The 57,671-nt window shown below is 60.5% G+C and carries 54 protein-coding genes and 1 pseudogene (2 of these 55 running past the window's edge); 49 read left to right on the top strand and 6 right to left on the bottom strand.

Annotation, left to right across the window (positions count from 1 at the left end; translation table 11 throughout):
• The 8 genes from DW870_RS00945 to rpsJ form a co-directional block, all read left to right on the top strand.
• Positions 1-51: the 3' end of a DNA-directed RNA polymerase subunit beta gene (locus DW870_RS00945; RefSeq protein WP_233547370.1), read on the top strand. The gene continues 3,378 nt to the left of window position 1, outside the view; the window shows 51 of its 3,429 coding nt (coding positions 3,379-3,429); its start codon lies beyond the left edge, outside the window; its stop codon occupies positions 49-51.
• 6 nt (positions 52-57) lie between these two features.
• Positions 58-4,533 (top strand): DNA-directed RNA polymerase subunit beta', encoded by a 4,476-nt coding sequence (locus tag DW870_RS00940; RefSeq protein ID WP_199573565.1) that lies wholly within the window; start codon positions 58-60, stop codon positions 4,531-4,533.
• Between the two features lie 309 nt (positions 4,534-4,842).
• Complete coding sequence (locus DW870_RS00935; RefSeq protein WP_117734324.1) at positions 4,843-5,361, top strand: RNA polymerase sigma factor; 519 nt, start codon at positions 4,843-4,845, stop codon at positions 5,359-5,361.
• Entirely contained in the window at positions 5,312-6,388 is a 1,077-nt protein-coding gene (locus tag DW870_RS00930; protein ID WP_117876618.1) for a DUF4179 domain-containing protein, read from the top strand. Before DW870_RS00935 ends, DW870_RS00930 begins: the two co-directional genes overlap by 50 nt.
• A gap of 451 nt (positions 6,389-6,839) precedes the next feature.
• Entirely contained in the window at positions 6,840-7,217 is a 378-nt protein-coding gene (gene rpsL, locus DW870_RS00925) for a 30S ribosomal protein S12 (RefSeq protein WP_006235012.1), read from the top strand.
• Positions 7,218-7,290: 73 nt separating this feature from the next.
• The gene (gene rpsG, locus DW870_RS00920) at positions 7,291-7,764 is read left to right on the top strand and encodes a 30S ribosomal protein S7 (protein ID WP_006235013.1); all 474 of its coding nucleotides are present in this window, start codon (positions 7,291-7,293) and stop codon (positions 7,762-7,764) included.
• Positions 7,765-7,783: 19 nt separating this feature from the next.
• The gene (gene fusA / locus DW870_RS00915) at positions 7,784-9,883 is read left to right on the top strand and encodes an elongation factor G (protein WP_022094183.1); all 2,100 of its coding nucleotides are present in this window, start codon (positions 7,784-7,786) and stop codon (positions 9,881-9,883) included.
• Between the two features lie 60 nt (positions 9,884-9,943).
• Positions 9,944-10,252 carry a 30S ribosomal protein S10 gene (gene rpsJ, locus DW870_RS00910; protein ID WP_022094184.1) on the top strand — a complete coding sequence of 103 codons (309 nt, stop codon included), beginning with the start codon at positions 9,944-9,946 and terminating at the stop codon, positions 10,250-10,252.
• A gap of 115 nt (positions 10,253-10,367) precedes the next feature.
• Here the strand turns inward: rpsJ and DW870_RS00905 are convergent, their stop codons facing one another.
• On the bottom strand, positions 10,368-11,144 hold the full coding sequence (locus tag DW870_RS00905; protein ID WP_158565175.1) for a biotin--[acetyl-CoA-carboxylase] ligase: 777 nt from the start codon (positions 11,142-11,144) through the stop codon (positions 10,368-10,370).
• A gap of 176 nt (positions 11,145-11,320) precedes the next feature.
• On the opposite strand from DW870_RS00905, the gene DW870_RS00900 reads away from it, so the two are divergent.
• The 27 genes and pseudogenes from DW870_RS00900 (at position 11,321) to DW870_RS00770 (ending at position 32,232) form a co-directional block, all read left to right on the top strand.
• The gene (locus tag DW870_RS00900) at positions 11,321-12,280 is read left to right on the top strand and encodes a 3-oxoacyl-ACP synthase III family protein (RefSeq protein ID WP_117876614.1); all 960 of its coding nucleotides are present in this window, start codon (positions 11,321-11,323) and stop codon (positions 12,278-12,280) included.
• Between the two features lie 52 nt (positions 12,281-12,332).
• Entirely contained in the window at positions 12,333-12,569 is a 237-nt protein-coding gene (locus tag DW870_RS00895) for an acyl carrier protein (protein WP_117797419.1), read from the top strand.
• Positions 12,570-12,571: 2 nt separating this feature from the next.
• Positions 12,572-13,516, top strand: a complete 945-nt coding sequence (gene fabK, locus DW870_RS00890) for an enoyl-[acyl-carrier-protein] reductase FabK (protein WP_117797420.1) — start codon at positions 12,572-12,574, stop codon at positions 13,514-13,516.
• Entirely contained in the window at positions 13,504-14,430 is a 927-nt protein-coding gene (locus DW870_RS00885) for an ACP S-malonyltransferase (protein ID WP_117876612.1), read from the top strand. Before fabK ends, DW870_RS00885 begins: the two co-directional genes overlap by 13 nt.
• A 30-nt stretch (positions 14,431-14,460) precedes the next feature.
• Positions 14,461-15,234 carry a 3-oxoacyl-[acyl-carrier-protein] reductase gene (gene fabG / locus DW870_RS00880; protein WP_117769359.1) on the top strand — a complete coding sequence of 258 codons (774 nt, stop codon included), beginning with the start codon at positions 14,461-14,463 and terminating at the stop codon, positions 15,232-15,234.
• Positions 15,235-15,273: 39 nt separating this feature from the next.
• Positions 15,274-16,521 (top strand): beta-ketoacyl-ACP synthase II, encoded by a 1,248-nt coding sequence (gene fabF / locus DW870_RS00875; protein WP_117769361.1) that lies wholly within the window; start codon positions 15,274-15,276, stop codon positions 16,519-16,521.
• Between the two features lie 3 nt (positions 16,522-16,524).
• A complete protein-coding gene (gene accB / locus DW870_RS00870) occupies positions 16,525-17,001 on the top strand; it encodes an acetyl-CoA carboxylase biotin carboxyl carrier protein (RefSeq protein WP_117769363.1) in 477 nt (158 codons plus the stop codon).
• Positions 17,002-17,010: 9 nt separating this feature from the next.
• Positions 17,011-17,433, top strand: a complete 423-nt coding sequence (gene fabZ / locus DW870_RS00865; protein WP_117769365.1) for a 3-hydroxyacyl-ACP dehydratase FabZ — start codon at positions 17,011-17,013, stop codon at positions 17,431-17,433.
• Between the two features lie 10 nt (positions 17,434-17,443).
• Positions 17,444-18,787, top strand: a complete 1,344-nt coding sequence (locus DW870_RS00860) for an acetyl/propionyl/methylcrotonyl-CoA carboxylase subunit alpha (protein ID WP_117769367.1) — start codon at positions 17,444-17,446, stop codon at positions 18,785-18,787.
• Entirely contained in the window at positions 18,780-20,498 is a 1,719-nt protein-coding gene (gene accD / locus DW870_RS00855) for an acetyl-CoA carboxylase, carboxyltransferase subunit beta (protein ID WP_233506174.1), read from the top strand. The genes DW870_RS00860 and accD overlap by 8 nt, the downstream gene beginning before the upstream one ends.
• A gap of 40 nt (positions 20,499-20,538) precedes the next feature.
• Positions 20,539-21,753, top strand: coding sequence for a PTS transporter subunit EIIC (locus DW870_RS00850; protein ID WP_117876610.1), 1,215 nt, complete (start codon positions 20,539-20,541; stop codon positions 21,751-21,753).
• A gap of 150 nt (positions 21,754-21,903) precedes the next feature.
• Complete coding sequence (locus tag DW870_RS00845) at positions 21,904-23,058, top strand: cation diffusion facilitator family transporter (RefSeq protein ID WP_117848305.1); 1,155 nt, start codon at positions 21,904-21,906, stop codon at positions 23,056-23,058.
• A 39-nt stretch (positions 23,059-23,097) separates the two neighbouring features.
• Complete coding sequence (locus DW870_RS00840; protein WP_117848306.1) at positions 23,098-23,724, top strand: histidine phosphatase family protein; 627 nt, start codon at positions 23,098-23,100, stop codon at positions 23,722-23,724.
• 459 nt (positions 23,725-24,183) lie between these two features.
• Positions 24,184-24,804, top strand: coding sequence for a 50S ribosomal protein L3 (gene rplC / locus DW870_RS00835; RefSeq protein ID WP_035137484.1), 621 nt, complete (start codon positions 24,184-24,186; stop codon positions 24,802-24,804).
• Between the two features lie 46 nt (positions 24,805-24,850).
• A complete protein-coding gene (gene rplD / locus DW870_RS00830; protein WP_006235032.1) occupies positions 24,851-25,477 on the top strand; it encodes a 50S ribosomal protein L4 in 627 nt (208 codons plus the stop codon).
• Positions 25,478-25,765 carry a 50S ribosomal protein L23 gene (gene rplW / locus DW870_RS00825; RefSeq protein WP_006235033.1) on the top strand — a complete coding sequence of 96 codons (288 nt, stop codon included), beginning with the start codon at positions 25,478-25,480 and terminating at the stop codon, positions 25,763-25,765.
• Between the two features lie 179 nt (positions 25,766-25,944).
• A complete protein-coding gene (gene rplB / locus DW870_RS00820; protein WP_055250219.1) occupies positions 25,945-26,775 on the top strand; it encodes a 50S ribosomal protein L2 in 831 nt (276 codons plus the stop codon).
• Positions 26,776-26,807: 32 nt separating this feature from the next.
• The gene (gene rpsS, locus DW870_RS00815; protein ID WP_006235035.1) at positions 26,808-27,068 is read left to right on the top strand and encodes a 30S ribosomal protein S19; all 261 of its coding nucleotides are present in this window, start codon (positions 26,808-26,810) and stop codon (positions 27,066-27,068) included.
• A gap of 14 nt (positions 27,069-27,082) precedes the next feature.
• Positions 27,083-27,454 carry a 50S ribosomal protein L22 gene (gene rplV / locus DW870_RS00810; protein WP_006235036.1) on the top strand — a complete coding sequence of 124 codons (372 nt, stop codon included), beginning with the start codon at positions 27,083-27,085 and terminating at the stop codon, positions 27,452-27,454.
• Between the two features lie 6 nt (positions 27,455-27,460).
• Positions 27,461-28,171 (top strand): 30S ribosomal protein S3, encoded by a 711-nt coding sequence (rpsC, locus tag DW870_RS00805; protein ID WP_006235037.1) that lies wholly within the window; start codon positions 27,461-27,463, stop codon positions 28,169-28,171.
• Positions 28,171-28,566 (top strand): annotated as a pseudogene (gene rplP / locus DW870_RS00800) (50S ribosomal protein L16); the annotation flags it as partial. The gene rpsC and the pseudogene rplP, both read left to right, overlap by 1 nt.
• 107 nt (positions 28,567-28,673) lie before the next feature.
• Positions 28,674-28,889: a 50S ribosomal protein L29 gene (gene rpmC / locus DW870_RS00795; RefSeq protein ID WP_006235039.1), complete on the top strand. Its 216-nt coding sequence runs from the start codon at positions 28,674-28,676 to the stop codon at positions 28,887-28,889.
• A 16-nt stretch (positions 28,890-28,905) separates the two neighbouring features.
• Positions 28,906-29,166, top strand: a complete 261-nt coding sequence (rpsQ, locus tag DW870_RS00790) for a 30S ribosomal protein S17 (protein WP_006235040.1) — start codon at positions 28,906-28,908, stop codon at positions 29,164-29,166.
• Positions 29,167-29,284: 118 nt separating this feature from the next.
• On the top strand, positions 29,285-29,653 hold the full coding sequence (gene rplN / locus DW870_RS00785) for a 50S ribosomal protein L14 (RefSeq protein ID WP_006235041.1): 369 nt from the start codon (positions 29,285-29,287) through the stop codon (positions 29,651-29,653).
• A 13-nt stretch (positions 29,654-29,666) separates the two neighbouring features.
• Positions 29,667-29,972 (top strand): 50S ribosomal protein L24, encoded by a 306-nt coding sequence (gene rplX / locus DW870_RS00780; RefSeq protein WP_006235043.1) that lies wholly within the window; start codon positions 29,667-29,669, stop codon positions 29,970-29,972.
• A 430-nt stretch (positions 29,973-30,402) separates the two neighbouring features.
• Entirely contained in the window at positions 30,403-31,482 is a 1,080-nt protein-coding gene (locus DW870_RS00775) for a Gfo/Idh/MocA family protein (protein WP_117769377.1), read from the top strand.
• A gap of 3 nt (positions 31,483-31,485) precedes the next feature.
• The gene (locus DW870_RS00770) at positions 31,486-32,232 is read left to right on the top strand and encodes a DeoR/GlpR family DNA-binding transcription regulator (protein ID WP_117769379.1); all 747 of its coding nucleotides are present in this window, start codon (positions 31,486-31,488) and stop codon (positions 32,230-32,232) included.
• A 59-nt stretch (positions 32,233-32,291) separates the two neighbouring features.
• Here DW870_RS00770 and DW870_RS00765 read toward each other — a convergent pair whose 3' ends face one another.
• Together DW870_RS00765 and DW870_RS00760 are read right to left on the bottom strand one after the other, a co-directional pair.
• Positions 32,292-32,951 carry an RluA family pseudouridine synthase gene (locus DW870_RS00765; protein ID WP_233504573.1) on the bottom strand — a complete coding sequence of 220 codons (660 nt, stop codon included), beginning with the start codon at positions 32,949-32,951 and terminating at the stop codon, positions 32,292-32,294.
• Positions 32,952-32,966: 15 nt separating this feature from the next.
• Positions 32,967-35,462, bottom strand: a complete 2,496-nt coding sequence (locus tag DW870_RS00760; RefSeq protein WP_117848308.1) for a U32 family peptidase — start codon at positions 35,460-35,462, stop codon at positions 32,967-32,969.
• Between the two features lie 300 nt (positions 35,463-35,762).
• On the opposite strand from DW870_RS00760, the gene DW870_RS00755 reads away from it, so the two are divergent.
• A complete protein-coding gene (locus DW870_RS00755) occupies positions 35,763-36,140 on the top strand; it encodes a Rid family detoxifying hydrolase (RefSeq protein ID WP_117769383.1) in 378 nt (125 codons plus the stop codon).
• Positions 36,141-36,252: 112 nt separating this feature from the next.
• On the opposite strand, the gene DW870_RS00750 is transcribed toward DW870_RS00755, so the two are convergent.
• Complete coding sequence (locus DW870_RS00750) at positions 36,253-36,909, bottom strand: transcriptional regulator (protein ID WP_233506175.1); 657 nt, start codon at positions 36,907-36,909, stop codon at positions 36,253-36,255.
• Between the two features lie 352 nt (positions 36,910-37,261).
• Between DW870_RS00750 and DW870_RS00745 the strand changes: the two genes are divergently transcribed.
• The 5 genes from DW870_RS00745 to xdh all read left to right on the top strand — a co-directional run bounded on the left by DW870_RS00745 (position 37,262) and on the right by xdh (position 46,636).
• The gene (locus tag DW870_RS00745; protein ID WP_035137475.1) at positions 37,262-38,656 is read left to right on the top strand and encodes a uracil-xanthine permease family protein; all 1,395 of its coding nucleotides are present in this window, start codon (positions 37,262-37,264) and stop codon (positions 38,654-38,656) included.
• A 195-nt stretch (positions 38,657-38,851) separates the two neighbouring features.
• Entirely contained in the window at positions 38,852-40,207 is a 1,356-nt protein-coding gene (gene ssnA, locus DW870_RS00740; protein ID WP_117769385.1) for a putative aminohydrolase SsnA, read from the top strand.
• A gap of 148 nt (positions 40,208-40,355) precedes the next feature.
• Positions 40,356-43,355, top strand: a complete 3,000-nt coding sequence (gene ygfK / locus DW870_RS00735; RefSeq protein ID WP_117769386.1) for a putative selenate reductase subunit YgfK — start codon at positions 40,356-40,358, stop codon at positions 43,353-43,355.
• 11 nt (positions 43,356-43,366) lie between these two features.
• Positions 43,367-43,846 (top strand): 4Fe-4S binding protein, encoded by a 480-nt coding sequence (locus tag DW870_RS00730; RefSeq protein ID WP_117769388.1) that lies wholly within the window; start codon positions 43,367-43,369, stop codon positions 43,844-43,846.
• Positions 43,847-43,858: 12 nt separating this feature from the next.
• Entirely contained in the window at positions 43,859-46,636 is a 2,778-nt protein-coding gene (gene xdh / locus DW870_RS00725; RefSeq protein WP_117769390.1) for a selenium-dependent xanthine dehydrogenase, read from the top strand.
• 480 nt (positions 46,637-47,116) lie between these two features.
• On the opposite strand, the gene DW870_RS00720 is transcribed toward xdh, so the two are convergent.
• Positions 47,117-48,115 carry a hypothetical protein gene (locus DW870_RS00720; RefSeq protein ID WP_117769392.1) on the bottom strand — a complete coding sequence of 333 codons (999 nt, stop codon included), beginning with the start codon at positions 48,113-48,115 and terminating at the stop codon, positions 47,117-47,119.
• A gap of 714 nt (positions 48,116-48,829) precedes the next feature.
• Here DW870_RS00720 and DW870_RS00715 point away from each other — a divergent pair.
• Complete coding sequence (locus DW870_RS00715; RefSeq protein ID WP_117769394.1) at positions 48,830-50,221, top strand: ATP-binding protein; 1,392 nt, start codon at positions 48,830-48,832, stop codon at positions 50,219-50,221.
• Between the two features lie 487 nt (positions 50,222-50,708).
• On the opposite strand, the gene DW870_RS09530 is transcribed toward DW870_RS00715, so the two are convergent.
• The gene (locus DW870_RS09530; RefSeq protein ID WP_255412934.1) at positions 50,709-50,834 is read right to left on the bottom strand and encodes a hypothetical protein; all 126 of its coding nucleotides are present in this window, start codon (positions 50,832-50,834) and stop codon (positions 50,709-50,711) included.
• 469 nt (positions 50,835-51,303) lie between these two features.
• Here DW870_RS09530 and DW870_RS00710 point away from each other — a divergent pair, with 469 nt between their 5' ends.
• The 7 genes from DW870_RS00710 to DW870_RS00685 form a co-directional block, all read left to right on the top strand.
• Positions 51,304-52,032 (top strand): 3'-5' exonuclease, encoded by a 729-nt coding sequence (locus DW870_RS00710; protein ID WP_117769396.1) that lies wholly within the window; start codon positions 51,304-51,306, stop codon positions 52,030-52,032.
• A 329-nt stretch (positions 52,033-52,361) separates the two neighbouring features.
• Entirely contained in the window at positions 52,362-52,568 is a 207-nt protein-coding gene (locus tag DW870_RS00705) for a hypothetical protein (protein WP_117769397.1), read from the top strand.
• 2 nt (positions 52,569-52,570) lie between these two features.
• Positions 52,571-53,929 carry a class I SAM-dependent DNA methyltransferase gene (locus tag DW870_RS00700; RefSeq protein WP_199573563.1) on the top strand — a complete coding sequence of 453 codons (1,359 nt, stop codon included), beginning with the start codon at positions 52,571-52,573 and terminating at the stop codon, positions 53,927-53,929.
• A 78-nt stretch (positions 53,930-54,007) separates the two neighbouring features.
• Entirely contained in the window at positions 54,008-54,367 is a 360-nt protein-coding gene (locus DW870_RS09350) for a hypothetical protein (RefSeq protein ID WP_199573561.1), read from the top strand.
• Positions 54,368-54,369: 2 nt separating this feature from the next.
• Positions 54,370-55,644, top strand: coding sequence for a restriction endonuclease subunit S (locus tag DW870_RS00695; RefSeq protein ID WP_117848312.1), 1,275 nt, complete (start codon positions 54,370-54,372; stop codon positions 55,642-55,644).
• Positions 55,645-55,647: 3 nt separating this feature from the next.
• Positions 55,648-56,211 carry a hypothetical protein gene (locus DW870_RS00690; protein ID WP_117769403.1) on the top strand — a complete coding sequence of 188 codons (564 nt, stop codon included), beginning with the start codon at positions 55,648-55,650 and terminating at the stop codon, positions 56,209-56,211.
• A 1-nt stretch (position 56,212) separates the two neighbouring features.
• Positions 56,213-57,671, top strand: partial view of a type I restriction endonuclease subunit R gene (locus tag DW870_RS00685; RefSeq protein WP_117769405.1) — the beginning only. The gene runs 1,634 nt beyond the window's last position; the window shows 1,459 of its 3,093 coding nt (coding positions 1-1,459); its start codon is at positions 56,213-56,215; its stop codon lies off the right edge, out of view.

Genomic DNA, 57,671 nt, shown 5'->3' with positions numbered 1-57,671 from the left:
ACCGCCGAGGCACCCGAGGCTGTCGCCGCCACGACCACTGATAAGGAGTAGTTGACTGTGGCAGATTTCGAAGCTACTGATTTTGACTCGGTAAAGATCTCCCTTGCCTCCGCCGACCAGATCCGTTCCTGGTCGCACGGTGAGGTCAAGAAGCCGGAGACCATCAATTACCGTACCCTCAAGCCCGAGAAGGACGGCCTGTTCTGCGAGAAGATCTTCGGTCCCGCCAAGGACTGGGAGTGCTCCTGCGGCAAGTACAAGGGCATCCGCTTTAAGGGCATCGTCTGCGAGCGCTGCGGCGTCGAGGTCACCTCGGCCAAGGTGCGTCGCGACCGCATGGGCCACATCGAGCTCGCCGCTCCCGTGTCCCACATCTGGTATTTCAAGAGCCCCACGAGCTTCCCGATGAGCCGTATGCTCGACATCAAGTCCAAGGACCTCGAGAAGGTTCTGTACTTTGCCAGCTACATCATCACCGAGGTCGACTACGAGGCCCGCGAGGCCGACGCTGACGACCTGCGCGAGGAGCTCGCCGCCGATCTGGAAGAGATCGATGCCGAGTGCGCCCGCCAGATCGAGTCCCTCAAGGAGCAGGGCAACCCCGAGAACTTTGACGAGTTCTCCGACGAGGAGCCGCTGACCCCCGAGGAGATCGCCTCTGGTATCGTCGACATCGAGGAAGAGTGCAAGGACGAGAAGCAGCTCCGCACGGACGCCTTCAACGCCTTCATGAAGCTCACCGAGCGCGACCTCATCTCCGATGAGCCACTGTTCCGCGAGATGACCCGCTACTACTCCATGTACTTTAAGGGTGGCATGGGTGCCGAGGCCGTCCGCGACCTGCTCGCCGCCATCGATCTGCCCTCCGAGGCCGAGAAGCTCAAGGCCATCATCGCCGACGAGGACTCCCAGAAGCAGAAGCGCGAGAAGGCCGTTAAGCGCCTCGAGGTCGTTGACGCCTTCCTGAAGGGCGGCAACAGCCCCGCGAACATGATCCTGGACGTCATCCCGGTCATTCCGCCCGATCTGCGCCCGATGGTCCAGCTCGACGGCGGCCGCTTCGCCGCGTCCGACCTCAACGACCTGTATCGTCGCGTGATCAACCGTAACAACCGACTCAAGCGCCTGCTCGACCTGGACGCCCCTGCGATCATCGTGAACAACGAGAAGCGCATGCTCCAGGAGTCCGTGGACGCCCTGTTCGACAACGGCCGTCGTGGTCGCCCGGTCTCTGGCCGTGGCGGTCGCCCGCTCAAGTCGCTCGCCGAGGCCCTCAAGGGCAAGCAGGGTCGTTTCCGTCAGAACCTGCTGGGCAAGCGTGTCGACTACTCCGGCCGTTCGGTCATCGTTACCGACCCCAAGCTGCTGCTGCACCAGTGCGGTCTGCCTAAGACCATGGCGCTGGAGCTCTTCAAGCCCTTCGTCATGAAGCGCCTGGTCGAGCTTGGCAAGGTCGAGAACATCAAGGGCGCCAAGCGTGCTATCGACCGCGGTGCCACCTTTGTGTGGGATATCCTCGAAGAGGTCATCGACGGCCGCGTCGTGCTGCTCAACCGTGCACCGACCCTGCACCGTCTGTCCATCCAGGCTTTTGAGCCGGTGCTGGTCGAGGGCAAGGCTATCCACCTGCACCCGCTGGTCTGCTCACCCTTCAACGCCGACTTCGACGGCGACCAGATGTCTGTCCACGTGCCGCTGTCCAGCCAGGCCCAGGCCGAGGCTCGCGTGCTCATGCTCTCTGCGAACAACCTGCGCTCGCCGGCATCCGGCAAGCCGGTTAACATCCCCTCGCAGGACATGATCATCGGTGTGTACTACCTCACCCAGGTCCGCGACGGCCTGCCCGGCGAGAACCACGTGTTCGCCAGCTTCGACGACGCGCTGCACGCCTATGACTGCCGCTCCGAGGTCGACATGCAGGCCAAGATCCAGGTCCGCGTGTCCGCCGAGAACGCCAACGTCATCAACGAGGACGGCACCCGTATCTTCCGCGTCAAGAACGGCAAGAACGAGTTCGTCGACTACGACGTCACCGGCAACAAGACCGCGCGTTTTGAGACCTCTATCGGCCGCATCATCTTCAACCGCCAGTGCCTGCCCGAAGACTATGAGTTCATGAACTACAAGATGGTCAAGGGCGACGTGGCCAAGCTGGTTGCCGACTGCTGCGATCGTTACCCCGAGGCCAAGGTCGGCCCGATCCTCGACGCCATCAAGTACTCCGGCTTCCACTACGCTACCCGCGCCGGCCTCACCATCTCGGTGTGGGACGCTCTCATCCCTGCCGAGAAGCAGGAGCTGCTCGACCGCGCCCAGGCCAACGTCGACCAGATCAACGAGTACTTCGAGGAGGGCTTCATCAACGAGACGGAGCGCCACATCGAAGTCGTTAACGAGTGGACCGCTTGTACCGACAAGGTCGCAGCGCTCATGCTCGACTTGTTCGACGAGGAGAACCCGCTCTACATGATGGCCGACTCCGGCGCCCGTGGTTCTAAGACCCAGCTGCGTCAGCTCGGCGGCATGCGTGGCCTGATGGCAGACATGTCCGGCGAGACGATCGACCTTCCCATTAAGGCGAACTTCCGCGAGGGTCTGCTGCCGCTCGAGTACTTCATTTCGACCTACGGCGCCCGTAAGGGCCTGGTCGATACCGCATCCCACACCTCGGACTCTGGTTACCTGACCCGTCGTCTGGTCGACGTGGCCCAGGACGTCATCGTCCGCGAGGAGGACTGCGGTACGCACGAGGGCGTCACCTACAACCTCATCATCCCCGGTACCACCGACCTCAACACCGACCTCGTCGGCCGTTGCTTCATCGAGGACGTCGTGGCTCCCGATGGCACCGTGCTCTTTGAGCAGGACGGCTACATCGAGAAGGTCGCCGACATCCAGAAGATGGTCGATGCCGGCCTTAAGAAGGTCAAGCTTCGAGCACTGCTCACCTGCCGCTCCAAGTACGGCGTGTGCCAGAAGTGCTACGGCTGGGATCTTTCCACCCGTCGTCCGGTCGCCATTGGTACCGCGGTCGGCATTATTGCCGCCCAGTCCATCGGCGAGCCTGGTACGCAGCTTACGATGCGTACCATTCACTCCGGCGGCGTCGCTGGCGTCGACGATATTACGCAGGGTCTGCCTACGGTCAGCCGTATGTTCGATATCGTCGGCAACGTCAACGAGAAGATCCTGGGTCGCGAGGCCGAGCTGGCTCCGTACTCCGGCCACCTCTCGATTAAGCCCGAGAAGTCCGAGTACGTGCTGACGCTCACCGACTCCGAGGATCACACCCGCGTCCTCGACGAGCGTCGCGTCCCCGCTTCGGTGCGCTTCATGCCCGAGATCGAGGACGGCTGCGAGGTTCGCGCCGGCGACCAGATCACCAAGGGCTTCGTCAACTTCCGCAACCTGCGCAAGCTGACCGACATCGAGTCGACGATGCACACCTTCGTCGAGAGCGTCAAGGACGTCTACACCAGCCAGGGCGTCGACCTGAACGACAAGCACATCGAGGTGCTCGCACGTCAGATGCTGCGTCGCGTTCAGATCACCAACCCCGGCGACTCCAAGTACCTGCTTGGTCAGTACGTCGACCGCTACGAGTTCGCCGACGAGGTCGAGCGCGTTGCCCGTCTGGGCGGTCAGGCTCCCGTGGCCGAGCCCGTCATCCTGGGTACGCTCAAGGTCGCGTCCAACATCGACTCCTGGCTGTCGAGCGCTTCGTTCATCCGTACCGCTGGCGTCCTTACCGAGGCTGCCATCGAGGGCAAGGTCGACCACCTGCTCGACCTTAAGTCCAACGTCATCGTCGGTAAGAAGATCCCGGCTGGTACCGGCCTCAAGCCGTACGCCAACGCCAAGCTGACGTATCGCACGGCCGACGGCTACGTGGACATCGACGGCCCGGCTTCGCCCAACGCCAAGTCGCTGCCTGAGTGGGCCCCTGTGGAGCTCAAGGACCTGGACGAGCAGCTCCCGCAGCAGCTCGACTGGGCCGGCTACGACGAGTTCGGTGGTGCTGACGGTTCGTTCACCCGCAACGGCCATACCATCTCCGCCGAGAAGGCTCGCCTGTACCTGTTCGACGACCTGGGCGTGTCGCAGCGTTGGACCAACAAGTTCAGCGAGGTCGGCATCGAGACGGTCGGCGACCTGGTCGGCAAGTCCGAGGAGGATCTGCTGCGCATCGATGGTATCGGTGCCAAGGCGATCGAGGAGCTCCGTGACGGCCTGGAGGCCCACGACCTGCTCTACATCCTCGAGAACAACGACGACGTTGCCGACGAGGAAGACCTCTCGCAGCTGCTGCAGATGGTCTTTAGCCCCGACGGTCCGGACGACATCCTGCTGGGTACCTCTGCTCCGACGCATCACGCCGACGCCGACGAGGAGCTCCTGGGCGCCCCGATCGACGACAAGAAGGCTCCCGCCAACGGCGCGATCAACGAGGACATGGCTTCCCTCGACGAGCTGCTCAACCAGCTCGTGGACACCGACGACGCCGAAGAGGCCAAGGACAACGACGAGGAGTAACTAGTTCCGCCGTTCTAACGAACGGCGGCGACCTCCGTCGCTGCGCGGCCCCCAGAGCTACAATCTGTCATTCAAAGGGCAGGGCATGACCAAAAGGTCAATGCCCTGCCTTTTTCATGCCACCTTGTACGCTCTGGGGGCTGCTCGCTTGCGTATGCTCAACCTGTTGCGTTTCGTTGATCCCTTGCCAAAAGGGACAGGTTTATTTTGGTCGGTTTTTCCTGCTTGAATTTGAAACATTTCGCCCGACAAGAGCGTATCTAAGGTGAGGGCCTCACCAAGAATTATTAACGTCACCGGGAGGTGATTATGGAAGAACAAGCATTTAGACAGGCGGTCGAAGACCACCGGGATGTCGTGTTTCGGATCGCATTGACGTACCTGCGCGATCGCGCCGATGCCGACGATGTTGCCCAAGACGTCTTTCTTAAACTGCTCAAAAGCGATGTGCAATTTGAGAGCTGGGAACATCTTCGTCGATGGCTTATCCGGGTCACGATCAATGAATGCAAATCGCTCTTTCGAAAGCCATGGAGGCGTGTGGAGGATATTGAGAACCTGGCCGAGTCGCTTTCGACAGCGCAGGATGAGACCAAGGCCGTCCTGTCAGATGTCATGCGGCTTCCGGAACGATTCCGTATCCCCATCGTGCTCTATTACTATCTGGGCTTCTCGACTTCAGAGATTGCCGAGTTGCTGCACGTGCCAGCCGCGACCGTTCGAACGCGTTTAGCTCGCGGCAGATCGAAACTCAAGTTCATCCTAGAGGAGGGCGACCGTGAAATCCAACCAAATCAAGCAGGCCTTCGAGTCCGTCCAAGCCGATAGCGATCTTGCTGACCGTGTTCTTTATGCCGCTACTGGTGAGCCGCTTCGCCGAAAGGGTCACGCGAAGCCTCTGTATGTTGCCGTGATCGGATGCCTTGCCGGAGTGCTGGCGACCGGAGGGGTCGCCTACGCCGTCGTCAATTCCAGTTATTTTGCCTCTGCCTGGGGAAACCATGGCAACGGAGAGTCCATTACCTGGACTCAAGGTGGCTCGTCGGGGACTAAATATACCTACACCAGAGAGTTTGGTGATGGTATCGCGCCCCAAAGCTTGGAGGGTTCAGTACAGAAGGTCAATCTGTCCGTCGAGGGCAACGGCTATACACTCGACATTCATGATATGGCTATCGATAAAAACGGTTGCGGTGCCGTAACGTTTACGTTGTCCAATCCAAATGGTGTTAACTACTACAAGCCGGCAGCAGAGACTGGCGAACTTGTTCTCTATGGTGAAGAAGAACAGGGCATCGGCACGCCCAGCATGAACTTCGGCGAGGAATGGGCTGATACACGCTGCACCATTGATAAAGACACATCAAGCGACACGGTCATTAACGGCACGATGTACTTTGCATCTTGGAATCGCGATCGAGATTTACGACATGCGGTCACCTGGAATATCAGTTGGACGGAGGGCAAAGGTGAGGATGCGAAGGTGATCGAGGTATCGACGCCAGAGTTTAACGTCGGAGCGCACGTCGATACAAAAGAACTCCGCTCCGATGACTCGCCTCTCGAGATCAGTCCGTTTTCCATCCAGACGCACATCGATGATCTGGGCTATGAAGCAGTTGATCATAAACTGACCGTCACCTACAAGGATGGGTCAGAGCAGATTATCGAAGATGACGACGCAGGGGCGTACAATTTCTATGTTTCGATGGGACGCAATAGCGGAGAGAACATTTGGGTGCCAACGAAGTTGATTGATGTCGACCAAGTGGTTTCAGTAACGCTCGAAGGCACACGCTGCACTTCAACAGGGGGCGCCGAAACGTCGGAACCCTTTACCATCGTCTATTCGTAAGATTTGGGGCCGCTTTCTACTAGGGGAAGCGGCCTTTTCCCAGATAAAACCTGCCAAAACAAACCTGTCCCTTTTTGGCAGGTAACGTTGCCCCGACGAGCACGTCGGATCCCCGGCCCGGGCGGCACAGGGGTTAAGTTTGTCGCGAGTTCCGCACGAGCCGGAGGCCACTTAATGTGGCCTCCGTGCGAGCCAGGACTGTAGAGCAGCAAACTTAACCCCTGTGCCGCCCGGCCCGGGAATCCGCCCCCGCGCACAGGAGGGGATTCCTTTTGTGTAGGCTTTGCGGAAATGTGCCAATTCTGGGATACGCCCGGCGGCGTGGTCTGTTGACGGCACAGCTAACGCCACGTATCCTATCGAACTGCGTGTTTCGTAGGGGGATGCTGACCCCTCGATTCAAGCCGTTGCACTTTACAGAAAGCTGGAATCATTCGAGAAGGAGTACGCTTTGCCTACTATTAACCAGCTGGTTCGCCAGGGCCGTCGTTCCGTGCCCAAGAAGTCCAAGAACGCTGCTCTGCAGCACAACTCCCAGAAGCGCGGCGTGTGCACCCGCGTCTTCACCACGAGCCCCAAGAAGCCGAACTCGGCTCTTCGTAAGGTTGCCCGTGTTCGCCTCGTCAACGGCATCGAAGTTACTGCTTACATCCCGGGTGAGGGCCACAACCTGCAGGAGCACTCCATCGTGCTCGTCCGCGGCGGTCGTGTCCGTGACCTCCCTGGTGTCCGTTATCACGTCATCCGTGGCGCCTACGACGCTGCTCCGGTCCAGAACCGTATGCAGGCCCGTTCCAAGTACGGTGCTAAGCGCCCCAAGGCTAAATAAGCCAGATAACGTTTTGATACTTTCGCCGTGTGCCGCCTAAGCGCCGCACGGTAGACACTTAAGGAGATTTCACATGCCGCGTCGTGCAGCAGCTAATCGTCGTGAGGTTCAGCCTGACGCCGTTTACAACAACCGCCTGGTGACTCAGCTCATCAACAAGGTCCTTCTTGACGGCAAGAAGGCCACCGCTGAGCGCATCGTTTACACCGCTTTCGAGATCGTTGCCGAGAAGTCTGAGGGTGGCGACGCTCTCGCTACCTTCAAGAAGGCTATGGACAACGTCAAGCCCACGCTCGAGGTTAAGCCCAAGCGTGTCGGTGGCGCTACCTATCAGGTCCCGATGGAGGTCAACTCCCGTCGTTCCACCGCTCTGGGTATCCGCTGGATCGTCAACTTCTCCCGCGCTCGCAAGGAGAAGACCATGGCCGAGCGTCTCGCCAATGAGATCCTCGACGCTTCCAACGGCCTGGGCGCTTCCGTCAAGAAGCGTGAGGACGTCTTCAAGATGGCCGAGGCCAACCGCGCGTTCTCTCACTATCGTTGGTAAGTTAAGGTAAGGAACTAACATGGCTAAGCCTAAGTACAAGCTTTCCGATACCCGTAACATCGGCATCATGGCCCACATCGATGCCGGTAAGACCACCACGACCGAGCGTATTCTTTACTACACCGGTAAGACCCACAAGATCGGTGAGGTCCATGAGGGCGCTGCCACCATGGACTGGATGGTTCAGGAGCAGGAGCGCGGCGTAACCATTACCTCCGCTGCTACCACGTGCTTCTGGAACAAGGACGGTAAGGACTACCGCATCCAGATCATCGACACCCCGGGCCACGTTGACTTCACCGCCGAGGTCGAGCGCTGCCTGCGCGTCCTCGATGGCGCTGTCGCCGTCTTCGACGCCGTTGCCGGCGTTCAGCCCCAGTCTGAGACCGTTTGGCGTCAGGCTTCCACCTTCAACGTCCCCCGCATCGCCTTCATCAACAAGTATGACCGCGTGGGCGCTGACTTCTTCAACGCTATCGAGACCATGAAGGATCGTCTCGACGCTAACGCCGTGGCCGCTCAGGTCCCGATGGGCGCCGAGGACAACTTCTGGGGCGTCATCGACCTGGTCACCATGACTGCATGGGACTTCAAGGCCGACGAGAAGGGTATGACCTACCCCGAGCCGATGGACGAGATCCCGGCTGAGTTTGCCGACATCGCTGCCACCAAGCGCGAGGAGCTCCTTGACGCTGCTGCCAGCTTTGACGACGAGCTCATGGAGAAGATCCTCATGGAGGAGGACTTCACCGTCGAGGAGCTCAAGGCTGCTCTGCGCAAGGGCGTTCTGGCCAACGAGCTCAACCTCGTCTTCGTGGGTTCCGCCTACAAGAACAAGGGCGTTCAGGAGCTGCTCGACGCTGTCGTCGACTACCTGCCCAGCCCGCTCGACGTTGAGGCCGTCACCGGTACCGATCCGGACACCGGCGAGGAGATCCAGCGTCATCCTTCCTTCGACGAGCCCTTCTCCGGCCTGGTCTTCAAGATTATGACCGACCCGTTCGTCGGTAAGCTCACCTATGTCCGCGTTTACTCCGGCCGCGCCGAGTCCGGCTCCTACGTGGTCAACGCTTCCAACGGTCAGCGCGAGCGCCTCGGCCGCATCCTCGAGATGAACGCCGCCGAGCGTATCGACCGTGACGACGCTGCCGCCGGCGACATCGTCGCTTGCGTCGGCTTCAAGAACTCCACCACCGGTGACACCCTGTGCGCCGAGGGCAAGGAGATCGTCCTCGAGAAGATCGAGTTCGCTAAGCCCGTTATCGACGTTGCCATCGAGCCCAAGACCAAGGCCGAGCAGGACAAGATGTCCCTGGCTCTGACCAAGCTCGCCGAGGAGGACCCGACCTTCCAGGTGTCCACCAACCACGAGACCGGCCAGACCATCATCGCCGGCATGGGCGAGCTGCACCTCGAGATCATCGTCGACCGTCTGCTCCGCGAGTTCAAGGTTGACGCTAACGTCGGTAAGCCCCAGGTTGCCTACCGCGAGACCGCTGGTCACGACGTCGAGAAGGCTGAGGGCAAGTTCGTCCGTCAGTCCGGCGGTCGCGGTCAGTACGGCCACGCTGTCATCAAGCTCGAGAAGATGGAGGAGGGCTTCGGCTACGAGTTCGTCAACGCTATCGTCGGCGGCGTCGTGCCCAAGGAGTACATCCCGTCCATCGACAAGGGCATCCAGGAGGCCCTGAACACCGGTGTTATCGCCGGCTTCCCGGTCCTCGACGTTAAGGTCACCCTGTTCGACGGTTCTTACCACGAGGTCGACTCCTCCGAGGCCGCCTTCAAGATCGCCGGCTCCATGGCTATCAAGGACGCCCTCAAGAAGTCCGATCCGCAGCTGCTCGAGCCGATCATGGCTGTCGAGGTCGAGACCCCCGAGCAGTACATGGGCGACGTTATGGGCAACCTCTCCGGTCGCCGCGGCAAGATCGAGGGCATGGAGGATCGCAAGAACAGCAAGCTCATCCGTGCCAAGGTGCCGCTGGGCGAGATGTTCGGTTACGCTACCGACCTTCGCTCCCAGACCCAGGGCCGTGCATCCTACACGATGCAGTTCGACTCTTATGAGCCCGCGCCCAAGTCCATCGTGGACGAGGTCATGAGCAAGAACGCCTAAGTTTGAGCTCCCTGTTACGTAATCCGCGAGAACATCTCTCGCACTCTTTGGAGGTTTAAGTTGGCTACCCAGAAGATCCGCATTCGCCTCAAGGGCTATGATCACGAGGTCGTCGATCAGTCCGCGAAGCTCATCGTCGAGACCGCTCAGAAGACCGGCGCTCGCGTTTCCGGTCCTGTCCCCCTGCCCACCGAGCGCAACCTGTACACGGTTATCCGCTCGCCGCACGTGAACAAGGACTCCCGTGAGCAGTTCGAGATGCGCACCCACAAGCGCCTCATCGACATCCTCGACCCCACCTCGGGCACCGTTGATTCGCTCATGCGTCTCGACCTCCCCGCTGGCGTCGACATCGACATCAAGCTCTAAGCGATATCGCTCATAGCTTAAAGGGCCCCGCTGCCGTTACGGTAGCGGGGCCCTTTTGTTTTGAATGGTGGTTTGGACTGTCGGACAATGCTGACGAGTAGGTGGCTGCGGCGCCCTATTCGCTCACGGGACGCAGCGATGCCTCCTCAAAATGGAAGGATCGCAAGTCGTCTTCCGTTTCGATGCACGCGCGACCAAAGGCATCAACGGTTTTAAAGATGCCGCGTGCCAGCTCGTCTCCAGCGGGTGAGCGGGCGATAACGTGCTTCCCAATCCAATTGAGGTGAGCGATATATTCGTCGTGGACGGGCGCGAGCGGACCGGCGTCTTTTTCCTTGGCGTTGAGGCGCTCTGCCCAGGCATCTACAGCGTCTATAACTGCGTGATAGACCTCATCGAGGAGCATGTCGACGGCAGGAACGTTCTCGTTAAGGTCCGAGAGATCGATTGCCGGCAAGCCGCCATCGGGCACCTCTTGGGGCGCATAGTTCACATTGACGCCAATGCCACATACGGCGAAAGGTTTGCCTTCGTTATCGCGTGCGGCCTCGACCAGAATGCCGCCGAGTTTGCGTTCACGCGCGACCAGGTCGTTGGGCCATTTGAGGCCAATTTCGTTTGCAAGACCCTGTTTTTCGAGCGCCTCGAGCACCGCTAGGCCGCTGACGGCGGCAAGACCAGAGAACTTTGCAGGATTAACGCATGGGCGCAGGACAATCGAAAGCAATAAGTTGCCGACGGTTGAGTCCCACTTGTGCCCGCGCCGGCCACGTCCTGCTGTTTGAGCCCGGGCGGCAAGTCCTGTGCCGTGCGGCGCTCCCTGTTTTCCTGCTTCGAGCAGGTCATCGTTGGTCGATCCGGTTACGTCGACTATCGTTAATTTGGCATCCATTATGGCTGCCACCTCCTTAATGAATAAGTGAATAACGCAATGGTCTCGAGAGATAGACACAATGTGAAGCCTTTGTCGCATTTGGACAATTTAATGTTAACACGTCAACAACGACAAAAATGCGCTATCCTCTCTTGGTCGATGTAAACACGTCAACAACTCAAAGGAGGTTAGTGATGGGTTTCACGATTCTTGGAACAGGCTCGGCGCTTCCTGAGCGCAGTGTTTCCAATGACGAGCTGTCCGAGTTCCTCGATACCTCGGATGAGTGGATTTTTACCCGCACAGGTATCAAGAGCCGCCACGTCTGCACCACCGAGTCACTTGACGACCTTACCGTAGCGGCGAGCGAGTGGGCACTCCGGGTGTCCGGAATCGACGCGAGCCAGCTGGATCTGATCGTCTGCTCGACGACGACAGGTGATCACCTTGTTCCCGCTGAGGCGTGTGCCGTTGCTGAGCGACTAGGCGCGACGTGCCCTGCCTTCGATGTCTCGGCGGCTTGTGCCGGCTTCGTATTTGCGCTCGATGTCGCCGAGGGCTATATCGCCCGCGGTCGCGCCGAGCATGTGCTGGTCATTGCCGCCGAGCAGATGACGCGCGCGCTCGATTGGACCGACCGTGCCACGTGCGTGCTCTTTGGCGATGGCGCGGGTGCTGTGGTCATAGAGGCTGGGGGAGAGAATCCCCTCGCTGTTGAGCTTTCGACCGCACCCGATGTCGAGACGTTGCGCGTTCCCGGTCTGGTCGGTACCTCGCCGTTTAAGGCCTCCGCAGATAGCGAGAGCGTGCTGTCCATGAATGGCCGCCGCGTGTTCAAGTTCGGCGTCAACGCCATCTGCGACATGGTCCATAAGCTTGCGAGCGATGCGGGCATTTCGGTCGAAGATATCGATCATTTTGTATTCCATCAGGCTAACGAACGAATCCTGAGCCAGGCGGTCAAGCGCCTCGGCGTGCCAGACGAGCGCGTGATTCGAACGCTGCGCGAGACCGGCAACATTTCGAGCGCCTGCATTCCCTTTGCGCTTGACCGGCTGGCACGTACCGACGCACTGAATGCGGGCGACACCATCGCCCTCGTTGGATTTGGCGCCGGCCTGGATATAGGTGGCTATCTGCTTCGTTGGAAGTAGTCGCACATAGGAAATAAAAACGCCCCTAGGGCACAAACAAAGGAGAACTACCATGGCAGATCAGAAGACCTTCGAGCGCGTTTGCGACGTTATCCGCGAGACCGCCGGCCTTGACGACGTCGAGATGAAGCCCGAGTCCACGCTCGAGGAGATCGGCCTCGACAGTCTGGGTACCGTCGAGATTCTCGTGGCCGTCGAGGACGAGTTCGATATTCAGCTCGATACCGAGGAGAACCCTAAGACGGTCGGCGAGTTCGTCGATACGGTTGAGGCGGCATTGGAGAAGTAGAGATGCTCAAGACTCCTCTCTGCGAGCTGCTCGGCATCGAAAAGCCCGTGTTCCAGGGCGGCATGGCCTGGATTGCCGATGCCTCGCTGGCATCTGCCGTGTCCGAGGCAGGCGGCTTAGGGATTATCGCGGCCATGAATGCCGACGCAAACTGGTTGCGCGATCAGATTCACGAGCTGCGCACCAAGACGGATAAGCCCTTTGGCGTCAACGTCATGCTCATGAGCCCATTTGCCGACGAGGTCGCGCAGGTCGTGATTGACGAGCGAGTGCCGGTCGTCGTGACGGGCGCCGGCAATCCCGCCAAGTACATGAAGGCGTGGAACGAGGCGGGCATCAAGGTCATCCCGGTCGTTGCCTCGGTGGCGCTGGCGCGCCTCGTGGCGCGTCGTGGAGCCACGGCGGTTGTTGCCGAGGGCACCGAATCGGGCGGCCATATTGGCGAGACCTCGACGATGGCACTGGTGCCGCAGGTCGTCGATGCGGTCGACATTCCCGTCGTGGCCGCCGGCGGTATTGCCGACGGCCGCGGCGTGGCGGCCGCCTTTATGCTGGGTGCCGCCGGCGTGCAGGTGGGTACGCGCTTTCTGGTCGCAGACGAGTGCACCGTATCGGAGCAGTACAAGGAGATGGTCCTGAAGGCCAACGACACCTCGACGCGTGCGACCGGCCGCTCGACGGGACATCCGGTGCGTGCGCTTAAGAGCCCCTTCACCAACGCGTATGCCAAGAGCGAGGCGGCGGGCGCAAGCTCCGAGGAGCTCGGGGCCATGGGCACCGGCGCCCTTCGCAAGGCCGCCATGGACGGCAATTACGAAGAGGGTTCGTTTTTGTGTGGACAGATTGCCGGCATGGTCAACGAGTGCCAGAGCGCACGTGAAATCGTTGACGACTTGGTCGATGGCGCCGAGCGCGTCCTGAAGGGTGCGTCCGCATGGGTAGCGTAGCGTTTCTGTTTGCCGGCCAGGGCGCCCAACACCCTGCGATGGGCGTCGACCTGATCGAGGCATCGCCGGCGGCTGCCGAGGTGTTCGCGATCGCCGACGAGGTGCGTCCGGGAACCAGCGAGCAGTGCCGGAGCGCCTCCAAGGAGGAGCTGTCGCAGACCGAGAACACGCAGCCTTGCGTGTTCGTCCATGACCTGGCAGCGGCTGCCGCACTGCGTGAGCGCGGCGTGGTGCCTGCCGCCTGTGCGGGATTTTCGCTGGGCGAGGTCGCCGCGCTCACCTTTGCGGGGGCGTTCGATACGCGAGCGGGCTTTGAGCTCGTGTGCGAGCGCGCGGCGCTGATGGCCGCGGCTGCCGAGCGTCACCCCGGCGGCATGCGCGCCGTCATCAAACTCGATGCGGCGCAAGTCGAGAACCTGGCTTCGCAGGTCGGCGAGGACTGCTGGCCGGTCAACTACAACAGCCCGCAGCAGACGGTTGTGGCTGGAACGCCCGATGCGTTGCAGACCCTCGACGTCCTGGTAAAAGAGGCTGGCGGCCGCGCTATGAAAGTCGCGGTGTCGGGTGCATTTCATAGCCCCTATATGGTCGAGGCGACTGAGGGGCTGGCGACGTATATCCAAGCCGGCCACGCGCCGTCTCCGCTGCTGATTCCGGTCATGGCAAACATGACGGCGGCGCCCTATCCGGCGGACCCGCGAGCGGCATCGGATGTCTTGGCCAACCAGGTGAGTCATGCCGTTCGCTGGGTCGACACGCTGCATACTCTGCAGGATCAGGGCATCGATACGTTTATTGAGGTTGGCCCTGGCAAAACGCTGTCCGGCCTGGTCAAGCGTACGCTGAGCGACGTTTGCGTGTATTCGTGCGAAACAGCCGAGCAGGTCGCAGCTATTGCCGACGAGCTCGCATAGTCCACAGGGCTGTAACCCGAAAGGAATGACATGGGCAATTTGAACAACGGCACGCTCGAGCGCAACGACTTACGTCGCGTGGCACTGGTCACGGGCGGCTCGCGTGGTATCGGCCGCGCTTGTGCGGTTGGCCTGGCGGAGGACGGCTTTGATATCGCCGTCGTCTATGCCGGTAGCGTCGATGCGGCGCGCGAGACGTGCGAAGCCTGCGAGGCCGCTGGTGCCACAGCTCGCGCGTATCAATGCGATGTGGCCGACCCCGATGCCGTCAATGCGTGCATTGAGGCCGTGCTCAACGACTTTGGTTCGATTTGGGCGCTCGTCAACAACGCCGGTATCACCCGCGATGGCCTGCTCGTGCGCATGGGCGACGATGCCTTCGACCGCGTGCTCGATGTCAATCTCAAGGGCACGTTCAATGCGACGCGCGCGCTCACCAAGACCTTTATGCGCCAGCGCGGCGGCTGCGTCGTCAACATGAGCTCGGTCGTGGGCCTGATTGGCAATGCCGGGCAAGCCAACTACGCTGCCTCCAAGGCGGGCGTGATCGGCCTGACCAAGGCGGTGGCGCGCGAGCTTGCGCCCCGCGGCGTACGAGTGAACGCGGTCGCCCCCGGGTTTGTCGAGACGGATATGACGGCAAAGCTCTCGGAGAAGGTGCGTGCGGCAACCGAGGAGCAGATTCCCCTTAAGCGTATGGCGCAGCCCGAGGAGGTGGCCGGTGTGGTGCGCTTTTTAGTGAGCGATGCGGCTGCTTACATTACGGGCGAAGTCATACGCGTCGACGGCGGAATGGCGATGTAGAAACCAGAGCCACACAACAGCTTGGATGAGGAGACCATGATGGAACAGAGAGTTGCAATCACCGGCATCGGTGCCGTATCGCCGCTCGGCAACACCGCGCTTGCCACCTGGGCGGCCATGTGCGCCGGCACGTGCGGCATCGGTCCGATCACGCACTTTGATACCGATGCATTTGCCGTCAAGGTGGCGGCCGAGGTCAAGGGTTTTGACGGCAATGAGTACTTTGGCAAGCATGACGCCAAGCATCTCGACCCCTGTGTTCAGTTTGCGATGGCGGCGTCGGACGAGGCCATGCACGATGCGGGCTTTGATGTCGAAGGCGCCATCGATCGCGAGCGCTTGGGCGTCTACGTGGGCTCGGGCGTGGGCGGCATGCAGACGCTTGTCGACAACGTCCACACGATTGCCGATCGCGGGCCTCGTCGCGCATCGCCCTACATGATCGCGATGATGATCCCCAACATGGCTTCGGGCAACATCGCGATTCGCCATAAGGCAAAGGGCCCGACCCTGCCCGTGGTGACCGCGTGCGCAACCTCGGCCCATGCGGTGGGTGAGGCGTTCCGCGCCATCAAGCACGGCTATGCCGATGCAATCCTGGCCGGCGGCGCCGAGGCCGCCATTATCCCCGATGCCGTTGCGGGCTTTACGTCCTGCCGCGCATTGACCACCAACCCCGATCCCGCGACGGCTTGTCGCCCGTTCGATGCAGACCGCGACGGCTTTGTGATGGGCGAGGGCGCCTGCGTGCTCGTGCTCGAGGGTATGGAGCACGCACAGGCTCGCGGTGCGCACATTTACGCCGAGGTCGTGGGCTACGGCAACACCGATGACGCCTACCACATCACGAGTCCCGACCCGGACGCGGCAGGTATCGCCCGTGCGATATCGTTGGCGGTGGCCGAGGGCGACGTTAAGCCTTCCGAGGGCCTCTACATCAACGCCCACGGCACCTCGACCAAGCTCAACGATTCGTCCGAGACTGCGGGCATCAAACGAGCGCTCGGCGAGGACGCGGCGCGCGCCGCACATGTCTCGTCGACCAAGTCGATGACCGGCCACATGATCGGTGCCACGGGCGCCATCGAGGTCATGGCCTGTGCCATGGCGCTCGAGCAGGGTGTGGTGCCGCCGACCATTAACTACCACACGCCCGATCCCGCCTGCGATCTTGACTACACGCCCAATCGCGCGGTTCGCGCCGACCTTACCTGGGCGCTTTCGACCAATCTGGGCTTTGGCGGACACAATGCCGCCATCGCGCTGCGTAGATATGCAAGGAGCTAGAGCATGGATTCCAAAAGACTTGCTGAGATAGCTGATGTTATGGAGGACCGCGGCCTCACGCGCGTGCGCGTTGAGGAGCCCGATGGCACCGCGGTCGAACTCGAGCGCGCGAGCGCCGCGCGGCCGGTTGCCGTGCCCATGCCTATGCCGGGTGCCGTGACTGCTCCGGCGGTGGCTCCTGTCGCCATGCCTGCCGCCGCACCGGAGCCCGCCGCGCAGGCGCCTGCCGCCGCACCGGAGCCCAAGGGCACCGAGGTGACCGCTCCCATGGTCGGCGTTTTCTATGCTGCCCCGGCGCCGGGCGACGAGCCGTTTGTGCACGTGGGCTCCAAGGTCAAGGCCGGCGAGACCCTCTGCATCATCGAGGCCATGAAGGTTCTCAACGAGGTGACGGCAGAGGCGGATGGCGAGGTACTCGAGATCTGCGTGGCCGACGGCGACCTCGTGGAGTTTGGCAGCTGCCTCATGAGGATCGGATAGGTGATATCCATGAACAAAGAAGAGCTCAAGAAACTGTTGCCGCATCGCGAGCCGATGCTTTTGCTCGACGAAGCCGAGCTGGTGGGCAACGAGGCCCACGGCAAGATCACGATTACGGGCGACGAGTACTTTTTGCAGGGGCATTTTCCGGGAAACCCGGTCGTCCCCGGCGTGATTCAGTGCGAGATGCTCGCCCAGAACTGCTGCGTGCTGCTGATGGGCGATGAGGAAGCTCGCGGTGCGACACCGTTCTACACGAGTCTGGACAAGGTGCGCTTTAAGCGTCCGGTGCGCCCGGGCGACACGGTAGATCTGGTGTGCTCCATCACGCGTGCGCGCGGGCCGTTCCGCTTTGCGACGGGTACTGCGAGCGTCAACGGTGAGGTTTGCTGTCGCGCCGATATGTCTTTTGCACTCATGCACGAAAGTTAAGGAAGGCTTCATGTTCGACAAAGTGCTCATCGCCAACCGCGGCGAGGTCGCGGTCCGTGTTATCCGCGCGTGCCGCGATATGGGCATCAAGACCGTCGCCGTCTACTCCACGGCCGATGCGGACGCGCTGCACGTGCAGCTTGCCGACGAGGCGTATTGCATCGGCGGCCCGCGTCTTGCCGAGAGCTACCTCAACGACGATGCCGTGCTCACCTGTGCCGTAAAGTCGGGAGCTAAGGCAATTCATCCCGGTTATGGCTTCTTTTCCGAGAAGGCGAGCTTCGTGCGCGACTGCGACAAGTATGGCCTGGCGTTTGTCGGTCCTTCGGCCGAGGTGATCGACAGCATGGGCGACAAGGACGCCGCGCGTCGAACGGCTGCCGCGGCGGACGTGCCCATCGTGCCGGGCTGTGATTTGCTCAAAAGCCCCGAGGAGGCAACGGCCGAGGCCGAGCGCATTGGCTGCCCCGTGCTTATTAAGGCGCGTGCAGGTGGTGGCGGTCGCGGCATTCGCAAGGTCGAGCGCGTGGAAGATGCGGCAAAGGCGTTCATCGAGGCGCGTGCCGAGGGGGAAGCCGTTTTTGGCGACGGCGAGTGCTACATGGAGAAGTTCGTCGCGCCGGCGCACCACGTTGAGGTGCAGATTATGGCCGATAAGCAGGGCCATGTGTTTTCGCTCGGCGAGCGTGAGTGCTCGGTGCAGCGCCGCAACCAAAAGCTAATCGAGGAGAGCCCCGCGCCGTGCCTCGACGGACACGACGACATTCGTGCTCGCATGCACAAGGCAGCGCGTGACCTGGCTCGTGCCGTCGGCTACGAAGGAGCCGGTACCATCGAGTTCCTGTATTCGGACGACGGCAATTTCTACTTTATGGAAATGAACACGCGCTTGCAGGTGGAGCATCCGGTTACGGAGTTTGTGACCGATACCGACTTGGTCAAGTGGCAGCTGCGCGTGGCGGCCGGCCAGCCCCTGCCCTTTGAGCAGGAGGACGTACCGGTCCGCAACCACGCCATGGAGTGCCGCATCAATGCCGAAACGCCGGACTTTCTGCCGTCATGCGGAACGGTCACCGCGTTGCGTGTGCCGGGTGGTCCGCGCGTGCGCTGGGATTCCGCCATGTTTACCGGTGCGAAAGTCCCGCCGTACTACGATTCCATGCTCGGCAAGCTCATCGTGTGTGCGCCCACGCGCGACGGCGCCATTCGCAAGATGCGCTCGGCCCTGGGCGAGCTCGTGATTGAGGGCGTGAGCGAAAACAGCGAGCTTCAGCTCGACGTGCTGGCAAACGATGAGTTCTTGTCGGGCATGTACCACACCGATCTGATGGGGCATCTCTATGCTGATGAATAGAAAAGCGAAGACGGTCAACGTCCTCGAGGGGCCGATGACCGAGTCGTGCGCCGAGTTTCCCGCGCGCCACGTATTTATCAAGTGTCCGGAGTGCCGCCGCGTGATCGATGAGGCACGCCTGCACGACAACCTTGAGGTCTGCCCTCGTTGCGGCAAACACTTTCGCGTGAGCGGTCGCGCGCGCATGCGCATGACGGTCGACGAGGGCACGTTTGAGGAATGGGATGCCAATCTGGCGTCGGAGGATTTCCTCTCGTTTCCCGGCTATGCCGACAAGCTCAAGAGCGTGAGCGAGCGTTCGGGCGAGCGCGATGCCGTTGTGTGCGGCAAGGGTAAAATCTGCGGCTGCGATACCGCGCTCTTCTTTATGGATGCCAACTTTATGATGGGTTCGATGGGCTCCGTGGTGGGCGAGAAGATCTGCCACGCATTTGAGCGTGCGACCGAGCTGGGATTGTCAGTTGTCGGCTTTACCGTTTCGGGCGGCGCGCGCATGCAAGAGGGCGTGACATCGCTTATGCAGATGGCCAAGATTTCTGCGGCGGTTAGGCGCCACAGTGAGGCGGGCGGCCTGTATATCACGGTGCTCACCGATCCCACGACCGGAGGCGTAACCGCGAGTTTTGCCATGGAGGGCGACATTATCCTGGCCGAGCCCGATGCCCTGACGGCGTTTGCCGGTCCACGCGTGATCGAGCAGAACATGCACAAGCGCCTGCCCAAAGGATTCCAGCGCTCCGAGTTTTTGCTGGAGCATGGCTTTTGCGATGCCGTTGTTCCGCGTGGCGAGATTGCGCTCACGGTAGGCGAGCTGCTGGCGCTGCACGAAGGGCACGCACCCGGCCTGGGGGCACCGCATGAAATCGTGCATACGGGTCGCCGCGGCAAAAAGCTGGGACACTTGTTCAAGCGCTCGACGGCACCAAAAACCGCGCTCGAGATTGTCAAGCAGACCCGCTCGGCAGATCGAGCCACGGCGGGGGAGATGATCTCGCTGGGCCTCGACGGATTTGTGGAGTTGCACGGCGACCGTTACTTTGGCGACGACGCCGCTGTGGTGGCTGGCATTGGCTGGAAAGACGGACACCCCGTAACGGTCATCGCCATCGAGCGCGGCACCACGACCAAAGAGCGTATGCGCCGCAACTTTGGCATGGCGCATCCCGAGGGCTATCGCAAAGCGCGTCGCCTTATGCGCCAGGCCGAAAAGTTTGGTCGACCGGTTCTGTGCCTGGTCGATACTTCGGGTGCGTTTTGCGGCATCGGTGCCGAGGAGCGCGGCCAGGGCGAGGCGATTGCCCGGAATCTCATGGAGATGAGCGGCCTTAAGACACCGATTGTCTCGGTGGTGACAGGCGAGGGCGGCTCTGGTGGCGCGCTGGCGCTGTCCGTGGCTGATCGCATTTTTATGCTTTCGAGCTCGGCCTATTCGGTCGTGAGCCCCGAGGCCTGTGCGTCGATCCTGTGGAAGGATACCGAGCGCGCGAATGAGGCCGCCGAGGCGCTTAAGCTCACGGCCCCCGATCTGTTGGCGCTCGGCATCATCGACGGCATTGTTGACGATAGGGGCCTGTCGCATGAGGAAATCGCCCGTGCCGTCATGTCCTCGGCATTTGATGCCTTCGATACGCTTGGACGGCTCGACGACGCGACCCTCACAAACCTCCGCTACGAAAAGTACCGCGCAATCGGTCAGTACCGCACGATGTGACAAAGGGACAGCCCACATGTCACATTGGGAAAGGCGCTCCATGTCACAAGTTTCTAACACCTCGTTTACAACGACGGTTTCATCAAACGCCATGGCCGTGGTGGACTATCTGTCTAAAAGCATGATGTCGGCGTTGCCATTCATTGTCTGCGCGGCGTTGTTCCGCACCGTCGCCGTCATTATGGGCGAGGGCATGCTGGGCCTGTGGTCTGCCGATTCCGAAATCTATCGCCTGTTCTACAGTTGGCTCTATAACGCCGGCTACTACTTTTTGCCCATTTATCTCGGTTGGGCGGCCGCCCGCCAGCTCGGTTGCTCGGAGCAGCTGGGCATGATGCTGGGCGGCGTATTGATTGCGCCCGATCTGCTTAAGCTCGTCGATGCCGCATCGACGACGGGGGCATCGATGACTTCCGTGTATGGTCTGCTTCCCGCGCCGGTCAACGATTACACGACGACTGTTATTCCGGTTCTCATCTCGGTGCCCGTGCTATGGCGAGTGGAGTGTTTCTTTCGGCGCGTTATCCCTAAGGCCGTGGCGTTTTCGTTCGTTCCGTTTGCAACCATGCTCGTCATGGTTCCGGTTTCGCTGTGTATCACGGCGCCGGCGGGCAGCTATCTGGGCATGCTGTTGGGGCAGCTTATGTTTATGCTTGGCAATTCCGGTGGTATCGTGTCGCTGCTCACGCTCATGGGGCTTGCCGCGGGCTGGGAGTTCCTTAAGATCGTGGGTGTCAGTAACGTTGTCCTATCGCTTGCGTACGCGCAGTTTATGAGTGTGGGAACGGATTCGTGCATTCTCATTGCCGCGACAATGGCGACGTTCGCTGTTTGGGGCATGCCCTTTGGCGCGTCGCTCCGCGTTGCGGGTAAGGATGAGAAGGCGCTCATGCTGGGCTATTCAATCTCAGGCGTGCTTGGCGGCGTAAGCGAGCCGGCGCTGTACGGTTGCGGCTTTAAATATGGAAGGTGCCTGACGTGCATGGCCATTGGCGGCGCCTTAGGAGGCCTTGTTGCGGCCGTGGGCCACGTTACGGCCTATACCATCGGCATGACGAATGTTCTTATGGTCATTGGCTTTGCCACGGGCGGCATTTCGAACCTGCTGTGGTGCTGCGTTGCCGGCGGCACGGCATTTGCGGTGTCTGCGGCGCTGAGCTACTGCTTTGGCGTGGTGCCGGCGAAGGGGCGGGCGACGGGGGATGGAGCCGGTTCGCCCGAAACAGTGGCAAGCGCTGCTGAAGCAAGCGCATAAACCTGTGCAACAAAAGGACGATTCCTTTGTCATGTTCCAAGGCCGCGGCTCGTGTGGGTTGCGGCCTTTTTGTATCTGGGGGACAAAGTGGCTACACTACAATCCGTTTGAGCAATAGATATATAGGTAGTACCGTGGGGGCGGATGTAGATGGTCGAGTGGATTGTTCGTCGTGCGCAGGGCGACCGTGCGCGCGTGGGCACGTTGACGGGCGTGGTGTGTATTCTCGCCAATGTGGCACTATGCGCTGCGAAGGGCGCAATTGGCGTGCTGTCGGGATCGGTTTCGATCGTGGCGGATGCCATGAATAACCTGTCCGATGCCAGCTCGAATATCGTGAGCGTGCTGGGCTTTAAGCTGGCGAGCAAGCCGGCCGACCCCGAGCATCCTTACGGACATGGCCGCTACGAGTATCTCTCGGGTCTGGTCGTGGCGGCGCTCGTGCTGCTGATCGGCCTTGAGCTTATCAAGTCCTCGTTTGAGCGCATCATCCACCCCGAGCCTGTCGAGTTCTCGCTTGCCCTGGTGGTAGTCCTGGCACTTTCGATGGTTGTTAAGCTGTGGATGGCGGCCCTCAACCAAAAGCTCGGTGACCGCATTGAGTCCGAGACGCTACATGCGACCGCTCAGGATTCCAAGAACGATGTCCTTGCCACAGGCGCCGTGTTAGTGTGCGCGATTGTTTCCCAGGTGACGCACATCAATCTTGACGCATGGGTCGGCCTTGCCGTTGGCGCCTATATTGGCTGGAGCGGCTTTGAGCTTATCCAAGATACGGTGAGCCCGCTTTTGGGTCAGGCACCCGATCCCAAGTTGGTCAAGCACATCCGAGACAAGATCATGAGCTACCCCGGTGTTTTGGGCGTTCATGACCTAATGGTTCACGATTACGGTCCGGGCAGGAAGTTTGCAAGCGCGCACGCCGAGATGGCGGCCGAGGCCAGCCCGCTGGAAAGCCACGACACGCTCGATAACATCGAGCAGTCGTTTAGGAACGAGGACGGCATGATCGTCACGCTCCATTACGATCCCATCGTGACCGACGATCCAAAGGTGGCGAGCATGCGCCTGCGTATCAACGCAATGGCTCAGGAGATCGATAGCCGCCTTTCGATTCACGACCTTCGTTGCGTGCCGGGTCCCACGCACACCAACGTGATCTTTGACTGCGTGCGTCCCTCGGATCTGCAGATGAGTGCCGAAGACGTAAAGCACGCGCTGGCACAACGAGTCGAATCGGAATATCCCAAGTCGATTGCCAAGATTACGATCGACGAAGACTACGTAGGGCATACCCACGAGTAGGGCTGTGCCGGCAAGGTAACTGAAGCAGAAGGGGAGAGCATGAAGCGTCTCTATCTACTCCGTCACGGCCAGACGGAATTCAACGTCAAAAAGCTGGTCCAGGGCCGCTGCGATTCACCGCTCACCAATTTGGGCCGTCAGCAGGCACGGGCGGCAGCCGCATGGCTCAAGGCCCACGGCGTCGTCCCCGACAAAGTGGTCTCATCACCCTTAGGCCGAGCCATGGACACGGCAAGTCTCGTCGCACGCGAACTTCTCGGCCCGGACGCCGCTGTCGAGCCCTGCGAAGGCATCATCGAGCGCTGCTACGGCACCTTCGAAGAAGGCCCCCACGACGCGCTACCCACCGACGTTTGGGATCCGGGCGAGGATCTGGTCCCCTTCGGAGGAGAGGGAAGCAAAGCGTTACAAGAACGCATGGTAGCCACCCTCACCAATATCATGGGCTCCGAGGGCATCGAAACCCTCTTAGCAGTAAGCCACGGCAGCGCCAGCCGCCAATTCATCAAGGCCGCAGCCCCAGAGGGCTTCGAGCTCCCAGCAAAACTTCCCAACTGCGCCATCATGATCTTCGATTTCGATGAGGCAAAGCCACAAGCAGAGGGCGAGCCAATGCAATGCAAGTTCACCCTTCAGCAAATAGTGGACCCCAAACAAAGTCATTAGCCTGAACGAGCAAGGTTTAGCAGACATCAACGTGGCGTTCCCGGTGTGCGGCGGAGGGGGCGGGCCTGAGGCATATTAAGGTTGTCGCGAGTTCCGCACGAACAGGAGAGCACTTAATGTGCTCTCCGTCGTGAGCAGGACTGTAGAGCAGCAACCTTAATATGCCTCAGGCCCGCCCCCTCCGCCGCACACCGGGAACGTGCCACGCACTTTACCTGCGTAAACAATGTGAGTGAAATATGAATCTCGATGGATACGCCCGCAGCCGTGTATACTAAACAGCTGTGTGAAACCAGGGGAGTATTCTGGCTGGACAAAATGCCTGCTTAATAGGGTTGTCAGGTAGTCCGGACATAATACAAGGTTGGGGAGCACGTCGTGTAAGTAGTGGTCCTCTAGGGGCGTACGCTCGGTGGTGTACGCATTGTCCCAAGACCACGCGAGAGTTGGGATCATATCTTGATCAGCATGATTCTCGGCCGCAAGATTGGCATGACCCAGGTTTGGGACGAGGACGACAACGTCGTTCCCGTCACGGTCATCCAGGCTGGCCCCTGCGCTGTCTCGCAGGTTAAAACTCAGGCAACCGACGGCTATGACGCCGTCCAGATCGGTTTCGGCGACATCAAGGCCAAGAACGTGAACAAGCCCATGGCTGGTCACTTCGCTAAGGCTGGCGTCGAGCCTGTCCGTTTCCTTCGTGAGGTCCGCGTCGAGAACGGCGAGGAGCACAAGGTCGGCGAGGTCGTCACCGTCGCTGATTTCGCTGATGTCGAGAAGGTCGACGTCATCGGTACCTCCAAGGGTAAGGGCTTCCAGGGTCGCATCAAGCGCTGGGGTCAGCGCCGCGGTCCTATGACGCATGGTTCTCACTTCCAGCGTCACCCCGGTTCTATCGGTCAGTGCGCCTATCCTGCGCGCGTCCTCAAGGGCGTCAAGATGGCCGGTCACATGGGTAACGAGCGCGTTACCGTTAAGAACCTTTCCGTTGTCCGCATCGATGCCGAGCAGAACCTCATCTTGGTCAAGGGCGCTGTCCCGGGTGCCAAGAATGGTCTCGTCGCCATCCGTATGGCCTAAGGGCCCAGCCCATTTAGCCCAGCGTCATACCAAGGAGAACACTTAAATGGCAAAGTTTGAAGTAAAGAACAGCGAGGGCAAGAAGGTCGCCGAGGCCGAGCTCGCCGCTGAGGTGTACGGCATCGAGCCGAACATCCACGTTATGCACCACATCGTCAAGTGCCAGATGGCCTCTTGGCGTCAGGGCACCCAGTCCGCTAAGGGCCGCTCTGAGGTTTCCGGTGGCGGCAAGAAGCCTTGGCGTCAGAAGGGCACCGGCCGTGCCCGCCAGGGTTCCATCCGTGCTGCCCAGTGGCGTCACGGTGGCGTTGTCTTCGCCCCCAAGCCCCGTTCCTACGCTAAGCGTATGAACAACAAGGAGGTCAAGCTGGCTATGCGCTCCGCGCTGTCCGCCAAGCTGGCCGATGGCGAGCTCGTGCTCGTCGACGACTACGGCTTCGAGAAGCCTTCCACCAAGGCTGCCGTAGCCATGCTCAAGGCTCTCGGCCTTGAGGGCAAGCGTCTGACCATCATCGTTCGCGATGAGGACGTCAACGCCTACCTGTCGTTCCGCAACATTCCCAAGACGTTCATCATCACTGCCGACGAGGCCAACACCTACGATCTCGTCAACAACAACGCTGTGCTGATGCCCGCCGACATCGCCGCTCACTTCGGGGAGGTGCTTGCATAAATGACCGCCCACGAGATCATCATCCGTCCGATCGTGTCCGAGCGTTCCTTCTCCGGCATGGAGCAGAACAAGTACACGTTCGAGGTCGCCAAGGATGCTAACAAGTATCAGATCAAGGACGCTGTCGAGGAGATCTTCGGCGTCAAGGTCGTTCGCGTGAACACCCTGACGGTCAAGCCCAAGACCAAGCGCGTGCGCTATGTCGCCGGCAAGACCCGTTCTTGGAAGAAGGCCATCGTCACGCTGGCCGAGGGCGACACCATCGAGGTCTTTGGCAACCAGGCCTAAGACTCGCTGCTGTTGAGTGAGCTCATGCCTCCCAAATAGGGGAGGCGAGAGCTCAAGGTTTTGGGCGTATAAAATGGACACGCCCGGAGCCGTGTATACGTCCGGTGTCATCGCACCCGAGGCAGAACCTCGAATCCCTGTCTGCGATGGCTAACGGATTCCTATTGAAAGGGATTGTAATGGCTGTAAAGCACCTTAAGCCGACCTCCGCTGGTAGGCGTTGGCAGACGATCTCCGACTTCTCCGAAATCACCTGCACCAAGCCCGAGAAGTCTCTTCTCGAGCCCCTGCCCAAGAAGGCCGGTCGTAACAACAACGGCCGCATCACCACCCGCCACCAGGGCGGCGGCGTGAAGCGTCGTTACCGCGTGATCGACTTCAAGCGCAACAAGGACGGCGTGCCCGCCAAGGTTGCCACGATCGAGTACGATCCGAACCGTTCCGCTCGCATCGCTCTGCTGCACTACGCTGACGGTGAGAAGCGCTACATCCTGGCCCCCAAGGGCCTCGAGGTCGGTCAGACCATCATGTCCGGTTCTGACGCCGACATCAAGCCGGGCAACGCTCTGCCCCTCGCCGACATCCCCGTCGGTACGCTCATCCACGCCGTCGAGTTCCAGCCGGGCAAGGGCGCCGCTATCGCCCGTTCCGCCGGTAACTCCTGCCAGCTGATGGGTAAGGAGGGCAAGTACGCTATCGTCCGTATGCCTTCCTCCGAGATGCGCCGCATCCTCGTTACCTGCCGCGCCACCGTCGGTGAGGTCGGCAATGCCGATCACGCCAACATCGTCATCGGCAAGGCCGGCCGTAAGCGTCACATGAACGTGCGCCCGACCGTCCGCGGTACCGTCATGAACCCTGTCGACCACCCGCACGGCGGTGGCGAGGGCAAGAACCACACCTCTGGTCGTCCCTCTGTTACCCCCTGGGGTAAGCCGACGAAGGGCCTTCGTACGCGCAAGAAGAAGAAGGTCTCGAACCAGCACATCATTCGTCGCCGTAAGAAGTAATTTCGGATACCGAGTTTTAGGAGAAAGCACTTATGAGCAGAAGTCTCAAAAAGGGCCCGTTCGTGGAGACTCGCCTTCTCTCGCGTATCACCGCGATGAACGAGGCTGGCAAGAAGGACGTCGTGAAGACCTGGTCCCGCGCGTCCACCATCTTCCCCGAGATGGTTGGTCACACCATCGCCGTCCACGACGGCCGCAAGCATGTGCCCGTGTATGTTACCGAGTCCATGGTTGGTCACAAGCTCGGCGAGTTCGCGCCGACTCGTACGTTCCGTGGCCACAAGGCCAAATAGGGGGTTAACCGTAAATGGCAACTAAGTCTATTGAAACTGAGGCCACCGAGGTTCGCGCCGTCGCTAAGTACGTGCGTGTTTCCCCCAGCAAGGCCCGCCTGGTGGTCGATCTGATCCGCCGCAAGCCTGTCGCTCAGGCCTTCGACATCCTCCACTTCTGCGACCGCGCCGTCGCCGTGGATGTCGAGAAGGTTCTCCGTTCCGCCGTTGCGAACGCCGAGAACAACAACGGTCTGCGTGCCGACAACCTGGTTGTCGCCGCTGCCTATGTTGACGAGGGTCCGACGCTTAAGCGCATCCGTCCCCGCGCCAAGGGTTCCGCTTCTCGCATTCTGAAGCGTACTTCCCACATCACCGTCGTCGTTGCTCCTCGAAAGGAGGCGTAAAGCTGTATGGGTCAGAAAGTCTACCCCACCGGCTTCCGTCTTGGCATCACCGAGAACTGGCGCTCCCGCTGGTTCGCAGAGAAGGATTACGCTAAGACCCTCGGTAACGATCTCGAGATCCGCAAGTACCTCGAGAAGCGTCTTTCCCGCGCAGCTGTCTCCCGCGTCGAGATCGAGCGCGCTGGCGACAAGGTGAAGGTCATCATCCTCACCGCTCGCCCCGGCGTTGTCATCGGTAAGAAGGGTGCCGAGATCGATACCCTCCGCACCGAGCTCGAGAAGGTCGCTGGCGTCTCCAAGGGCCAGCTCTCCGTCGACGTTGTCGAGATCAAGCGTCCCGAGCTCGACGCCAACCTCGTTGCTCAGTCCATCGCTGAGCAGCTCGAGGGCCGCGTTGCCTTCCGTCGCGCTATGCGCAAGGCTGTCCAGTCCGCCCGCAAGGCCGGCGCCAAGGGCATCCGTATCCAGTGCTCCGGTCGTCTCGGCGGTGCCGAGATGGGCCGTCGTGAGTGGTACCGCGAGGGTCGCGTGCCTCTGCACACCCTCCGTGCCAAGATCGACTACGGCACGGCTGTCGCCAGCACCACCATGGGTGCCTGTGGCGTGAAGGTCTGGATCTACCTGGGCGAGAAGCTCCCGGGCCAGCCTGTTCCCAACCCTGCACTCGAGGGCTCTTCCCGTCCTCGTCGTCGTAACTCCGAGAGGAGGGGTCAGTAGTGCTTGCCCCTAAGCGTATTCTTCACCGCAAGGTGCAGCGTGGCTCCATGAAGGGCCAGGCCAAGGGTAATACCGAGCTGCATTTCGGCGAGTTTGGTATCCAGGCTCTCGAGGCCCATTGGATCACCAACCGTCAGATCGAGGCCGCTCGTATTGCCATGACCCGCTACATGAAGCGTGGCGGTCGTGTCTACATCACGATCTTCCCCGATAAGCCCATCACCAAGAAGCCTGCCGAGACTCGCATGGGTTCTGGTAAGGGTAACCCCGAGGAGTGGGTGGCCGTCGTCAAGCCCGGCCGCATCATGTTCGAGGTCAAGGGCGTGCCCGAGGAGGTCGCTCGCGAGGCTCTGCGTCTTGCACAGCACAAGCTTCCCATCAAGACCAAGATTGTTGCTGCCAAGAACGCTGAGCAGCGCATCGAGAAGGAGATGGCTGAGGAGGCCGCTCTCGAGGCCAAGTGGGCTGCTGAGGACGCCGCCGCCGCCAAGGAGGAGAACTAATGAAGCCCGCAGAGATTCGTGAGCTCTCGGACGCTCAGCTCGTTGAGAAGCTGAAGGAAATGCGCGCCGAGCTCTTTAACCTTCGTTTCCAGATGGCCACCAGCCAGCTGGACAACACCGCTCGCGTCAACACCGTGAAGAAGGACATCGCTCGCGTCCTCACGGAGCAGCGCGCCCGTGAGATCGCAGCGGAGAAGTCCGCTGTCGCCGAGTAGGACCTAAGGAGAGAACATGACTGATTCGCGTAACTCGCGTAAGGTCCGTACGGGTGTCGTTACCTCCGTCTCCGGTGCCAAGACCATTGTTGTCACCATCACCGAGCGCAAGCGTCACCCCAAGTACGGCAAGATGATGACCAGCTCCAAGAAGCTGCACGCTCACGACGAGGAGTGCACGGCTGGCGTGGGCGACACCGTCCGCGTTATGGAGACCCGTCCTATGTCCAAGATGAAGCGTTGGCGCCTCATCGAGGTCGTCGAGCGCGCTAAATAAGCAGTCGCTCTTACGACTTGTACGTTTCCGAAGATGTGCGTATGCCTGGCTTGCATACCACGGGCCGTATAAAGGCTGCGCACCTCTCTTCGGTTCTTAGTTCGGAGGAACATCTACCATGATTCAGATGCAAACCATGCTGAACGTCGCCGACAACTCCGGCGCTCGCAAGATTCGCTGCATCAAGGTGCTTGGCGGTTCCAAGCGTCGTTATGCAGGCATCGGCGATGTGTTCATCGGTGCTGTCCAGGAGGCTACCCCTGGCGCCAACGTCAAGAAGAAGGACGTTGTCCGTTGCGTCGTCGTTCGTACCGTTAAGGAGATCCGCCGCAAGGATGGCTCCTACATTCGCTTTGATGAGAACGCCTGCGTTGTCATCAACAACGATGGTTCGCCCGTCGGCACCCGTATCTTCGGGCCCGTCGCTCGCGAGCTTCGTGACAAGAAGTACATGAAGATCGTCTCGCTCGCTCCCGAGACCCTGTAGTTAGGGGAGATATATGTATATCAAGAAGGGCGATAAGGTCCAGGTTCTCTCTGGTAAGGATCGCGGCAAGCAGGGCGTTGTCCTGCGTGCTCTCCCCGCCGAGAACAAGGTCGTTGTCGAGGGCGTTTCGGTCGTCAAGAAGGCCGTCAAGCCCAACGCTGCCAACCAGCAGGGCGGCATCGTTTCGCAGGAGGCTCCCATCGACGCCTCCAACGTCAATCTCGTTTGCCCCGAGTGCGGTAAGGTTACCCGCGTCGGTCACGAGAAGGACGGCAAGAACAAGCTGCGCGTCTGCAAGAAGTGCGGCCACAAGTTCTAAGCTGCCCGCAACAGTTAAGTTGCTAGCAAAGGCCCGGATGCCACGGCACCCGGGCCTTTTTTGATCCCTATTCATTGGGTACTCATTGGGGACAGGCTTAAATGAGTGATTGCGCGCACGAAGGCTGGCGTGACAGTTGGTCAGCTTGTGCGTTGCTGCGGACTCGGTGAGGCAACGGTTAAAAGGGCAACTGTTGGCTGGCGCGACGCCTCAAATGATCCGTTTTCCTCCGTCCCCAAGGGATCAGGTGATGCGTATTTGTGTGTAGTTACGTGCGTAGGATTGCGTGATTGTGCTTGTATATGCGCCATCTGCTGCTGAATTTTGACCATTTAGCGGTAATACACGCAGAAGCACGCACATACACGCGCATTTGTGCGAATATAGAGCTGTCAGAAATAAAAGACTTTTCACGACGCAGGAGGCAGATATGGCAGATTGTAAACAGGCTCCGCTTGATGCTGCGGCAGCCGCAAAGGCAGCGTTCGCTTCGGTCCAGGACAAGCCATTCCCCGATGATATCTTTACGGCTCCCGAGCTTCGTTGGGCTGTGATCGGGTGCGGTGTTATCGCCAACCAGATGGCCCAGTCTCTCGCTCTTTCCGGCCGCAAGCTTGCGGGCGTCGCCAACCGCACGCTGTCCAAGGCTCAGGCTTTTGCCGATCAGTATGGCATCGAGAAGGTCTACGAATCGGTCGAGGACCTCTATGCCGATCCGAACATCGACGCGATCTATATCACCACGCCGCATAACACGCACATCACCTATCTGCGTGCGGCCCTGGCAGCTGGCAAGCACGTGCTTTGCGAGAAGGCCATCACCCTCAACTCCGCCGAGCTCGACGAGGCGCGTGCCATTGCCGACGAGCATAACGTGATCCTCATGGACGCCACTACGGTGCTCCATATGCCCTTGTATCAGGAGCTGCGCCGCCGCATGGATGTCGGCGAGTTTGGCCGCATGAACCTCGCCCAACTCAACTTTGGCAGCTACAAGGAGTACGGCGACCTGACCAACCGTTTCTACAATCGCAACCTTGCTGGCGGTGCCATGCTCGACATTGGCGTCTATGCCCTGTCCGTTATGCGCCTCTTTATGGCAAGCCAGCCCGCTGAGGTCGTTTCGCTGGGCAACACCTGTGAGACCGGCGTTGACGTTGCGGGCGGCATCGTCTGCCGTAATGCCGAGCAGCAGCTGGGTGTTGTGAGCCTTACGCTTCACTCCAAGCAGCCCAAGCGCTCGGTCATCAGCTTTGACAAGTGCTATATCGAGGTCAACGAGTATCCGCGTGCCGATCACGCGACCATCGTGTGGACTGCGGACGGCCACCGCGAGGAGGTCCACGCCGGCACCGAGGCTTACGCCCTGTGCTATGAGATGGCCGATCTTGAGAAGGCCGTTGCCGGCGACGACTCCAAGCGCGAGCTACTGGATTATGCTTCTGATGTTATGGAGCTTATGACCAAGCTTCGCACCGACTGGGGAGTCGTGTACCCCGAGGAGGAGTAAGCGATGCTTGCGGAAGATAGGCTCAACGCGATCGTGTCGATGGTGCAGCAGGCCGGCTCGGTTACCGTGCCGGAGCTTGCCGAGGCTCTGGGCGTGACGGCGTCTACCATTCGGCGCGACCTGCAGACGCTCGATCGAGCGCACCGCATCGCTAAGGTCCACGGTGGAGCGACGAGTCTTGAGCGCGCGCACGTGACGCGTGACTTAACACTCAACGAGCGCAGCGACCTCCATAACGACGATAAGGAGCGTATCTGCGCCCGTGCGGCGGCGCTTGTGGAGCCCGAGAGCTTTGTATACATCGACTCGGGCTCGACGACGCTCAAGCTCATCGAGCATCTTCCACACCTTGAAGATGTCACCTATGTGACCGATTCCGTGCTCCATGCTCAGCACCTCGCTTTGCGCGGCATGCGTACCGTGGTGCTGGGCGGCGAGCTCAAGCCCGAGACCGAGGCGCTCGTTGGCCCCGATGCCTTGGCAACCCTAGACCGCTACAACTTCAATTGTGGCTTTTGGGGCTCTAACGGCATTGCCGCCGAGCAGGGCTTCACGGCGCCCGATATCGAGGAAGCGCAAGTAAAGCGTATCTCGATGCGCCATACGGCCAAGCGCTTCGTAATCTCGGACGCCAGTAAATTTGGCATGGTGGCGCCCGTCAAGTTCGCGGATTTTCGCGATGCAACGATTATTACCGCGGGCGAGGTCCCCGCCAAGTACCGGGCAATGGACAACGTCATCACGGTCTAGAAGCAGGGGCAGGCTAAGGCCAAAACCACCGCGAAGGTACCTGTCCCCATTGTGGTGGTTTAGGGCTCCCAGGGGCAGGGGGCTTCGATGTGGATGTGCTCGCCGGTAACGGGATGCGTAAAGGACACGCTGTGGGCGTGGAGCATCAATCCGCATGGGCGCGGCGTTCCGTACAGGTCGTCGCCCACCAGCGGATGGTGCTCGCTGGCCAGATGGACGCGAATCTGATGCTTGCGGCCGGTGAGCAGCTCGACATCGATATACGAACGCGTGGGCAGGCCTCGACGGCTCTTAAGGCGCTTGAGCACCTTGACGCGCGTCTGAGACGGCTTGCCGCTGGCACCGACGCGCATCTTGCGGCTATCGTGGCGGTCGCGGGCGATCGGCTTGTCGATGAGCTTTTCGTTCCAGTCTATCTTGCCCTCGGCCAGCGCCAGATAGTGCTTTTCGAAGGCGTGGTCGTTCACCATCTGGTCAAAGGCGGGCTGCGTCTGTTTGTCGAGCGAGAACAGAACCACGCCGGTGGTGTTGCGGTCCAGGCGGTTGAGCGGCTGCATGTCGGTCGCGGCAAAGCCGTCGCCCATCGCCAGCAGCAGATCGCTGGCGTAGTCGGTAAGTGTGCGCTCGCCGGTGCCGTCACCGTGGACGATCATGCCGGCGGGCTTATCGATGGCCATGAGCCAGGCGTCGCAGTAGAGGACTTGGGGTTCTTCGTTCACGTGTAAGCCTTTCGGTTAGCTAATTCCCACAAACATACAGCCCGAGGTGGCGCCGTGCAGGCGGGCGGCGGGCTTACGGCCGGCCTGCGCGGCCTCGATGGCGCGACGGACGCGTGCGACGGCGCGGCCAATCTCATCGGACTCGAGCAGGGTTCCGTCAACCATAAGACGGCGCACGCCGGCGTCGAGCAGCTGCGGAACCTGCGGCGTGAGGTCGATGGGGTAGGCATCGTACAGGCGCGAGCGGCCGTGGACGTCGGTGCGCACTGGCATGACCTTGCCATCGATATTCTTGAGCGACAGCTTGCGGGCGCGCAGGCGGCAATTGGCGCAATCGTGGATACAACCGTTGGCAACCTGCAGGATGCAGTGCTCGCTCGTCATAACGCGCGGGCGGCCGAAAACGGTGATGCCCAGGGCTGCGGGCGCGGAGGTGCCAAGCGAGATAATCTCGTCGAGCGTGATCTCGGGCGAGAGCCAAAACGCCCCGGCCCCGCGCTCGGCGAGTGCCTCCATGCAGGGCGTGTTGTGCACCGGCAGGCAAGAGCGAATCTCGACCGTGGCGCCGGCCTGCGCGGCTACGGCGAGCTCGGAGATATTGCCGACGGCGACGGTGGCTCCGGCATTGATCCAGGGATCGACGCGTGCGTGGTCAACGGCGCGGCAGACCTCGTCGAGTACGGGCACGATGCCCTGCTCAAACGCATCGGCGGGGGAGAGCTCGGCCGCATCGAGCGCGTCGGTGGTCATGTAGATGCGCGTTGCACCCTCGGCGCGAGCAGCCTCGGCGGCCTCGAACGAGGTGACGGTGGCGCAGATTTGCGGCTCATCGCGGTAGTGCTCGGGCATGGGGCGGGAATCACTGGTGACAATCGCCGGCAGCTCGAGCGTGCGGGCACGCTTCGCGTACGGTGCCAGAATGGCCTCCTCGAGCGCCTTGCAAGCGGCTGTGCGCACCTTATGTACGGCGGAAAAGCCCATGCCGCAGCCCTCATCGAGCGTCACATCAAAGCTCGCGGCCTCAAAGGGCGAGGAGCCCATGCGGCCTACATGCTCAACCAGATCGGACGCCTCGACCGCGCGGGTCTTGGCGGCCTCGACGGTAAAGCCCGTGGCCGTGGCGGTGAGCGTGGGGTCGTCGCAGCAGGTGAGCGTCACGGTAAAAGGCTCGCCAAGGCGCGCCACGACGGACACGTCTACGGCGCGGCGGCGCAGCACGTCGCGCTTGAGCGCGGCGCCGGCGGCGTCGATAGCGCGCTGGCTTCGAATCACGCGTACGCGGCAACCTTCGGGCATGCTACGGGGCACGCGGCACTCGATGATGTCGCCGGCAGCGGCATCATCGGCGGCGATGGTGGTCAGGAATTGGTCGAACTCATCGTCGTGACGAAGTTCCAGCAGGTCGCCCTTGCCCACGGGCTCAAACAGCTCGATGCGGGCGATGGCGGCGCGGCGACGACGGTCGTCAGGCTTGAGCCCGCGCACATCGCGGTTGGCCAGGCGGCTGCCCAGCACCGTGCCCACGATCTGGCCGCGGTTGTTGGAGCGCTCGTAGCTCATCATCTCGTCGCCCGAGGTGCCGTCTTGGTAGGCGTGCGTAAAGTCACGGTTAAAGCAGCGCTTGAGTTGGCGCTGGCGGGCGGCCTCTTCATCCTTAGAGGTCGAAACATGGGCCAGCATGTCATCAATCTGATGACGATACACGTCGACGATGGAATACACGTAATCGGGGGCCTTCATGCGGCCCTCGAGCTTGAGCGATGCGGCGCCGGCGTCATACAGACGGCGAACAAGCTGCGAGGTATTGGTGTCGCGCGGGCATAGCGCGCGTTCGCGACCGGCAGGGGAGAGCGAGCGGCCGTTCTCGTCGATTAGCTCGTAAGGCAGGCGACAGGGCTGAGCGCACATGCCGCGGTTGGCCGAGCGGCCCGCCATGGCAAAACTCGAGAGAAGGCACAGACCCGAGTAGCAAAAGCAGATGGCACCGTGGCTAAAGACCTCGAGGTCGACGTCGGGCGCGGCGTCGTGGATGGCGGCGATCTCGTCAATGGAGAGCTCGCGCGAGAGGGTCACGCGGTCGGCGCCCTGCTCGCGGCACCAAATAGTCCCGCGGTCGTCATGGATGTTCGCCTGGGTCGAGATGTGTGTCTCGATGCCGGGCATGGTGCGCTTGACCTCAAAGAACAGGCCCCAGTCCTGGATAATGAAGGCGTCGGCGCCCAGCGTGGAACAGCGGTGGATGAGCTGCAGCGCATCGCCCATCTCGGACTGCTTGATGACGATGTTTACCGTGACATAAACGCGCGAGCCGGCCAGGTGTGCAGCACGGCAGGCCTGTTCAAAGGCCTCGTCGGTAAAGTTTGTTGCCTTGCGGCGGGCGTTGAAGCTGCCCATGCCGCAGTAGATGGCGTCTGCCCCGGCAGCGAGCGCGGCGGCAAAAGGCTCGGGCCCTCCGGCGGGCGCCAAAAGCTCGGGTCTGCGGTTGGTGGTTCGACTGGCGGTTGCGGTCATATCCTGCCTTTCAAAATGCTCAGATACTCAAAAGTATAGTGGCGTCGCTGCGGTGGGCGACGCCCGCAGCCTAAGCAGGACAAAGTCTTCAGCAGCTTGGACTGGCTGCTCCACATGAGAACCGTTCAGCGGTTCGGGGAAACCGTTGGGCGATAAAATATTCTCGCAAGCTGATAATATTCTTGCATCAAACAGAAACCTTGAGTACTATCCCAATCAAGCGCGGTGTTCAGACCGAACTGTGCCTCCCGGTGCGAACACCGCGCTCACGCTCTCTCAATTGATCGTAAGGAGAAAAACATGAGCAAGACCGTCGTGTCTTCCGATAACGCACCCGCAGCCATCGGCCCGTATTCCCCCGGTATCCAGGCCGGCAACATGGTGTTCCTGTCCGGCCAGCTGGGCATCGATCCCGCGACCGGCAAGATGCCCGAGGGCGTCGAGGCCCAGGCCAAGCAGTCCCTCGCCAACGTCGAGGCCCTGCTGACCGCTGCCGGCGCTACCTTTGCCGATGTCGTCAAGACCACGGTCTACCTGGCCGACATCGTCGACTTCGCCGCCGTGAACGAGATCTACGCCTCCAAGTTTGAGGCCCCGTTCCCCGCGCGCAGCGCCTTCCAGGTTGCCGCCCTTCCGGCTGGCGGTCTGGTCGAGATCGAGGTCGTTGCCGCTCTCTAAGGCGTTGGCCACAACTAAACATGACATGCAAAAAGACCCTGCAGCGCGTGCGAGCTGCAGGGTCTTTTATCAAGTGACGGATCGCTTGTGGAGCCGCACTCCATTTTGCTCGTTAGCCTTCCTTGCGGACTTTTTGCAGGTAGCGGTAGACGCTGGGCTCTGAGATGCCCAGCGCGGCGGCGGCGCAGGCCACGGCGCCCTTGAGCATGAACACCCCGTTACCGTTGAGGTGGCGAATGACGTCCACGCGGTCGCTCTGACCAAGCGACGCTACATCCAGCCCGCGCGCGCTCAGCAACTCGGCAATGCTGCGGTCGATGAGCTCCTGTGTAGACTCCGAAAGGCTTTCGACCTCGATAGGGGCGGGCTCCGTGCGCGTCGGCGCCGCGTCGAAGCACGCCATGAGCTGCTGCGCCATGGCGTTGATGGAGCGCACGGTCGAGAGGTCGGTGTTGACGCAGAGCATACCGACGATCTCATCATTCTCGCGGATAAAGTACGTCGCTGACTCCAACGTCTTGCCGCCGGCACCGCGCCCCTCGTAGCCCGTAATAAACGGCAGGTCGCGATACTTGGCGTCGTGCATGATCTTGAGTGCCAGATCGGTGGCGGGACCGCCGACCTTGCGGCCGCTTACGATGCCGTTGCGAATATCGACGATGGCGTGGTCGGGATCCGAGAAATCGTGCAGCACGATTTCGCTGTTTTTGCCGAGTATCTGCTCCAGAAAATCGACCATCGGCAAAAAGCGACGTACGGTCTCGTTCACGGGCAACTCCTTTGGGTGAAATCGGAAATGTTCATAACAATTTTTTCTCATGGTAACACGCTGCCCATCATCTCGTATATCCGCAGGTACATTGCGTAATGCAGACGAACGGTAGGAATTTAGCGGTAAACGGTTGACCAAAAGAAAAGTTAGATGTTATTTTGACCAGACACTTTCCTGACCTGCGGAAATGCGTTATTTCAGCTGAAGAATAGTCTGATAACAAAAAATTATTATTGAGAATGAGAATCATCTTTAATACGATATGCAATGAAGGCACAACCTCAACCCCGCACTGCGTCACAATAGAGCGTTAGATGCGAAAACAACTACTTCGAGGATTGGTGGTCAAATGACCCAGGAGACGGTTACGAACGGCACTGAAGCCCTGTTCACTCGCGAAGGCATGCCTCCCGTTAAGGAAATGATCCCGTGTGCCCTTCAGCACGTACTGGCATCGTTTGCCGGCATCATTACCCCGGCGGTCATCATGGCCGGCGTCTACGGCTTTAATAGCCAGCAGAGTACCGACATCATCCAGGTCGCGCTCATTCTTTCGGCGATCGACACGGCCCTTCAGGCCTTCGCTCCCTTCCGTCGCATCGGCGGCGGCCTGCCCATCGTCATGGGCGTTTCGTTCGCGTTCCTGCCGGCCCTGCAGGCCATGGGTGCCTCGGGCTTTAGCTTTGGTGCGCTGCTGGGTGGCGAGATCGTCGGCGGCGCCGTCGCGGTCCTCTTTGGTCTGGCCTACAGCAAGATCAAGTGGCTGTTCCCGCCCGTCGTGACCGGTACGGTCATCTTCTCCATCGGCGTTTCGCTGTATCCCACGGCCGTCAAGTATATGGCCGGCGGTATGGGTACGCCGCTGTGGGGCACCCCGCAGGCCTGGTGCGTCGCTCTTATCACCTTCGCCGTGGTCTTTGCGCTCGCCAACTTTGGCAAGGGCACGCTCAAGCTGGGATCCGTGTTCTTTGGCATGATCGTTGGCATGATCGTCTCCATCCCCTTTGGCATGATCGACTTCTCCAGCGTCGCCACCGCTCAGGTCTTCGCCCTTCCCAAGCTCATGCCCTACGCGCTCGAGTTTGATCCCGAGGTCTGCATTACCCTCGCCGTCGTGTTCCCCATGGTTGCTATCCAGGTTATCGGTGACGTTTCCGCCGCCTGCCTGGGCTCCATCGACCGTATGCCCACCGAGCGCGAGCTCTCCGGCGCTATTGTGTCCCAGGGCCTCACCTCTATGGTCGGCGGCCTGCTGGGCGGTCTTCCCACCAGCGCCCTTGGCCAGAACGTGGGCATCATCTGCTCCAACAAGGTCGTCAACAAGTGGGTCTTTGTGATCATTGCGGCCGTCTTTGCCATCGCCGGTCTGTTCCCGCAGCTCTCTGCCGTCCTTTCCGCTATCCCGCAGCCCGTCATCGGCGGCGCGACCGTCGGCGTCTTTGGCACCATCACCATGAACGGCGTGCGCATGTTCACCCGCGAGGGCCTCACGCAGCGCACTACCACCATCGTCGGTACCTCCGTCGTCTTTGGCCTGGGTATCTGGATGGCCAGCGGTTGCCTTGCCGGCGAGGGTATGCCCACCTGGGTTTCCACCGTCATCGGCTCCAATGCCGTAACCCCCACCGCCATCATGGCCATTGTCCTTAACCTGATCCTTCCGCAGACGCCGGTCGTGGCCCAGCACATCGATGCTGCCAAGGACGCTGCCGTGGATCTGGTCTTGCCCGAGAGCAAGAAGTAACCAATTCGGTGCTATTCGTCGGCGGACGCATCGCCTCGTCCGCCGACGTCATGCGGCGCCAAGCCGCACTTCAAAGGGTTTGTCCCTTTGGTGAAGCGTTGACGGGAGAGGGCCCGTTTCCGGTGTAGGCCGGCGCTTCGCACTCCGCCATGTCAGAGGTGTCAAACCCCGCCTCTGATGTCGAAGGGAGCATCCATGCTTCTGGTCGCTAACGGTTCCGTCTTTACCCGCAACGCTCAGACCCCGTTTATTCCAAACGGTGCGGTCGCCATTGACGGAGATACGATCGTCGAAGTGGGCCCCGAGTGCGAGCTCAAGGCCAAGTACCCGGATGCCGAGTACGTCGACGCCCAGGGCAACCTCATCATGCCCGGACTCATCAACTGCCACACCCACATCTATTCGGGTCTAGCCCGCGGCCTTGCCATCAAGGGCTGCAACCCCACCAACTTCCTGGAGAATCTTGAGCAGCAGTGGTGGAAGATCGACGACAACCTGACGCTCGACGGCACCAAGGCCAGCGCCTATGCCACGATCTTGGACTCCATCCGCGACGGCGTCACCACGATCTTCGATCACCATGCGAGCTTCTGTGAGATCCCGGGTAGCCTCTTTACCATTAAGGACGCAGCTCAGGAGCTGGGCATGCGTTCGTGCCTGTGCTACGAGGTCTCCGATCGCCGCGGCCAGGAAAAATGCGACCAGGCCATTGCCGAGAACGCCGAATTTGCCCAGTGGGCCGCCAAGGAGCGTCGCGATAACGACAACCATATGATCGCCGCCATGTTTGGCGGACATGCCACCTTTACGCTTTCGGACGAGACCATGGATAAGATGGCCGAGGCCAACAACGGCCTGACCGGCTTCCACATCCATGTGTGCGAGGGCATGAACGACGTGTGGGATTCCCGCCTCAACCGCGGCGGCATCAGCCCCGTCGAGCGCCTGCTGCAGCACAACCTGCTGGGTCCCGACACCATGCTGGGCCACTGCATCCACGTGACGCCTGCCGAGATGGATATCGTCAAGGAGTCCGGCACCTGGCTCGTCAACAACCCCGAATCCAATATGGGCAACGCCGTGGGCTGCGCCCCCGTGCTCGAGTTCTTCCGCCGCGGCATCCCCGTGTGCATGGGCACCGATGCCTACACCCACGATATGCTCGAGAGCCTCAAGGTCTTCCTGATCATTCAGCGTCACAACGCCGCTATGCCCAACGTGGGCTGGTGCGAGGCAATGACGATGCTGTTCGAGAACAACGCCAAGATGGCCAGCAAGTACTTCGATCGCAAACTCGGTGTGCTCGAGGCCGGCGCTGCCGCCGACGTCATCGTCATGGACTACAAGCCCTTTACGCCGCTGAGCGAGGAGAACATCGACGGCCACATGCTCTTTGGCATGATGGGCAAAAACTGCCGCACCACCATCATCAACGGCCGCGTCCTGTACAAGGATCGCGAGTTCGTTGGCATTGATGAGGACAAGATCAACGCGTGGACCATGGCTGAGTCCAAGAAGCTCTGGAGCACGCTCAACGAACGCACCTACTAATTACAAGTAGATTCACGCGCGTCGGATGTTTCGCCGCGTTCGACGCGCGTATAGGCGGCCTCCGCGGGGTCGCCGGCGCTGTGCTAGCGCTACACCGTATTTGCGCCCGTCGCGCGGTCTCGCCGGGCGTTACAGAGAGGAGCTCATTATGAGCGACATCATGAGGCCGATCCCGTTTTCGCAGCTGATGAACTGGATCATCGAGGAGCACAAGACTCAGGGCGCCGTCTTTGGCGTGCGCAAGATGGTCACGACCAACCAGGAGGGCGCGCTTCCCATTTTTGACGAGCGCATCGAGACTCCGTTTGGCCCGGCCGCCGGTCCCAATACGCAGCTGGCCCAGAACATCGTGGCATCCTACGTGGCCGGTTCCCGCTTCTTTGAGCTCAAGACCGTTCAGGTTATGGACGGCGAGGAGCTCTCCAAGTGTGTGAACAAGCCCTGCATCGTGGCGCAGGACGAGTGCTACAACTGCGAGTGGTCGACCGAGCTCGAGGTTCCGCAGGCCTTTGCCGAGTACGTGAAGGCATGGTTTGCCTGCCACCTGATCGCTCGCGAGTACGGCCTGGGCAGCCCGGATGGTTTTGTCTTCAACATGTCCGTGGGTTATGACCTCGAGGGCATCAAGAGCCCCAAGGTCGATGCGTACATTGAGGGCATGAAGGACGCCAGCGGCTCCGAGGTTTGGAACGAGTGCCGCACGTGGGCGCTCGCTAACCTGGACAAGTTTGAGCATGTCGATGCCGCGTTTGTCGAGTCCATCCCGGCGCGCGTCTCCAACTCCATTACCGAGTCCACGCTGCATGGCTGCCCGCCGGCGGAGATCGAGCGCATCGCGACCTATCTGATTACCGAGAAGGGTCTCAACACCTACATCAAGTGCAACCCCACGCTGCTGGGCTATGAGTTTGCCCGCCAGCGTCTGAACGAGCTGGGCTTTGACTACATCGTTTTCGATGACACGCACTTCCGTGAGGACCTGCAGTGGGCCGATGCCGTGCCTATGTTCGAGCGCCTGATTGCCCTGTGCGCCGAGCGCGGCCTGGAGTTTGGCGTCAAGCTGACCAACACCTTCCCCGTCGACGTGACGAGAAACGAGCTGCCCTCTACCGAGATGTACATGTCCGGCCGTTCGCTGTTCTCGCTGACCATCGAGGCCGCCCGCCGCATTACCGAGCAGTTTGACGGTAAGCTGCGCATCAGCTACTCCGGTGGTGCCACGGTCTACAACATCCGCGCCCTGTATGATGCCGGCATTTGGCCCGTCACCCTGGCGACCGACGTGCTCAAGCCCGGTGGCTACGAGCGCTTTAGCCAGATGGCCGGCGAGTTTACCGACCTGGATGGCAAGCCGTTTGCGGGCGTCTCGCTCGAGGCCGTGACCGCGATTCAGACCGACTCGCTCACCAACCCGCTCTACAAGAAGCCGCTGCGCCCGCTGCCCGACCGCAAGGTCGCCGGCAAGAGCCCGCTTTCCGACTGCTTTACCACGCCGTGCCGCACGAGCTGTCCCATCCAGCAGGATATTCCCGCCTATCTGGCGGCTGTTGACGAGGGCCGCTTCGAGGACGCGCTCAACATCATCATCGAGCGCAACGCCCTGCCGTTTATCACCGGCACCATCTGCCCGCATCCCTGCGGCCGCGCTTGCGAGCGTGCGTTCTACGAGCCCGAGGGTGCCCAGATTCGCGCCAGCAAGCTCAAGGCTGCCCGCGAGGCCATGACCGCCGTGCTGCCCAAGCTGCGCGCCCAGGCCATTGCCAACGACGGCGAGCACAACGTTGCCGTTATCGGTGGCGGCCCGGCCGGTCTGGCGACGGCGTTCTTCCTGACGCGTGCCGGCGTGCCCGTCACTATCTTTGAGGCCCGCGATTCGCTCGGCGGCGTGGTCCGCCACGTGATCCCCGAGTTCCGTATTGCGAGCGACGATATCTCCCACGATGCCGAGCTCTGCCTGGCCTTTGGCGCCAAGGTGCAGCTCAACGCTCGCGTGGATTCCATTGAAGAGCTCAAGGCCCAGGGCTTTACCGACGTGGTCGTGGCCACCGGTGCCTGGATGCCCGGCTCTGCGGGCTTGGGCGAGGGTGCCGAGCTCGACGTGCTGGAGTTCCTCGAGACCGCCAAGAAGGGCGAGAAGCTCGAGCTGGGCGAGGACGTCGTGGTCATCGGCGCCGGCAACACCGCCATGGATGCTGCCCGCGTGGCCAAGCGCCTGGCTGGTGTGAAGAACGTGCGCCTGGTGTATCGCCGCACCAAGAAGCAGATGCCCGCCGACGAGGAAGAGCTTGATCTTGCTCTTGCCGACGGCGTTGAGTTCTGCGAGCTGCTGGCGCCCAAGGCACTCAACGGCGCCGTGCTGACCTGCGATGTTATGGAGCTTGGCGAGCCGGATGCAAGCGGCCGTCGCAGCCCCGTCGCCACGGGCGAGACCGTCGAGCTTCCCGCCACCACGGTGATCTGCGCCGTGGGCGAGGGCATCGACGCCAGCCTGTACGATGCCGCGGGCGTCGAGCACGACCGTCGCGGCCGCCTTGCCGCCACCTCCACCGGCGTCGAGGGCGTCTGGGCTGCGGGCGACTGCCGTCGCGGTCCTGCTACCGTGGTCGAGGCCATCGCCGATGCCGCCGAGGTTGCCCGTGCCATCGCCGGCGTGGACTTTAACAAGTACGCCGACCAGAATGCTCAGGCCGGCCGCGAGGACACCTGCTACGAGCGCAAGGGGTCGCTGTGCCGCGACAAACGCAACTGCACCAAGACCCGCTGCCTGGGCTGCGGCTCGGTGTGCGAGGTCTGCTGCGACGTGTGCCCCAACCGCGCCAACGTGGCAATTAAGGTGCCGGGCCTGGCCAAGCATCAGGTCGTCCATGTCGACGGCATGTGCAACGAGTGCGGCAACTGCGCCGTGTTCTGCCCTTACCAGGAGGGTCGTCCCTACAAGGACAAGCTCACCCTGTTCTGGAGCGAGGAGGACATGGAGAACTCCGAGAACGAGGGCTTCCTGGCCGTGGACGAGGACCACTTTAAGGTTCGCGTCGCCGGCACGGTCCGCACCGTCTCGGTCGATGCCGTCAACACCGGTCTTCCCGAGGCCGTCCGCCTGACCATCAGGGCTGTGCGCGACAACTATTCGTACCTTCTTAAGAAATAGGCGAGTCTCTTATGGCCAAATCCATTCAACATAACGTGGCCTACGTTGCCTGCGGAAGCGGTTGCGCCTCCGCAGGCGGCGATGCCCGCTGCAGCGAAGGCTGCATTGGCTGTGGCGCCTGCGTCACGGCTTGCCCCCACGGTGCCATCTCACTGGTCGACGGCGTTGCCCGCGTGGACCGCTCCAAGTGCACGGGCTGCGGCCTGTGCGGCATGGCGTGCCCGCAGCGCGTGATTGCCTTCGTTCCCGGCTACCAGAACATCCTGGTGCGCTGTAACAACACCGACAAGGGCGCCATTGCGCGCAAGATCTGCGACACGAGCTGCATCGGTTGCGGCATGTGCGCCAAAAAGTGCCCTGCCGGCGCTATTCGCATCGAGGACAACTGCGCCCATATCGACGGCGCGGACTGCCTGTCGTGCGGCATGTGCGCGGTTGTGTGCCTGCATGGCGCCATTCACGACCGCACCGGCATTGCCGCCGGCGTGTAGAAGGGAATCACCATGGCACAGGAATTCACTTTTACCGTTAACGGCGTGGAGCGCACGACGACTCAGAACAAACCGCTGCTGCGCTACCTGCGGGACGACCTGCATATTCACTCCGCCAAGGACGGCTGCTCCGAGGGCGCGTGCGGTACCTGCACCATCCACGTGGACGGTGCGGCCGTCAAGGCGTGCGTGCTGACCACCGCGCTTGCCGCCGGCCGTAACATCGTAACCGTCGAGGGCCTGCCCGAGGACGTGCGCGAGGCCTTTGTGTACGCCTTTGGCGCCGTGGGCGCCGTGCAGTGCGGCTTTTGCATCCCCGGCATGGTCATGGCGGGTGCGGCACTCATCGCCGAGGACCCCGAGCCCACCGAGGAACAGATCAAGTACGCCATTCGCGGCAACGTCTGCCGTTGCACCGGCTACAAGAAGATTATCGAGGGCATTTCGCTGGCAGCCGCGGTGCTCCGCGGCGAAAAGCAGATCGACGAGGACCTGGAGCGCGGCGATGACTACGGCGTGGGCAAGCGCGCCTTCCGTATCGACGTGCGCAAGAAGGTGCTCGGCGAGGGCAAGTACCCCGACGACATCGACGAGCTCGACCAGCCGGGCCTGACCTATGCCAGCGCCGTGCGCTCGAAGTACCCGCGTGCCCGCGTGCTCTCCATCGATACCTCCAAGGCCGAGGCCCTGCCCGGCGTGGTGGGCATTCTGCGCGCCGAGGACGTGCCGGTCAACCAGGTCGGCCACCTTATCCAGGACTGGGACGTCATGATCGCCCAGGGCGATATCACCCGCTGCGTGGGCGATGCCATCGTGCTGGTGGTTGCCGAGGACGAGGCGACGCTCGAGAAGGCCAAGAAGCTCGTCAAGGTTGATTACGAGCCTCTGGAACCCGTGCGTAACATCGCCGAGGCCAGGGCTGCCGACGCTCCGCGCCTGCACGACAGCTTCTTTGCCTTTGGCAACACGGTGGAGCTCAAGGACAACGTATGCCAGAGCCGTCACGTGACGCGTGGCGACGCCGCCAAGGCGCTGGCGGAGAGCGCGTTCACCGTGACGCAGCGCTTTACTACGCCCTTTACCGAGCATGCTTTCTTGGAGCCCGAGTGCGCCGTCGCCTTCCCGTACAAGAACGGCGTCAAGGTGCAGTCGACCGACCAGGGCGCCTACGACACGCGTAAAGAGTGCGCCCACATGTTTGGCTGGGATAGCGAGCCCGAGCGCGTGGTCGTCGAGACCATGCTCGTGGGCGGCGGCTTTGGCGGCAAGGAGGACGTGTCCATCCAGCACCTGGCCGCGCTCGCCGCATATAAGTTCCAGCGTCCCGTGAAGTGCAAGCTCGCGCGTGCCGAGTCGCTCGCGTTCCATCCCAAGCGCCACGCCATGGACGGCACCTTTACACTGGGCTGCGACGCCGAGGGCAACTTTACCGGCCTGGATTGCGAGATCAACTTTGATACCGGCGCCTACGCGTCGCTGTGCGGCCCGGTGCTCGAGCGCGCCTGTACGCATGCCGTCGGCCCCTACAAGTACCAGAATACCGACATTCGCGGCTTTGGCTACTACACCAACAACCCGCCCGCCGGCGCGTACCGCGGCTTTGGCGTTTGCCAGTCCGAGTTTGCGCTCGAGAGCCTGATCGACCTGCTGGCCGAGAAGGTCGGCCTGGATCCGTGGGAGATTCGCTACCGTAACGCCATCGAGCCGGGCGAGGTTCTGCCCAACGGGCAGATTGCCGACTGCTCCACGGCGCTGAAGGAGACGCTGCTCGAGGTCAAGGATGCCTACTATGCGCATCCCGGACACGCCGGTATCGCCTGCGCCATGAAGAACGCCGGCGTGGGCGTGGGCCTGCCCGATGCCGGCCGCTGCAAGATTCGCGTCGAGAACGGCGTGGCCGTGGTCTATGCTGCCACGTCCGACATCGGCCAGGGCTGCAACACGGTCTTTTTGCAGGACGTTGCCGAGGCATGCGGCCTGCCGCTTCGCTGCATCGCCAATGGCGAGTGCTCTACCGAGAACGCTCCCGACTCCGGCACCACGTCTGGCTCGCGTCAGACGGTCGTGACCGGCGAGGCCGTGCGCGGCGCCGCCTTCCTGCTGCGCGATGCCATGCTTGACATCGAGGCCGGCAAGCATGCACCCGATGCTCCTGTGAGCGCCCATGGTGATGGCATCAAGATCGAGTACGACGACGGTCGCGCCTATCAGCTGCACACACAGGAACTCGTCGCCGGCCAGGGTATGTATCCTCAAGATCCCGCGGCTGCTATCAAGGCACTCGAGGGATGCGAGTTTGGCTACGTGTACCTGGAGCCGACCGACAAGCTGGGTGCGGATGTTCCCAACCCCAAGAGTCACATCTGCTACGGCTTTGCCACGCATGTGGTCATTTTGGACGACGACGGCCGCGTGAGCGAGGTCTATGCCGCACACGATTCCGGCAAGGTGGTCAATCCCATCTCCATCCAGGGTCAGATCGAAGGCGGCGTGCTCATGGGTATGGGCTATGCGCTTACCGAGGATTGGCCGCTCAAGGACTGCGTGCCCCAGGCGAGGTACGGCACGCTCGGGCTGTTCCGCGCGCCCGAGATTCCGGATATCCACGCCATCTACGTGGAGAAGGACGAACTGTTGCCCGTGGCATACGGCGGCAAGGGCATCGGCGAGATCGCAACGATCCCCACGGCGCCCGCCGTGCAGAACGCCTACCGCACGTTTGACGGCAAGCTGCGTCCAAATCTGCCCATGGTGGATACGCCCTACAGCCGCGTCCGCAACCGCGGGTAGGGTAGGGCGCGGACAGCCATTACTGACGAGCTGTTCGCGCTCAACATCAACTGCATATGCTGCGCCTTTGGCCCCAGCTCCATCGTGAGTCGGGGCCTTTTGTTTGGAGCGCCTCCGCATGCGGAAACTGCGTCCCAGAATTTCGCTTCAGAGTGGGATGCCGTTTCCGGCTGAACCCTCTGGCGGAAAGTTCATCCCAGAATTGACGCTCGGAGTGGGACACAGTTTCCGGATGGAACCTCAGCGGAAATTGCGTCCCAGTTTGAGCGTCTATTCCGGGATGCAGTTTCCGCTGGGCGCTTCAGCCGGAAAGCGTGTCCCGTTCTGGGCCTTGATTCCGGGACACGGTTTCCGCTAGGTATGCCATATGGAAGGCGCATCCCATTCTGAGCACTCAATCTGAGATATGGTTTCCGCGGTGCCGCCAACTGGAAAGTGTGCCCCAGTTTGATGGGCAGGCGGGCATAAGCTCAACAGCTCCTACAGGTCCACCTCGTTGAGCCATGTCGGCAGCGCGGTCTGCCGGATGCCTGCCGTCTGTAGCTTTTTGGCGAGCACTCCTGCCGAGCGGACCTCGCTGATGGTAAAGCGCAGCAGAGGGTGACCGTAGAGCGATAGGTGCGCCTCGCGCTGTCGTTCGGCAACGAGCGCCTCGGCGGTGGTGCGTCCGGCCAGCATGGTCTGGTCGGTATATTTGATGAGCCCGTCGAGCTCGCCCAGCGTGAGTTCCCGCGCCTGGCGCTCCCAGGCAAAGTCCGTTCGTATGGGCTTGGCCGAATTGAAGGGGTCCGTCAGCTCGTATTGAAGCCAATCGGGCGCAAAGCCCGTCTCGATCATGACGGCTCGGGCGACCGATTCCCCGCCGCTCTCGGCGCGGGCGTCGGCATATCGAAGCGTTGTGAGAGCCGTACGAATCGCGCGACCATTGCGGGCAGTTGCTCGTTGCTCGACGGCCTCCATCAGCTGTTCCCGCACAAGGACGAGCTTTGAGATCGCCGAATCGGCAATGGGCATACCGTCGGCAAAACCGGTCTGCAACAGGCAATCTGTAACCGTTTGGATGGGCGGCGTTACCGATATGCCGGCTCTGCGTTTTGCTCCGGCCGGCTCAATCTGGTGCCGCTGAATATGTGCGCCCGGACGAGCCGACGGCTTGGTGGTACTGCAGACATGCACGACATTCAGGTGTCGCCACGAGACCTCGAGCCCCAGCAGACAGGCGGCCGAAAACGAGCAGAACGTCCAATCGGGGTGGATGATCGCAAGGGCGCGGAGGATTTCGCAATGGCGTTGCGCTCGGTTGAGTTCATCCCAGCGCGTTTTTCGCGCAAACAACCCCGGCATGGGCGAGACAACCGTGCCGCCGGTGCGCCGAAGGAGCGCTTTTCGGATCGCCGTGCTCGGGGGAATCAGGCAGCGCCCCTCTTGTTCGGCTTGAGTGAGCAGTTGGTCGATGAGCTGGTCATTGCAATGGGTCATGAGCTACCGCCTCCTTTTGGGTAGCAAAAACGTATCAGCTGGAACTTGCCGCTCAGCTGACCAAAAGCTGACCAAAATCTAACCATGCAGGTAGATGACCTGCTTTTGGCAACATATTTCTTGTTTGAATCGGTGGGCGGTAATCGGCGACCGTGAACGGTAACTGGATATGAAGTCTTGGTAAGTTTCGGGACGTGTACTTTTTGAAAAAGAGCATTCTATCTGCTGTTTTGTGTTTCTGGATCGCATATTTGAAGGCATGTGATAAGGGCGGCGGACTGTCGCCTTGTATCTGCGGAAACTGTGACCCGGAATTGCCACTCGGAATGGGACGCGCTTTCCGGACAGCCCTTCAAGCGGAAACTACACCCCAGATTTCGGCCTCAGAGTGGGATGCCGTTTCCAGATCGGGCCTCAAACGGAAATTGCATCCCGGAACGAGCCTTCAGAGCGGGATGAACTTTCCCAACGGGCCGCATGCGGAAACTGTGTCCCGGAATTGCCACTCAGAACGGGACACGCTTTCCGGATGGGATGCTTGGCGGAAACTACGGCCCAGTTTTGGCTCCAGAACGGGATGCATTTTCCGGAACGGTCCACGTGCGGTGGTGTACCGCCCCTTTTGCGTGCGCTGCCTGTCGAATTACGTTATAGCTAGCTATATTATAGGAAGGTATAATATAGCTAGCTATAACGTAAAGGAAGGATGGCCCTATGTTTATCGGAAGAACAGCGGAAATGTCCGAGCTCAATCGACTGTATGGCACGGGCTCCTTTGAGATGCCTGTGATTTACGGCCGCCGTCGCGTGGGTAAAACGCGCCTTATCACAGAGTTCATCCAAGGCAAGAGGGCTATTTACTTTCAAGCTCGTCGTACCAATGCAGAGGCAAACCTGCACGGCTTTAGCCAGGCGATACTTGCGGGTTCGGTTGGTGCTGCAGGCGTGTCGTTTCGTAGTTTTGACGAGGCGTTCGATGCATTGGCCACCATGGCTCGCACGGAACGTTTGATTGTTGTGATTGACGAGTATCCCTATCTCGCCCAATCGAATCCCGAGATCAGCTCGTTGCTGCAAGACAAGATCGATCACTTGTACAAAGAGACCAAGCTCATGCTTATCCTGTGCGGCTCGTCTCTTTCGTTTATGGAGGAACAGGTGTTGGGCTACGAGAGCCCACTATACGGTAGGCGTACGGCCCAGTTTAAGATCTTGCCGCTCGATTTTATGACGACTCTCGGCCTGTGGCAGAGCATGGGTCGCGAAGACGCTGCAGTTTGCTATGGCATGACGGGCGGCATTCCTGCATATATCGAGAAAGTCGATCCTGCCGCACCGCTCAAGGACAACATCAAACGTCTTTTTCTTACTCCTACGGGCTATCTCTTTGAGGAGCCGAGTAACCTGCTATTGCAAGAGTGCCGCAATCCCGAGCAATATGATGCAATCGTGCAAGCAATTGCTCAGGGGCGCTCGAAGATCTCGGAGATTGCGAGCTCTACGGGAATCCCTGCGAGCAACGTAAAGAGCTATGTGGATAAGCTGGCGTCGCTTGGGATTGTCGAGCGCGAGCTGCCCCTAAACGAGACGAGCAATAAGCGAGCCGTGTATCTGCTGAGCGATCAGATGTTTAGGTTCTGGTACAAGTTTGTTCCGCAGAACATCGGGCTGATTCAAAACGATATGGCCGAGATGGCGTATAAGCGCATTGAGCCGTACGTATCGGATTACATGGGTACGGTCTTTGAGCTCATATGCAGACAATACGTGTACGAACTCGCGCGGGCGGGCCAGCTCGATGTGGTTCCGGCGAGCGTCGGGCGCTGGTGGGGGACGGATAATCGTACGCATACGCAGGAAGAAATCGACTTGATTGTTGACGATGGCGAGGGCGATGCGCTGTTTGCGGAGTGCAAATGGCGCAATGAACCGGTAGGCGAGGATGTTCTGGAAAAGCTCGTGTACCGAAGCGAGCTCTTTAGGCGGCAGCATAAAAGCTACGTGATCTTTTCGAAGCGTGGCTTTACGCAAGGATGTCAGGAAGCTGCGGCGAGCAGGGGAGATGCCAAGCTGATTTCGTTTGCCGAGATGTGCGAGCGGAGATAACCAAGCGCGCTCTGATGTGATGCTCGGAATGGGATGCGCTTTCCTTTTGCAACCCTTGGCGGAAAGCGTGTCCCAGATTTCGGCTTCAGAATGGGATGCCGTTTCCGGATCGGCCCTCAGGCGGAAACTACGACCCGGAATTTGGCTCCAAAACGGGATACGCTTTCCCGGTGGCATCTCTAGCGGAAACTGCATCCAGGAATGAGCTCTCGGAACGGGACACGCTTTCCCATCGGGGCTTCAAACGGAAACCGTGTTCCGGAATTGAGCCTCAGGGTGGGACGCATTTTCCGGTAGAGGCCTGGGACGGAAGGCGTGTCCCAGAATCCGGCTAATCCGATGGCCAGGTGGTTGAGCGAGCGGGCTCCGGGGCTCCATTACTGAAAATTCATTTGTTAAACCTGGCAACCGTAGGTAGAATAAAGTCGACGGCAGCCCAAGGGTGATAGCTGGGCAGCGCCGTTACTTAGTTCAAGGGGTCAATGCCTTAACGGCGTCGACCCCTCTTCTTTTGCTTCGTACGCTGCTTAAGTGCCTCGGAAAGTCCGATAAGCGCCGTGAGGAGCGAGACCAAAGCGGTCAGGAGCTTCACGAAATCAATCAGATCGGTCATGGGCATCACCTCCCGTCGCATGGAGGGCGCTGCCCGGCACATGGAACTGCCGTCAACAACTGCCATTCTATCAAAGCGCGGTCATAAATACGAATATATGTTCGATAATAACAGCAACGTGATTCCCTCGAATAGCAGCCTTTCGTAAGGGCGGCAGAAGACGGCGCTGGGCGATTGGGGCTAGACGCGCAGGTCTTCGTCACCGAAAGCCCGTTTGATTAACCAGCCCTCTGTAGGTACACTGCATATTGATGGGCCCGGGATGACCGCTGATTCAAGTCACCGGGCCTAAATCTTTTTCATGCATTTGAATAGAGCGGGCAACTCTCTTGGGGCCGTCTGCATGGCGTGTGCCTGGCGCATGGTATTGCGCCCAGCTTTCATGTCCGCGCGGCCACCTATCCTTACGGCAATGTAGCCGCCTATGTAGCAAGCGGCAGGCAACGGAGAAAGGCCCTAACCGTGTCAGTTGAAAAAGACGCCGGGTATCTCGGCTATCGATACGACGAACTTTGCGCGCCAGATTGTGCTGGACTTTGAGTTTGCGCCGGTGCCAAAGCAGCGCCAGCGCCGTGGACTGCGCAATGAGATTATCGAGGTCGGCGCCGTCAAGCTCGATTACCACGGCAACGTTATGGGCGAGTTCTCGCAGTTTGTGCAGACGGAATTTACCGAAGGCGTTGCGTTTCCCGTCCGCGAGCTCACAGGTATATCGGCCGTGGACACCGCGATGGCCGACCCGCTCTACATGGTGATCAAAAGGCTCAGCGATTGGATCGGCCGCTACTCCGCCCAGATAGTTTGCTGGAGCGGGACGGACCGTCGACAGCTTATGACCGAGTGCCAGGCAAAGCAAATCGACCTTGCCGCATTTCCTACGGACTGGGCCGATCTGCAGGCGTTTTACACCTCGATCATGGACGTGGGCAGCCACGAGTGCGTCTCTTTGAATGACGCGGCGACGTGGTTTGGCATCGAGTTTGACGAGTCGACGGGTCACGCCCACAGTGCCCTAGCCGACGCGCGCGTGACCGCCAAGTTGCTCAAGCAGGTGATGGACGGGGGCTATCGCGTGAGTCCGCGTGCTCAGGAGATCCGCCAGCGGTGGGGGATGGGCGATCGAGCCCAGATGCGCCTTTCCAACAAGTGCCCCGAGCTGGGCGACCTGCTGCTGAAGCTGAAGGCGGAGGGGAGGTAGGGGGCGTTCAGTTGGTAGCCGAGGCAGTTGGGACGGTCGAGGTCGCGCTAACGAAAATCCATTTGTTAAACCTGCTAGCCCTGGGTACACTGCATATCGATGGGCCCGGGATGACCGCTGATTCAAGTCACCGGTCCTAAATTCATATCTATAGGTTTAACCGAATGGCTGACAAGCCTACGGGACCTAAGATTCCATGGCATCGCGAATGGGCAGAACGTTGACTCTCGACTTCCCCTTCTATCTGCGTCAGATGGTCATTGGCTTCTGTTCCTTTGCTAGAATCAGAAGCACATTTGTATTGCATCATGCAATCGCGGGGGTTGCCAATGAAATACGCCGAGCTTGTCGACGGAGAGGCCAAGACAGGCGAGCTCAAGAGCTTTCTTGTGGATGGCGAGAACGTTGCCGTGACCATCCGCATACCTAAAAACATGCGTGATGCGGCGAAGGACGCCGCTGCGCTTTCTGGCATCAGCTTTACCTCGCTGGTAAAGATGAGCCTCATCGAATATCTGACCAAGAAGGAGAAATAGCAGTGGCGGATAGCGACGATCTTATCAAGGCCGTTGGCGCCAATATTCAAGAGAAGGCATCTCTCATTTGGAGTGCCGCCGATACCCTGCGTGGCCCCTACAAGCCTCATGAGTACGGCCTGGTCATCCTTCCTATGACCGTTATCAAACGCTTCCACGACTGCCTTGAGCCCACGCACGATGCCGTTCTCGCCGCAGCTGAGAAATACAAAGCCTTTTCCGTGAAGGACGGCTTTTTGCGCGATGCCTCCGGCTACCCCTTCTACAACACCTCTAAGTTCACCTTCGAGACGCTCAAGGCCGACCCGGAGAACATCGAGGACAACTTCAAGGGCTACATCAACGGGTTCTCGGACAACGTGCAGGACATCTTGGCACGCATGAAGTTCGCCGACCAGATCGAACGCCTCTCCGACCCAGACGCCCCGCTGCTCTACCAGGTCGTCTGCGACTTCTGCAAGCCGCAGGCCGACATGTCGCCCGACAAGATCAAAGCTGTGGACATGGGCTACATCTTCGAGAACCTCATTCAGCGCTTCTCCGAGTCCTACGACGAGGACGCCGGCGCTCACTTCACGAGCCGCGACATCGTGTACCTCATGACCGACCTGCTCATTCAGGCGGACCCGCACGTCTTCGACGGCGACCGCATCACGAAGACCGTCTACGACCAGACCATGGGAACCTCGCAGATGCTCGGCTGCACCGAGGAGCGCCTGCGCCAGCTCGACGCCGAGGCCCGTGTAACCTGCTACGGTCAGGAGTTCAATCCCTTCACTTTCGGCATCGCGAAGGCGAGTGCGCTAATTCGTGGCGAGGACGACGCCAACATGCGCTTCGGAGATACCCTCTCCGCCGATAAGTTCGATGGCTTCAAGTTCGACTACTGCATTTCCAATCCACCCTTCGGTGACCCGTGGAATCCTCAGGCCCCCTCGGTGGAGAAGGAATTCAAGACTGCCGGCGGTGGACGCTTCCCCGTTGAGAAGCTTCCCGCCAAGGGCGATGGTCAGATGCTCTTCGTGCTCAACGGCCTGTCTAAGCTCAAGGACGACGGCGTGATGGCGATTGTCCAGGACGCGAGTCCGCTCTACAAGGGCAAGCCCGGCAGCGGCGAGGACAGCATCCGCCGATACGTGTTGGAGAACGACTGGCTCGACGCGATCGTGCAGCTGCCCTGCGACTCGTTCTACAACACCGGCATCGCCACCTACGTTTGGCTCTTCAGCAAGGCGAAGGCACCGGAGCATCGCGACCACGTGCTGCTCATCGACGCCTCCCGGTGCTTCGAGAAGCGCCGCAAGGGCATTGGCGACAAGAAGAACGACATCACCAAGTCCTGCCGCGACCTTATCGTCTAGGCGTACTCCGAGTATCGCGACGGCACTTGGACGGGCGCCGGGTCCAACGGACTAGAGGTCTCCGTCGAGGCGCGCCTGATGGAGACGGTCGAGTTTGGCTTCAACCGCGTTGCCGTGGAGAGCCCCGTCGTCGACGAGGACGGAGAACCCGTCCTTAACAAACGCGGGAAAATGCAGGCGGACAAGGCCAAGGAGGACACCGAGGACATCCCGCTCACTCAGGACATTGACGCCTATATCGAGCGCGAGGTACGCCCGTACAACAAGTACGCCTGGGTGGACAAGAAGAAGACCAAGGTGGGCTACACCGTCCCGTTCACGCGCGTGTTCTACAAGTACGCCGAGCTGGAGCCAGCTGACGAGATCGCCAAGCGCATCCTCGAGCACGAGAAGACGCTCGAGAAGAGCCTCAAGGCCCTCTTCGGAGAGGTGCGTTAGCAATGCGGGAGATGAAGGACAGTGGCGTCGAGTGGCTCGGCGAGGTCCCCTCGAGGTGGAAATTGCATAGGGCTAAGCGCCTGTTTAAACTCACCAACGACAGGGGCAACGATGACCTTACGCTTTTGGCAGCGACCCAGAAGCATGGCATGTGGCCTCAGGATAGGCTTGAAGGTGTTGTTCGCGTTAAGGACGATACCGACCTAAGTAGATTCCGTACGGTTCACAGGAATGATTTTGTAATCAGCCTGCGCAGCTTCCAGGGCGGCTTCGAGCGCTCCGACTTCGAAGGGGTCTGTTCGCCTGCTTACCAAACGTTTCGCTCAATAAAGCCAATCGACTATCAGTTCTATAAGTACTTGTTTAAGTCGCCGTCGTTTATTGACCATATGAATTCACTAACGTTGGGCATCCGCGAAGGCAAAACAATCAAGTTCGAGGACTTTGCAGCCCAAGTGCTACCCATGCCTCCCCTCGATGAGCAGCGCCGCATCGCGGAATACCTGGACGATAAGTGCGCCGAAATCGACCGCGCCGTCTCCACCGCCGAGCAGTCTATTGAAGAGTACAGGGCGTATCAAAACGATGTGGTTAAACGAGCCATTGTTTACGGTACGTGTAACGCTTTCAAAGTGAAAGAAAGCGGAGTCCCGGCGATAGGAAAAATGAATGCGAACTGGGGCCTCGTGATGGTGAAGCGTCTCGCTGTATTTCTCAACGGAGATAGAAGTGACAGCTACCCTTCAGGCGACGACATTCAAGAGGCTGGAATTCCGTTTATTACGTCTGGCGACCTCAATGGTCGTTATCTTCCCGACGTCTTTTCGAAGTACATTTCGCAAGATAAGTACGATTCACTTAAGGGTGTGAAGCTACGGCGCGGTGATGTCGTCTTTTGTTTGCGCGGAAGCGTTGGCAAATGCTCGTTGAACCGAACGGAGAACTGCGGCACGGTTGCTTCTTCGCTGACTGTCGCTAGACCCATTTGCTGCGCTCCCGAGTGGCTTAGCTATGCGCTTACGTGCTCATCTACCACCAATCAAGCCATGGCTACTGCCATTGGTGCAACGAGCGCAAATCTTGCCGCTAACGTATTGGCTCGGGCGTTTGTGCCATTGCCCCCTCTCTCCGAACAGCGTCTCATTGCGGACTACTTGGACGAGAAGTGCACCCAGATCGATGCCGATATCGCTGCCAAGCAGGCTATCATCACCGACCTCAAAGCGTACAAGCAGTCGCTCATCTACGAGACCGTCACCGGAAAGCGGGAGGTGTAGCCAATGGGCGATTCCTATCGTCTTCCGGGCATCGTGCTGGAGGCGTCGTCGTCGAAAACGTGGGATATTGCCGTTTCCGAATGGCACGTGGTGGGGTGCCATGACAATGGGAACACCTCCGGAGAGTGTCTTTGCGGGCATGAGGGCATCAGGTATGAGTTCACAATCAAAAATTCCGTCAACGGGAAAGAGCTCTCGCCAATAGGCTCCACCTGCATCCTTAAGTTTGAAAATGATGAGCTCAAGAACGAGGTTGAGGGCTGGAAGGCAGCGATCAAGCTGCTGGAAGCCCTTGAGGCGAGGAAGCCGGGCGTGCGACTCGATGGCATGAACAGGGATCTGTTTTCTCGACGCCTCTACGCTTTCCTTTACGAGAGGGGCGCCTTTCCGGCCAATAGGTACAACGGTTATGACGGTCGAAACGATTACGAGTTCATGGTGGATATGTTCAACAAGAGGACGGCACCGACGGAAAAGCAGCGCGCGAAGATGTACATGGTGCTAAACAAGAGCATATTTCCGTGGCTCGCTCTCTTTGGTCGCGAGTTGAGAGAGATGAGGTTGTAGCATGCCTGCGCAGACAAAGGAAAAGAACCTCGAAGAGGACATCGAGTCGTTTCTCTGCTCGCCTGAGGGCGGTTTCTTCAAGTGCGACGACAGGCATTCGCTCCTCTACGTCGAGGACGGCACCTATCAGATGGTCGGCGGCGGCTACATGGAGCATCGTGACCGTGCGCTCGACGCCGCCACCCTGGTCAACTTCATCCAGACGACGCAGCCCAAGGCGTGGGATCGCTTCGAGCGCATGTGCAACTCCGATTCCACGGCGAAGTTCGCCAAGGTCTTCAACGACGCCGTCGACCGCCTGGGTATGGTCGCGGTGCTCAAACACGGCTTCAAGCACCGAGGAATTCCTTTCAAGGTCGTATTCTTCAAGCCGGAGAGCGGGCTTAACGAAAGCGCCGCCGACCGCTATGCCAAGAACGTCTGCCGCTGCATCCGCCAGTTCCACTTCGCCGAGACGGGCAACCAGACCATCGACATGGTCCTGGACGTGAACGGCATCCCCCTGGTGAGCATAGAGCTCAAGGACCAGTTCACCGGCCAAGACGTTGAGAATGCCATGCGCCAGTGGCGCGAGGACCGCGACCCGAGGTGTCGCTGTCTCAAGTTCAACACGCGCATGGTGGCCTTTTTCGCCGTCGATCTCGAAAATGTCTACATGACCACCAAGCTGGAGGGCGCGAAGACCTTCTTCCTGCCGTTCAACCAGGGCTCCGCCGGGGCGGGAAACGACGGCGGCGCCGGCAACCCCGCAAATCCCGACGGTTATGCCACGAGCCACTTGTGGGAGGTCGCCCTGCAGAAGGACAGCCTGCTCGATATCGTCAACAAGTTCCTCCACCTGGAGGTCAAGGAAGAGACAGAGCTCGATGCGCGCGGCAACGAGGTGAAGCGCAAGAAGGAGCGCATCATCTTCCCCCGTTACCACCAGCTCGACTCCGTGCGTAAGGTCATCGCCGACGTGCGCGCGAACGGGACGGGCAAGAACTACCTCGTGCAGCATTCGGCGGGGTCGGGCAAGTCGAACAGCATCGCCTGGACGGCCTATCGCCTTGCATCCCTCTTTGTGGATGACACCCCGCTGTTCGACTCCGTGGTCGTCGTCACCGACCGCCGAGTGCTCGACAGCCAGCTGCAGGAGACCATCTCGGGCTTCGATCACGCCATCGGCTCGGTCGTGACCATCGGCAAGGACAAGACCTCGGCCGACCTGCGGGACGCCATCAACGGCGGCGCTCGTCTCATCGTCTCGACCCTTCAGAAGTTCCCCGTGATCTACGAGCAGGTCGAGAGCAAGGGTAAGCGCTTCGCCATCATCGTCGACGAGGCACATTCGTCCCAGACGGGAACGAGCGCGCTCAAGCTCAAGAGCGCCCTTGCCGACAAGCGCGACGCGCTCGAGGAGTACGCTGAGATCGAGGCGGAAGCCGAGGACGCCGCAGCCGATTGGGAGGACCAGCTCG

The sequence above is a fragment of the Collinsella sp. AM38-1BH genome, assembly GCF_003467545.1.
GTDB lineage: Bacteria > Actinomycetota > Coriobacteriia > Coriobacteriales > Coriobacteriaceae > Collinsella.
This window is presented reverse-complemented; position numbering and strand designations above follow the sequence as displayed.

Coding starts and splice junctions, on each gene's coding strand:
- DW870_RS00935 (WP_117734324.1), top strand. CDS start 4,843: ATGGAAGAACAAGCATTTAGACAGGCGGTCGAAGACCACCGGGATGTC.
- rpsG (WP_006235013.1), top strand. CDS start 7,291: ATGCCGCGTCGTGCAGCAGCTAATCGTCGTGAGGTTCAGCCTGACGCC.
- fusA (WP_022094183.1), top strand. CDS start 7,784: ATGGCTAAGCCTAAGTACAAGCTTTCCGATACCCGTAACATCGGCATC.
- DW870_RS00905 (WP_158565175.1), bottom strand. CDS start 11,144: ATGGATGCCAAATTAACGATAGTCGACGTAACCGGATCGACCAACGAT.
- DW870_RS00900 (WP_117876614.1), top strand. CDS start 11,321: ATGGGTTTCACGATTCTTGGAACAGGCTCGGCGCTTCCTGAGCGCAGT.
- DW870_RS00895 (WP_117797419.1), top strand. CDS start 12,333: ATGGCAGATCAGAAGACCTTCGAGCGCGTTTGCGACGTTATCCGCGAG.
- fabK (WP_117797420.1), top strand. CDS start 12,572: ATGCTCAAGACTCCTCTCTGCGAGCTGCTCGGCATCGAAAAGCCCGTG.
- DW870_RS00885 (WP_117876612.1), top strand. CDS start 13,504: ATGGGTAGCGTAGCGTTTCTGTTTGCCGGCCAGGGCGCCCAACACCCT.
- fabG (WP_117769359.1), top strand. CDS start 14,461: ATGGGCAATTTGAACAACGGCACGCTCGAGCGCAACGACTTACGTCGC.
- fabF (WP_117769361.1), top strand. CDS start 15,274: ATGGAACAGAGAGTTGCAATCACCGGCATCGGTGCCGTATCGCCGCTC.
- accB (WP_117769363.1), top strand. CDS start 16,525: ATGGATTCCAAAAGACTTGCTGAGATAGCTGATGTTATGGAGGACCGC.
- fabZ (WP_117769365.1), top strand. CDS start 17,011: ATGAACAAAGAAGAGCTCAAGAAACTGTTGCCGCATCGCGAGCCGATG.
- DW870_RS00860 (WP_117769367.1), top strand. CDS start 17,444: ATGTTCGACAAAGTGCTCATCGCCAACCGCGGCGAGGTCGCGGTCCGT.
- accD (WP_233506174.1), top strand. CDS start 18,780: ATGAATAGAAAAGCGAAGACGGTCAACGTCCTCGAGGGGCCGATGACC.
- DW870_RS00850 (WP_117876610.1), top strand. CDS start 20,539: ATGTCACAAGTTTCTAACACCTCGTTTACAACGACGGTTTCATCAAAC.
- DW870_RS00845 (WP_117848305.1), top strand. CDS start 21,904: ATGGTCGAGTGGATTGTTCGTCGTGCGCAGGGCGACCGTGCGCGCGTG.
- DW870_RS00840 (WP_117848306.1), top strand. CDS start 23,098: ATGAAGCGTCTCTATCTACTCCGTCACGGCCAGACGGAATTCAACGTC.
- rplD (WP_006235032.1), top strand. CDS start 24,851: ATGGCAAAGTTTGAAGTAAAGAACAGCGAGGGCAAGAAGGTCGCCGAG.
- rplW (WP_006235033.1), top strand. CDS start 25,478: ATGACCGCCCACGAGATCATCATCCGTCCGATCGTGTCCGAGCGTTCC.
- rplB (WP_055250219.1), top strand. CDS start 25,945: ATGGCTGTAAAGCACCTTAAGCCGACCTCCGCTGGTAGGCGTTGGCAG.
- rpsS (WP_006235035.1), top strand. CDS start 26,808: ATGAGCAGAAGTCTCAAAAAGGGCCCGTTCGTGGAGACTCGCCTTCTC.
- rplV (WP_006235036.1), top strand. CDS start 27,083: ATGGCAACTAAGTCTATTGAAACTGAGGCCACCGAGGTTCGCGCCGTC.
- rpsC (WP_006235037.1), top strand. CDS start 27,461: ATGGGTCAGAAAGTCTACCCCACCGGCTTCCGTCTTGGCATCACCGAG.
- rpmC (WP_006235039.1), top strand. CDS start 28,674: ATGAAGCCCGCAGAGATTCGTGAGCTCTCGGACGCTCAGCTCGTTGAG.
- rpsQ (WP_006235040.1), top strand. CDS start 28,906: ATGACTGATTCGCGTAACTCGCGTAAGGTCCGTACGGGTGTCGTTACC.
- rplN (WP_006235041.1), top strand. CDS start 29,285: ATGATTCAGATGCAAACCATGCTGAACGTCGCCGACAACTCCGGCGCT.
- rplX (WP_006235043.1), top strand. CDS start 29,667: ATGTATATCAAGAAGGGCGATAAGGTCCAGGTTCTCTCTGGTAAGGAT.
- DW870_RS00775 (WP_117769377.1), top strand. CDS start 30,403: ATGGCAGATTGTAAACAGGCTCCGCTTGATGCTGCGGCAGCCGCAAAG.
- DW870_RS00770 (WP_117769379.1), top strand. CDS start 31,486: ATGCTTGCGGAAGATAGGCTCAACGCGATCGTGTCGATGGTGCAGCAG.
- DW870_RS00760 (WP_117848308.1), bottom strand. CDS start 35,462: ATGACCGCAACCGCCAGTCGAACCACCAACCGCAGACCCGAGCTTTTG.
- DW870_RS00755 (WP_117769383.1), top strand. CDS start 35,763: ATGAGCAAGACCGTCGTGTCTTCCGATAACGCACCCGCAGCCATCGGC.
- DW870_RS00745 (WP_035137475.1), top strand. CDS start 37,262: ATGACCCAGGAGACGGTTACGAACGGCACTGAAGCCCTGTTCACTCGC.
- ssnA (WP_117769385.1), top strand. CDS start 38,852: ATGCTTCTGGTCGCTAACGGTTCCGTCTTTACCCGCAACGCTCAGACC.
- ygfK (WP_117769386.1), top strand. CDS start 40,356: ATGAGCGACATCATGAGGCCGATCCCGTTTTCGCAGCTGATGAACTGG.
- DW870_RS00730 (WP_117769388.1), top strand. CDS start 43,367: ATGGCCAAATCCATTCAACATAACGTGGCCTACGTTGCCTGCGGAAGC.
- xdh (WP_117769390.1), top strand. CDS start 43,859: ATGGCACAGGAATTCACTTTTACCGTTAACGGCGTGGAGCGCACGACG.
- DW870_RS00720 (WP_117769392.1), bottom strand. CDS start 48,115: ATGACCCATTGCAATGACCAGCTCATCGACCAACTGCTCACTCAAGCC.
- DW870_RS00715 (WP_117769394.1), top strand. CDS start 48,830: ATGTTTATCGGAAGAACAGCGGAAATGTCCGAGCTCAATCGACTGTAT.
- DW870_RS09530 (WP_255412934.1), bottom strand. CDS start 50,834: ATGACCGATCTGATTGATTTCGTGAAGCTCCTGACCGCTTTGGTCTCG.
- DW870_RS00705 (WP_117769397.1), top strand. CDS start 52,362: ATGAAATACGCCGAGCTTGTCGACGGAGAGGCCAAGACAGGCGAGCTC.
- DW870_RS09350 (WP_199573561.1), top strand. CDS start 54,008: ATGGAGACGGTCGAGTTTGGCTTCAACCGCGTTGCCGTGGAGAGCCCC.
- DW870_RS00695 (WP_117848312.1), top strand. CDS start 54,370: ATGCGGGAGATGAAGGACAGTGGCGTCGAGTGGCTCGGCGAGGTCCCC.
- DW870_RS00690 (WP_117769403.1), top strand. CDS start 55,648: ATGGGCGATTCCTATCGTCTTCCGGGCATCGTGCTGGAGGCGTCGTCG.